Origin of the sequence: Psychrobacter sp. NPDC078631 (assembly GCF_050268165.1) — a bacterium.
In the GTDB taxonomy this organism is placed as follows: domain Bacteria; phylum Pseudomonadota; class Gammaproteobacteria; order Pseudomonadales; family Moraxellaceae; genus Psychrobacter.
Genome location: NZ_JBNNGG010000003.1, coordinates 1 through 57,671 on the forward strand (window position 1 = coordinate 1; position 57,671 = coordinate 57,671).

The window sequence follows — 57,671 nt, forward strand, 5'->3', positions numbered from 1 at the left end:
ATAAAGGCAGCGTTTGGCAGGGCTTGCGCCATACGGATATTATTCTCACCATTTTGGCTACGGTGACCTTCATCGACCATGACGATGATGTTTGGGCTGGCGTTATAGCACTCATCGTATTTAACTGCCGAGCCAAACTTATTAATGATAGAGAAAATAACGCGCTCGTTACCGTGACCGATTTGCTGTGCTAAGCGGCGACCAGAGGTTGCCATAGCGTCGGATTTATCGCGATCACTAAGTACACCACCAGAAGCAAAGGTTTGACTAAGCTGGGTTTCCAGATCGACACGATCGGTGACGACAATAACACGGCACTTCGCGAGCTCCTCTAACCAAATCAAAGCTTTGGAGAAAAACACCATAGTGAAAGATTTACCACTGCCTGTGGTATGCCAAATGACACCGCCCTCACGACTTCCATTTTCGTCAAAGGTACTGATACGTTCAATCAAGGCTTTTATACCAAAGACTTGCTGATAACGGGCAACAATTTTGCCAGCCTTTTTATCAAACAAGGTAAACATACGCGTCATCTCAAGCAAACGCTCAGGCTGCAAAAGACTGATGATTAAGCGGTCTTGGTCGGTGACGGCTAGATCACCGCCAGCAATCAATGATTTATATTCATCTTTTATAGAGACAGGACGATAATCAAACAAATTCTCAATCTGCTTAGGACTGAGCGCTTGGTTCTTTAAACGATGAAACTCAGGCTCAGAGATCTCTTCTTCGACCCACTTTGCCCAAAACTTCTCAGGCGTGCCGCAAGTGGCATACAAACCGTCATTACCATTGATGGCCAGTAATAACTGGCTATAGGCAAATAGATGCGGGATTTCTTTTTGATGTTGATTGCGAATATGCTGGGACACCGCTTGAGCATTGGTCGATTGCCACTCTCTACTCGAATCAGGGCGTTTGGCTTCGATCACTGCCAGCGGTAGACCATTTACAAAGCAGACGATATCAGGTCTACGACTACTCGTACCCTCGCTATTGAGTACTACCAGCTCTTCGGTCACGTGAAAGCTATTATTATCGATATTATTCCAATCTATCAGAGCGATAGTCTGCGAGGTTTTTTTACCATCGATGAACTCAGTCACGGTCACGCCATACAGCATGGCGTTATAAAGCGCCTCATTTGCAGCCTGCAACCCTAGATTCATCGCTGGGTTTAGTTCATGCATGATCTTATCAATGGCACTGTCTGATAAATGATAAGGCTTACCTTCAAACGTAAAAGTTTGCTTGGCTAAAAACGCACGCATGATCGGCAGTAATACGACTTGGTTTGTGGCTTTATTTAAAGCCACTTTTGAGCGCATGGCGTTGCATTGATTTGGCGGAATGAACTCGTAGCCCAGCGTGGTGAGCAAGATTAAGGCAGGGATTTTTGAGCTGAATTCTTCTTGAAAGTTGATGCTGGAGTTAATATTCATAGCTGAACTCATTGAGTAATAGGGTAAGCAATTGAGTATTTAATATTGTGTCATCAGGGTAGCAAATCTAACTCTACGCTGTATCTGCTTGTTTATCTTCAGAGCAATCTTGGGCAGATCTCTTGTTACTCCACTAGACAAGTAGAGTGATCAACTAAATAAACTGTCTAAATTCAGAATTCGTATTTTCATTAATGGAAATTACATGAAATCCGTTTATAGTCAACTCTTTAACAACTTCTGCATCAGGATGTTTGCTTGAAGTAGTTCTATGAGAAACAGGCATAATCGTTCTACTAAAACCTTCAAGCGCTTGCAGATCGAAATCATACTTTGATCCATGATGTGGTATTTGAATAACATCGACATGGTCAACATAGCCTGCGTAAATATCTTTTAATTTAAAGCATTTGAAGTCACTATCACCTGTATAAATGCAGCCAGACATACAAAGGCATGTGTAGCAAAATTTTGAATTGATAAGTAATATTTTATGATGAGATAAATGACAGTACTGACATTTTCTCAGATTGTTGGATAAATCTGGACCTGAATATAGCAGCATAGAATTCTCATTAATTTTCCCTTGCAGCTTATCGTAAATATTTTTTATCTTATTTTTGAGAGTAGTATTTGCTAAATTGCTAAGAGTATAGTTAGGATCATTCATCAATTTGCTTGTACTGATACCTACTTTATTTAACTCTCTATCTACTTCAATTCTACGTATTTTATCTTCGTAATTATAAGGAACAAAACACCATCGTATTGGCTCAATACCAGCAGTTGATGTAATAGTCAAAGGAGTACCGCTTTCAATTTCAATCGACTCGTTCGAATTGTTATTTATTAACTCTCTTAAGTCACGATCTTCAAATCGTCTGTCAACATTGGTAGTAATAGTTGTAGCTCGAACCCTAATAATATTAGTGTCAGAGCCGAAATAAGATTCAGGGTTAGTAATTATATTTACCAAATCTGCTGAAAAACTGCTATAAAAATTTAGTAAAAAATTTCTCTGTTGATTATTCAAAAGGGGAAGAACTACTGCTCTAATTTTCTGAGCTGAATTTTTCAAATCAGGTATGGATGAAATATGGTCTTTATCGAAATGTGATATGAAAAGAACATCTATTACTTCGTCTTTGAACGCATCCTCAACTACCGCTCTTGCTTTCCGTGGTGCCATAGTTCCACAATCATAAACAATGTTCAAAGCATTATGACGCTCTGAATAAAAAGCACCTTGCCCAACAGGATGGAAAGTACGAATCATCATAAGCTCTCCCCATCAACCACCACCCGCTTCTTACCTGTTAACAACACCTGCATCAACGCCTTTTTCTCTTGCTGCAAATCAGCCAATTGCTGCTCAAGTAACTCAATTTCTTTATCGGCATTGGTTAAGACAGTGGCGATTTTTTGTTGTTCTTTAAGTGATGGCAAATTGAATTTTAGATTTCCAAACTCTTTAGTAGTAAAGCTTGCCTGATTGACAGCAGGTTTGGTGATTGAAGTAATATATGAATCATAATTAGCAGTTTGAGTAAGCAGATATAAGTAGATAGGATCAACTTTATCAGTATTGGGCTTAATACGTAAAATGTTTGTAGTATAAATCGCATCTACGTCTAGATTTTTTCTGTATATACAAGCTTTACCAATTTGACTTAGACTGTTTATAAAGTTTACTAAAAGATCGCCATCATCAAGTATGTAGTTAGATACATTGGCACCTTGAGGATCATCTAAGTACCAATATTTCAAATCTACATTATTAGTATATTTTGAACCCATATTATTTGATCTAATTACAGCAATCCCTACATTCTCGTTTTCTAGTTTCCGTGAAAGTCCACTTCTCATTAGATCTAGGACAGACTGCAGTTTCACCTCCTCCCACTCACCCTCAAACCTTTTCCCCGACTTATCAAGCAAACGCTTTTTACCCGTTAGCAATTGCTGCATCAAGGCTTTTTTCTGCTGGGTGCTATTATCAATCAAACGTTCAGTCGTGCCAATCGCTTTATCCCAAGTAGATAAGATGTTGGCGATTTTTTGTTGTTCTGGGAGAGGTGGAGTAAGAATCTTAAGCGGTCTTAATACCTGTAAGTTAATATTTTTTTGGGCATTCTGTGTCGCTTGTCCATCCAGCTCTTGCTGACACGTCTCTAAATAGAAATACAACCAAACAACATCCATGCTTTCTTTAGCCTGAATAGCTACTAAACTATCAGGACAGGCAACATCAAACGAAGTAATTGCAACATCACCAATATTTGCTGCAATAGTTATGAGAATTGTATTTTTTGGAAATAAACGACTAACCTTTAATCCTTCTTCATTTAAAGTCTGACTGTAGGATTTTAAGTATGTTTTTGAGCCTGCAATATCACCAGTTTGAACAAATGGAATTTCACCGCCATAGTATTTTGGGTCATTTCTCGGTCGTGCAGAGAACTTTCCTCTTTCAACAGATGCTAAACTTTCTAGCTTTTTTACCTCCCAACCATTAGGCACCATAACCCAACTCCTTTAAAAACCCTGCCATCTCAGTCTCTAATTTATCCAATTCAGCTTTTAATTCAAGACGCTCACTACGCACCGCATCCAAATCGATTTCCGCCTCTTCCTCAAAGGTATCGACATAACGTGGAATGTTTAGGTTAAAGTCATTTTCTTTAATTTCATCAAAGCTAGCTAGATACGCGTATTTATCGACACTTTCCCGCGCCTTATACGTCTCAATGACTTTAGCAATATTCTCCTCAGTGAGCTGGTTTTGGTTTTTACCTGATTTAAACTCATTACTGGCATCGATAAACAGTACGGTGTCATCGGTTTTATTCTTTTTAAACAGTAAAATAGCCGCTGGAATCCCTGTCCCAAAGAACAGCTTTTCAGGTAAGCCAATCACCGTATCAAGCAGGTTTTCTTCTATCAGTTGCTGACGGATTTTACCTTCACTTGACGCACGGAACAGCACGCCATGCGGTACGACCACGCCCATACGACCAGTAGCAGGCTTGAGCGTTTCGATCATATGACTGATAAAGGCATAGTCGCCCTTGGTCTTGGGCGGTACACCACGATGGAAGCGACCATAGGGATCGCTACTGGCATCTTCATGACCCCATTTATCCAATGAAAACGGCGGGTTGGCCGTCACCACATCGAACTGTAATAAGTGCTTGCTGTCTTTATCAAGTAGCAGCGGATTACGGATGGTATCGCCCCACTCGATACGGTGGTTGTCCTCACCGTGTAGGAACATATTCATCTTGGCCAGTGCCCATGTCGAGCCAATGGCTTCTTGACCGTATAGCGCATACTTCTTAGAATTTGAGTTTTTGCGTACCATCGCCCCGCATTTAATGAGTAGCGACCCCGAACCGCAAGCAGGATCACAGATTTCATCCCCCTCGACAGGCTCAAGGATAGTCGCTAGTAAGTTAGATACTTCGGGCGGCGTATAGAACTCACCAGCCGTCGCGCCACTACTGGCGGCAAAGTGCTTAATTAAGTATTCATAAGCATTACCAATCACGTCCAAGCTACCGACACGCTCAGCAGAGAGGTTCAGAATATCTTTGCCAAAGTCTTCTAATAAATGGCGGAGTAGCTCATTCTTTTGCTTTTCTTGACCGAGTTTATCAGTGTTAAAACTAATATCTTGAAAGACGTTTTTGAGCTTGGTACCGTTAGCTTCCTCAATCGCATGTAGCGCCTCGTCAATCCGTTGACCATTGCCCGGCTGATGACGCTGCTCGTATAAGTCCCAAAAGCTTGCACCTTCAGGCAACACAAAACGCTGCTTGGACATCATGGCATGGATCAGTTCGGGGTTGTCGCCAAACTGCTCGACCAGCTTGTTGTACTCATCACGGTAAACGTCAGACAAATACTTAAGGAACAGCATGGTTAAGATAAAGTCTTTATAGGTATCGGCGCTGATCACTCCACGGAAGGTGTCACAGGCATTCCATACGGCTTTGTTGATGTCGTCTTGATTGATTTTGCTAATATTATTAGTGGTACTGGCAGGCATTTGTTATTCCTTAAAGCGCTGGAAAATTGCTGGTTGTTATGGTGAGTCTTTATAGTTTGATGAACTGGTTTTGCTTGGGAGTATAGCGTACATTACTGTTTCGGATAAGACTCAAGACACTGCTACTTGAGAGTTGGAAATTTTTTAATAATTTAAATATTCTCACTCTATAAGGTGCATAGTAATTGTAGCGACAGTGTTAAAACTGAAATTTTGTTTTGCAATTTATCATACCTTTAACTATGATTACTTTCTTACGCGAAACTAACGATAGGTAACAATATGAAAATAAACAAACTATATGCCAGTATCGCATTGACCAGTGCTTTATTGCTCACAGGGTGCGGCGGTGATGACGACGGTGAATATATAGTAGGCAACAGTGACAACACTGGCCCTATCATCAATAATGAGCTGAATTACACCGTATTCGATGCTTTTACGGATGTGTCAAATGATGAGTATATAGAGGGCTGGGGCAAGCTTGCCTACAAATTTAGTAATAGTGGCTTTACAGAAACCATCTCTACCGTTGTGGGCAGCTCGGCTACTGCCTATCAAAACAGCAGAGATGATGAGGGAAATAACTCAAACTACTATGTTGGCAATAAAGTATTCATAAAAGTGAGTGATGAGTTTGACAACCGATTCTACAAGCTAAAATTTACTGATAGTGACAGCTTTGAATCAAGAATTCAGACCGATAATGCAGCCATTGATAGTGTTTATGATATCGAAACTTTAGACCTTAGCGGTATCAAGAAGTTAGCCAATAATGCTGACACAGGCATTAGCACTGTCTTAGACTATGACTATTTCCCAGACAATATTGCCTTCCCTACCGGCTCTCAATGTTATATTTTTCAGGAAACACCATCTCAGTCCTATTATTATTTTTATCAGCAAGCTTCTAGAGAAGAAATCACTATTGATGAATGGATCGCCGAACAAAAACAAGACAACGTGGTCAAAAATCTCGTTGAAGAAAAAGTTGGTCGTAATAACGAACTGTCAGCTGCTAGATATACTGATGAGGATGGCAATATTGTAGCTGCTGTTGAGTACAATGGTTTGGTCTATGATTCTGATTTCTATCAAAAAGGTGTTACAGAAAATACTGATACGGACTTTACGGCCGATGTGGTCGATTGTGACCTGTACAATACTGTTGCGGCTAATTTCATAGAAACACAAATTAAAGCCAATTATTAGAAACAGTTGTGTACTAAAAGCTAGCTGTCATATTACTAGATTTAGCACTAAGCACTCTTAATCTTGCCTCATAAAAATGAAATAAAAATAGCGCCTGCAATGGGCGCTATTTTAATGAGGCAAACTCTATGATTGTGCCAACGTTTCAAAGACTTTATTCAACCAATAAGTACTAATGAATAGCACGCACTATCACCTAATAGCTGGCAAATAGCATCACAAAAACCAAAGCCACATGGTGTCTCAAAGCCATATAAAACACTTTTCTTACCAGTTTAGTAAAACCTTTTAGCTTTCTTATCTCGTTATAAATACCCTCTAAATCCTTAGCATTAAGACTCTCAGTCTATGAATAAAATTTTCATCAATTTTGTCCACAAAAGCTTAGAAACGTAGCAAGACGTCATTAGCTGTCGCTTAATTTAAGTCTTTGTCCTAAAACCTCACAAATTGGCTTTCAATTGTTTACTAATACTCGTAAATTATTAGTGGAGGTCAATACACGGGATGTAACGACCAAGTCATCAACTCGATATCTTAGTGGGAAAGATATGAAATCACTATCGATCGCTAAGCTACAAACACTCAATGTGCTTATATATCCAGAAATCATTAGTCTGTTTGATATTTATACCTGCCATATCAGACCACTTCTGAATAGCCAGGCTATCGAACTTGAGCAAAGTAATGCTTGCTCAAAACTTACCTGCTTTATAAAAGAGGAGGAAAAGTGGTTCTTGCTCAATAACTTTGGGTTATTTCATATAGCAAAAAGCCCTTATATTGATTTTGATGTATTAAGAAAAGAAGTAGCCGTGAAATATATATCAAAAAATCAGTTTAATTTTGACATCAGTTTTTACGAGCTTATCAATCTCATTGCTCAACATAAAAAGACAATAGATCTCAGGCTTGTTTACTCGCAGCTAAATCAGATCTTGGATCAAGAGATAAACCAAAAATTATTTGGCAAAAATATTTTTGCTATTACTACATTTTGTTGGCTTATAAATATAAGTGAGCAAACTTATTACAAGCGACCTTCTAAGGGTGTTTTATGACTGAGAACGATGATACCTCTCTCAATGAAGAACACTGGCTGTCGGCACAGACCATTGCTCATATAAAGAATAATAAAGCACTTGTTTGCCCAGAATCTGTCTTAAAGGCTATCTCTACCATTATTGCTACAGTAGATGGTAGTTATGAACGAGATGACAATGCGATTGAGTATTTATCAGAAACTGTCATACAAACACTACAAAAAAGGCCAGTTGCCGATCAGTATATGCAAATCAATCGTAAGGATTTGGCACAAAAACCATTGATGATGCAACTGCTTATCCTAATGCAAGATATCGTCATTAAACGGCAGTTAGGTCAAGCAGTGCAACAACTAGTTTGGTTATCCATAGCGATGCACACAGCAGCTCTACTTATCGTTCACAATAGAAAAACTGATACTAAAGATATACTGATGCAATTTAAACAGGCTCAGTTTTCATCATCTTCTAGACGAACATGGATTTGGCGTGAACTACCCGATTTACCTCAGATGACCATAAGTGTAGAGTACATATCTACCATCCTCAATGATCTATTAGAGCAGAAAAAAAGTGAGAAAGTAAAAAAAGATGAATCTGATGAAAAAGCCAAACTGAGCCAAATAGAGAAAATAACGTCCGCCTATAAAAATGCGCATACGTCACGCAAGCCTAGACCTAAGTATAAGAAGCCGCCTAAACATATTAAAATTATAGCTATCAACTTAGCAGATAACACATCAAGATTGCCCTTAGACTCTACTGCAACGAGTCACAACTGGAATACCACGCCTAGCAATGATGCATGGAGAGCCACACATGATGATATAGAACAAAGCGCCATTGCCATAGATCTTGCATTTTTAGAAGCTAATACTGAAAGCCATGAAGGGTTAACCACCAGCTTTGAAGAGCGTATTGACCACTATGAAGTGCCTTATGTCAGCTATGGCGAATATCCAAACCCGTTAATCAAACACTCTGTACCACTCCAAACTATAGATTTATCGCTACAGCAGAACTACATGTCTCAGCGCAATCTCGCGCTTAACTCTAACACGCGCTTACTCTCCCTTGCCGGCTATCAAGCGTTATTTGCTGCACTCAACCAAGACGCCAGCACCTTACCAGAGTCAGAGACTGATAAAACCTGTGCGGGTATTTTATTGTTATCTATGATTACTGGACTGCCAGTTAAGTCCTTAATAATACCTGGCTATATCGGTCATCCTAATATTTTCAAAATTAAAGGTAAAAAGTATTACATCGAACACAGCTTAGGTATTACCGAAAGGTCAACAAGCCAAACATTGCTCGAAAATGATTATGAAAATACTTTTGATACCATCAAAGTTCCACTGCCGTTGTGGCTGATAGAGGATTTACTTGCTTGCGAGTTGCCATTAAAAGAAGATTTTACGGCTTATCTTGCCGCCTTACGTAGCAGCCTTGGATTGCCGTACCTGTCCGTCAATCGTATAGAGACCGCACTACATGTCGTGCTCTCTCGCTATACGCCAAATTGCCATGCGCACATCGCCGATATCATCTGTCGCACACCTGCGTCCCATGCTCCTGCAATGTACTATAGTAGCCACACTAGCGAAGCACTTCTTGCGCACTATAAGTCAGCACTGAGTATATTTAATAACAACAGTGATTTTGACTTAACTTATATAACCCCTTGGCGCAAATATACAGTGGGGTCAGGGTTTGCGCTAAAGATTAAAACAGTTTGCGACATCGTAAATGAGATGAGGTACTGGACCGATCAAAGTTTAAATGATGAGGAGCACTTCAATAGAACCAGTATTTTTGTATGGTTTATCTTTTGCCTTTTAACGGGCGTGCGACAAAATAACGGTCTTGGCAAGATGTACGATATCGATCTTGATATGGGTTGGCTGCTCATCAATGACAAACCTGTTAAGAAGGTCAAAAGTGATCGTCTCATTCCGCTATGCCCTACACTTATACGCCATCTAACAGACTATAGAGCGTATTTGATTAATTATCAGGCAAAGCACCAAAGTCATCATGAAGTCAGCGCTATCATTGATAATATCCGTTTGGGTAATGATGAAGCACTATTAAAGCTGTTGTATGAGCGAGCTCCTACTGCTAACTCCCCTACTCTTAAAGACATTAAGCGTGGCGATGCTTATCATATGACCAAGCACATCATTGACGCCAATCCCTACTGGACACGCCACTTTTTTCGTACGCAGCTTGAAAAGCTTGGCGTTTCCTTATCGCTGATTAACACGGTTATTGGTCATGAGGAAGCTCGTCAAGAAGTATTGGGGCGCTTCTCATCAAGTAGTAAAGCAGATATTAAGCGTGTGGCGTCCGTGTTTGAACAGATCGCAGCACAGCTTGGGTTATCAGATATCACAATCAACCATTACCCTAATTCAAATCATGTTGGCACAAGCACTGCAGAGGTTGACCATGCTAATAAATGAAATACAGCTGCCAAAAATTATTAATGACTTAGCAAAGTTTGATGGTAGAAAAAAGCGCTACGTGCCTTACCCATCTATACTCAAAGACAGTGACACGGTAAGGACACGTGAGATACAGCTACTCTCCGATTTACAAACCGAATGGGAGTCGTTGAAAAGGATTCATCCTGGAAGTATCGGATTCATAAAATCTTTTGATAAATATTACCAACAAGCGCTTTGGCCCGATGAGCGCATCTTTTCATTTTTGCCAAGCTCTAGCGATTATTTTGATTTGTCATGGCTATCTTGGAGTCAATCTTTAAGCCAGTTTCAGGGAGCGCTTTATAATCAATTAAGACCATTGTCTCAAGAGGGATTTGATGAGTTTCAGTTAATCATTGAAAGCAAAATTGCAAAAGCTTACGAGTCATCTAGAACACTCAAACATGTCTGGCAAGTCGTCGTTAAGTTCGTTGACTATCAAAATAAGCACTATATGCTTGCTGAGCATCACTATCCTAAGATAATTTCGCCACAACCTACTAAAATCAATCCACTAATTATAAATACAGCTTGGTTAAAAGACGGTAAGGCGCTGGTCAAAATTATTCGCGCAGTAGAGAATAATTGGGAGCAAACAGCCGATTATAGCCAAGATCAGATTATAGGCTGGTTGATATTCTCAGGAATTGTATATGGTGGCATCAACGAGGTACAAATGCTTCAAGGGTGGCTTATCTCATTGCTCGCCAAAGAGTATCAGCCATTCATCAAAGAAAGGATAGTAATCTCACCGCGTTTTGTGCAAAAGCGCTTTGGTAACGAGCGAGAAGAAGAAAGTGACCAGCTTTATAACACCAAGCAAATCGTTGTAGATATGGTCAGTCAGTGTTGGCTGATGCATTATCATACAAAAAGTAGTCAAGTAGAGACCACACATATCATTGCCAAGCTGTCAGAAGATAAGATAAAACAATATTTGACCGTGGCTTTGTCTGACGTGATCAAGCCTTTGGGTATTAAGCCACTTCCATTTTCAAGATTTTTATATTACGCCAGTTATTACTGGGAGGAGCTGGAGGGCGCTGATATTGATCACGCTTCAGTTGGGGTACTGCGAGGTATGCATAATACTGCTGGACTGAGCACGCAGGACTTTGATCGGTTTTTGAACCGAAAATATCAGTATAAAGAGGAGCCGTATGATCTAGAACATATTTTGACGCTGTCTATCAGCAAAAGCTCTGTTAATCAAAACGTGACACCTAGTACTTCTACCAAAAAGATAGAAGTTAGAAAGTCTGATTTAATTATGAATCTGACTAAAGACTTCAAAATGGATAAAGAACAGAAAAAGAAAAAAACCAGCAAAAAGCCGCCTACTCTTATCGAAAGAATACAAAAACGCTATGAACAATACGATGACTTAAGTGAAAAGATTTTATTAGATTGGGTGCTAAGTTTACTCAATCGAAAAGAGTCAAAATCACTTAGTAATGAGTCTATTTTGAAATATATCAGAACCATAGGCTATGAATGGTTATATTTCACAACAGCGCAGCCGCTTGATATTTGGTCAGAGGAAGAGTTTGAAGAGCTCTATGAAGACATCTTAGAATACAAAGCTGTCGTACGAAACAATACTGACATTGGATATTCTGCCAATTTATTAAAGAGTATGCACAACTTTGCCAAGAGCAAATACAACCTTCCCTCTGTGAACTTCCAGCAGTCCAAAAATGGTCGGCGTGTACGTGCGGAGCTGATATCACCGCAAGCGTATCAAGCCATTATTACGCAGATACTAAGTTCTGTAGATATATTGGAGCAGGAGATGTTCGCGCTTTTATTTATCTTAGTCTATCGTACTGGGATGCGCAAAAAAGAGCTGTTAGGACTTAAGTATAATGATATCGAAGGTCTAAAGGCAGCCACACCCTCAGTGGTGATCAGGCCAAATAGCTACCGTCCAACTAAGACTCAAAGTAGTATTCGCCGCGTTCCCTTATTTGCCCTCCTCAAGCCTGATGAGCTGAATCTTTTTATTAACTTTGTGCAGAGTAATATTGGCGAGAGTTCAAACAAATTTATCTTTACCTTATCATCAGATCAGCGCCCTATTGATGACCATGTTCCGTTGCAGTTACTCAAACGAGTCTTAAAAGATATATCGGTAGATGATAACGTGACAGAGCATACCTTTCATGGGTTTAGGCATACGGCAGTGAGCAACCTATCTTTAGCGCTAGTAGGCCATTCAGATCTCGTAGAGGCACTCACCGATTATGACGAAAGCGACGTACTGCGTATAAAAACAGGTGTACTTGGAGAGCATATCGATGCACAGGATCGCTGGTACGCTCTATCAGGTATTATGGGGCACTTATCGCCTGAGCGTAGCTTTGAGTATTACAATCACTTTGCTACTCTAATGGCTACTTATGCGTTAAGCGTCTCTAATATAAAACTGCCTAAACAAACACTATTCAACCTTACCAAATCTACTAAAATTAGCCCAAGAAAGATCAATGATAATGCTGACATTGATGATAACGGTATGATCAATATGCCTAGTATACGTAAGCTGTTATTTAAAAATATCATAGAGGGCAAACGCAAGTCACCGAAATTTACGATCGAAAGCCGTGATAAGCAATTTCTCTTGAGTACCAATACGCCAGCCACTGATGAATTGTTTGGTCGTTATGGTCTAAACCGAGTACAGCTGCTACTACAGACCTATGATAAAGAGACTCCTTTAAGTAAAGCAGCCCAGTTATCAAATATTTCTATTCACGATGCAAAGGTTCTATTAGAACGTGCAAGCGAGGTTGCTAACATCACTACCAAACATGGTAAACCTCGCTTTGTTAAGCTATCAGATTCAAACACCTCTGTACTGAGTCCACTAAACATTCAATACCAAAGTGATTTAAGATTACTATCACTCTTGTTAAGTAATGCCTACCGTCTACGAGAAAAGTCAGGGACTGATTGGACTTGGTTTATTGAGATATGTCGTGAAAAACTGTCTGTTAGCAGAGCATACCTACCATTTAGAAAAGAAGATAAAAAAGAGTTGCAGCGGTTCATTGATATTGCTGAGAAATTGCTGCCTTTGAAACGTTGGCTGGTGAGTAGCAACGAAGATTTGTTGATGGAAACTATGTCATCTACTGACTATCAAGACATTAAGCAGCAATCTAATGAGTCGAAAAATGCTCTCCATATCGGTATTGCTAGTCAGGACCATAGAGAGCAAACGAACAAATGGCAATACTCACCACTACTACGGTTTTTTGTGCATATGATGCTGATTACAGATGAGAAACTATCTATTGCAAATAACGAAGAGTAAATAATACTGGTCAAGATTCTATCTCTCTTCAGAGATACTCTCTCCTGTACTTCTACTTGTTTTATTCTCCATGGTCTCAATTGTGTAATTGTTCATAGGTAAGTGCTAGCTCGAAGTGTGTGCCGACTCCCTTGGTTTGCGTTTTTTTAGCAGAGCACTCTCCTCATATACTGAGCTCATCATTACCGATCCACTTAGGCCCTATCTCAACCTCAATATAACGCGCAGTAATGGGTTCAGAGCACTCAGAACATACTGTCACAGGGTGCATAATATGACCACATGTCTTATGTCTATGTAGCAGCGGCGCCCCGCATTCGTCAGCCATATGCTTATCTCCCCAACTGACTAGGGCTAACACGATAGAGTTTAAATCCAGGCCACGCTCTGTCAGTCTGTATTCTTCACGTAGGGGTCGTTGCTGATAAGCTACTTTCTTTAGAACATCATATTCAACCAATTTGCGAAGACGGTCAGACAATACATGGCGTGTAATGAGCTATGCTGAAGAAACTGTAGAGATAAACTTGGTAAACTAACGACTCGATGAGGAGTTTACCATGACCAAGAAAATCAGAACCTACAGTGCAGAATTCAAAGCCGAAGCCGTCAAGAAGATAGCAGATAATAACGGCAATATTTCAGCTACTGCAAAGCAGCTTGGCATCGCCATGCAAACGCTATCGAACTGGCATAACAAAGCCAATCAAGGCAAGCTTTTATGAACTGAGCAGTATGATTCTGAGCTTATGGCAGCTATTCAGGAAATAAAGCAGCTCAAGCGGCAGCTTAAAGTGGTTGAAGAGAAACGAGAGATACTAAAAAAGGCCACGGCGTATTTCGCAAAGCCCAGTTGATGAAGTACGTCTTTATCAAAGACAACCAGCACCTTTTTAGTATTACCTGCATGCGCCGTGTATTAAACATAAAATCATCGAGCTATTACGACTGGATAAATCGTGAGATTAGTGAACAGCAGATATACCGTAACCACTGTGAGCTATTAGTTAGAGCGGCTCATAGTGAAACTAAAGAACGTTATGGTGTTGATCGACTGCATGCAAAGCTAATAGAGCAAGGCCATGACATTAGCTTGTACATGGTCAGACGTATCAAAGAGGAATACGGCATCAAATGCCGTCACCATAAGCGCTTTAAAGTCACTACTGACTCCGATCATAACAAGCTTGTCTATCCAAACGTGCTGGATCAAAAGTTTGATGCTAAGCGTCCAAATGAGTCTTGGGTCAGTGACATCACTTATATTTGGACTGCTGAAGGTTGGCTGTACTTAGCTGGAGTTAAAGACTTATATACCAAAGAGCTGGTCAGCTACGCCATTAATAAGCGCATGACAGCAGACTTAGTATGCTGTCATGCGCTTATTAATGGCGTAGCCAAGGACTGATTGTGCATTCTGACAGAGGCAGTCAATACTGTAGCCATGCCTATCACAAAATCATTAAGCAGCACCAGTTTATGGGCTCAATGAGTGGTAAAGGCAATTGTTTCGACAATGCTCCGATAGAAAGCTTCTGGGGTACTTTAAAGAATGAGCTTGTATACCATCAGGACTATAAAACAAGGTTTACAGCGATCAACGATATCATCGGCTATATCGAGCTCTACTACAATCAGACGAGAATTCAAAAGGGTTTAGGCTATAGATCGCCAAGACAGATGTGGTTTGACTTTTATCGTCAAGCTGCGTAACTAAAATCTCCCAAGTTTGACTGTACGGATTTGACGACAGGGGTCATTCTAATACTCACTGCTTTCTGGCGAGTAAGCTAGATGGGAAATAACTGAATGGACTTAGCCTAAAAACCTGAATTCGGGGACAAATTTATCTATTGTAGATACTTACATATTCCGTTGTCTGTTATAGTATTCAGTAAAAATTTGGTTTATTACTATGATCCTGAAGCCTGATAAAGACGGTGTCTTTACCATTTCCTTTTTGCTATTACCTGAATACGCAATGGTCGCCCTACTGTCTGCTATTGAGCCACTGCGAGTAGCCAATCGCTTTGCTGGCCGCGAGATTTTTCGTTGGCAATTGCTTTCTGAGGACGGACCACCGGTAGCAGCGAGCAACCTACTGGCATTGCAACAAACGGTTGCTATCTGTGATGCCGCATTCCCCCTTAATATTTTTGTCTGCTCTAGCTTTAATCCGAAAAACTATATCCGGGATGACACCATTGCTTGGCTTAAAAAGCTCAACCGGAGAGGATCATTAATAGGTGCCATGGACACCGGCTGCTATCTTTTGGCTGCAGCTGGGCTTCTGAAAAAGCACAAAATAGCCCTGCACTGGGAAGCAGCACCTTCCTTTCAGGAGGATTACCCAGAACTAGAACTCACCAACGAGCTGTTTGAAGTGAATCACAATCTGATCACCTGTGCCGGCGGAACCTCGGCCATCGATCTGATGCTTTATATCATTCAGGAAGAGCTCGGCCACGGTCTCGCAATCAAGGTTTGTGAACAGTTTATAAAAAGTGGTATCCGTCAGAAATCGGACAAGCAACGAATCGATTTATCCGCACGTCTCAAAATATACCATCCACGCCTTCTGCGAGTGTTGGAGAAGATGGAGGCAAATCTGGAGTCGCCCTTGTCCACCGAAGAGCTGGCAAAATACGCACACATTTCCGTTCGTCAGATGGAACGCCTGTTCCGCAGTTTTCTGAACGATTCACCTTCTGGCTATTACATGAAGTTGCGGCTTGAACGATCTCGACAGTTGCTAAAAGAGTCCAGCTTAAGCATTTCTGAAATCAGAATCATCTGCGGATTCAATTCAGCTCCCCATTTCACCCGAAGCTACCGCAAAAATTTCGCTCGCAGCCCTAGTGAAGACCGTTAGCCTGTATAAAGAATTCTTAAATGCGCCATGTTGGTTCTGACTTACACCTTGGGTTGTACGACGGTTACTCCTTTGAGTCTAGGGCGGTCCGCCTCCATTTCCAGCAGCGGCTAAACCACGTTCATGCTCGCAGCCGATCGCCAAGCTAGCGCCTGATATTCTTGGGTATTGAGGACTTTCCAATGCAAATCCTGTTCGCTGACCTCACGAATTACGTTGGCAGGCGAACCTACCAATAACTGGCGGGGTGCCCCTTTAAAACCGGCCTTAACAAAGCTGCCAGCGGCAACGATGCTGTCCTCACCAATAATGGCACCGTCCATCACTACTGCATTCATACCCACTAGCGCATTACGCCTTACTATGCAGCCATGAAGAATTGCGCCGCGCCCAATATGGCCGTTAGCCTCAACAACGGTGTCGGTATCGCAATATCCATGCATCACACAACTGTCCTGAAGGTTGGAACCATCTTCTAATATTAAGCGGCCATAGTCTCCACGCAGAGATGCTAGCGGGGCAATGTAAACATTAGGGCCAACAATCACATCACCGATCAGCACTGTTGTGGGATGAACATAAGCACTAGGATGCACCACCGGAATCAAACCTTCAAACTCATAACAGGGCATAAAAGTCATCCTTTGATTAGCGTTGCGGAGACGCGCCTGTCAAGTGTTCACCTCCATCCAGAGCGAGACATGTGCCAGTGATAAAACCAGCGGCGGGTGATGCTAAATAAGCTACTGATTGAGCAACTTCTTCGGGTAAGCCCATGCGCTTTATCAGTAGCTTGTCGATGCCCTCCTGCAGCGCAACTGGGTCATACTGATCCAATGCTTCAGTCTTAATAGTGCCTGGTGCCACGGCATTCACTCGAATACCAAGATTTGACCACTCCCAAGCTAGAGTTCGGGTTAAGTTGACGACACCTTCTCTGGCAGCACCCGCGTGTGCCATACCGGGCAGCCCGTTGGCCTGGCACAAAACAATATTAATGATACATCCAGGTAGCTTGCGGTTCATACAGTGCCGGGCAAAAGCCTGACACATAAGAAAAGTGCCGGTGAGGTTAAGGTCAATAACCGACCGAAAGCCATTGGCAGAGAGCTCTAGTGCAGGCGCAGCAAATTGTCCGCCAGCGTTATTAACCAATACATCAATACCAATTCCCTGCAGCTCCAGCTGTTCTATCAGACCTGCCACAGAGTCGCTATCACGGATATTGACTTCCAGTTCGATCGCATCGATACCAGCCTCACGCAAGCTCTGTCCCGCTTCAATCAATCGCTTCTGGTCTCGCGCTGCAATCACCACCCGAGCCCCTAAAGTGCCGAAATTACGAGCTATTGCTAGGCCAATGCCGCTCCCGCCACCGGTTACCAGAACCGTTTTACCGGCAAACAAATCAGATCTAAATATATTTTCCATAACCTATTTCCTTTTAGCACCCTTTCCAGATTGGGGGGCGGCCTTCGGCGAAAGCATTGCTGCCTTCTTCGGCATCCTGTGATTGAAGCATGCGTTTGTAGGCTGGCAGCGATCCGCTACGCTGAAGTTCAAACGCTTGCTGCACGGAAAGTGATTCTCCGGCAGAGACTAGTTCCATGATTCCCTGTTGAGCCAAGGGGGCGCTTGCGGCGACTCGTTCGGCCAGCGCTAGTGCGGTCGCTATTAATTCGTCCGGGGCAACAACAGCGTTTACTAGCCCCCACCGCAGAGCCTCCTCTGCACTCAGGCGCTTACCCGTTAGTAGCATCTCCATGGCAATCGCTCGAGGCAATCGCTTGGGCAGACGAAACACGCCACCTGAATCAGGAGCAATACCAATCTGAGCTTCGGGTAGGAAGAACTGAGCATGGTCAGCTGCCACGATTAAATCGCAGGCCAAAACCAGTTCAAAACCACCACCAACTGCCATGCCGTTAACCGCTGCAATAATAGGCTTGGTCAGACTGAAAAATTCGGTCAGCCCAGCAAAACCACCAGGGCCGTGGTGAGCATCTACCGCTTCCCCCGCAGCGGCACCTTTAAGATCCCAACCCGCTGAAAAGAAGCGTTGACCGGCTCCAGTAATAATCGCAACCTGAAGAGAAGGGTTCTGCTCAAATTCAGCCAAGGCCTCATAAATCTCAAAACTTGTAGCGCAGTCTATAGCATTAGCTTTAGGTCTGTTCAATGTGATTAATAACACTGAGCCCCTGTGTTCGGTATGTACAGACACTGACATATTGTTCAATCCCTCTGTTATTTTTGTATTAGTTGTTCCATTACCACCACCTTAGCGCAAAGCCCGATATACCTATTGCACAAAATCGTCATAAAAATGCACCAAAACGACAGAATAGATTTTACGCCACAAAACGATACCGCTCATTGTCGTATTTCACGATAAATATGTCGTTTTTGGTCAACCACACCATTGCACTCCTGCGTAGAGTAAATAAGAGTTTAGGCCCGTAAACAAACGGCACGTAATCAGCAACATTAACATTCCCTGGAGACTTTACAATGGATTTTAATCTTTCCAAAGAGCATCTTGAACTGCAGGCAAAAGCCAAAGAATTTACCGAAACTGTTCTCTTCCCTCATGAGATGGAGTGTGAAGAAAATGATGGCATCAGCCGTGAAACCCATCAAAAGATTATTGATGCCACATTGGCGTGGGGCTTTAACGCACCAAACCACAGCAAGGAAGATGGCGGCCAAGGCTTCAGTATCTTTGAACAGACCATTCTCAACGAGCAACTAGGCAAAGCCACCGGCGCCATATGGGATGCACTTTGGTATCCCTCTTATCCCATGCGCTTCGCTACACAGGCCCAAAAAGAAGAATATTTAATCCCGACTTGTCAGGGCAAACGTCGCGACGCCTACGCGATTACTGAAGCTGATGCCGGCTCTGACCCGACTCAGTGCATGACCCGTGCAGACAAGGTCGAGGGTGGCTGGAAAATCAACGGTGAGAAGTGGTTCGTAACCATCGGAGACATTGCCGATTATATTCTAGTACATGCTCACGTAGATGGTGATTCAACCAAACCCACCGTATTTTTTGTTGAAAAGAACCTGCCTGGTGTAGAGCTCAAACGCACACCGCTTTATACCCACCATTTTGCGTTCAAGCACCCTGAGTACATCTTCAACAACGTGATTGTTGGAGAAGATAAAGTTCTGGGCGAAATCGGCCAAGGCTACGATATGACCAAGGATTGGTTTGTTGAAGCACGCCTAGGAATAGCCGCCCGTTGCGTTGGTGGTGCCATTCGAGCCGCTGAAGAAGCAAACAAGTTTGCCGCCGAACGCATCCAATTTGGCCAACCGATTAATAACTTTCAAGCGATCGAATTCATGCTTGCTGATATGGGTGTCGAAATCATGGCCGCCAAATCTATGCTCTATCGACTGAGCTGGGAAATTGACCAAACCAGCGATCGCAAGCTTAATCACGCCAAAGCGGCAGCATTGAAGCTGTATTGTTCCGAAATGGTGGGCCGAGTTTGCGATAAGGCTGTACAAATTCTGGGTGGTCGCGGTTATATGCGTGAACAAGCAGTTGAGCGTTTGTGGCGTGATACCCGAGTCGACCGAATCTGGGAAGGCACTTCAGAAATCCAACGTGTCATTATCAGCGGCCAAATCAAGAAACGTGGCCTCGATATTTACACTGGTTGGTAAGTCCCCTAGGGCACGCACGAGCGCGCCCTAACTCTTTTTTTGGGCTTATAAGGTTTCTAATCATGACAAAACAAGAAAATCTTCAACGACTGTTTTCACCACGCAGTATTGTATTTATTGGCGGTTCCAACCTAGCACTTCCCATCCAAAATACTCGAGACATCGGCTTTGATGGCGAAATATGGGTGGTTAATCCCAAGTGCGCCGAAATTGCTGATATACCCTGTTTCGCCAGTATTGCTGATTTACCTGGCACTCCTGACGCAGCGTTCGTATCCATCAACGCTAAGCTGACGGTTCAAGCCGTCGCCGACCTGAATAAACGTGGGTGCGGCGGTGTGGTTTGTTACGCAGCTGGCTTTGCTGAGGTAGGCGACAATGGCGATGAACTACAAGACTCACTGGTACAAGCGGCTGGAAACATGGCATTAGTGGGCCCCAACTGCTATGGCTTGCTAAATTTTACCAACGGTGTCGCGTTATGGCCGGACCGCCTTTCTGGTGAGCGTACCGACAAAGGCGTCGCTATTATCAGCCAAAGTGGTAATGTAGCGCTGAATCTGACCATGCACGGCCGCTCACTTTCAATCACTCATGTAATTAGCGTTGGCAATCAGGCAGTGTTAGGCGCAGGCGACTATATCGAACCACTGCTCGAAGACGATCGTGTAACCGCCATCGGTTTTTATATCGAGGGGCTGAAAGATATTGAAACGTTCAGCCGTGCTGCCTTGAAGGCTTTAGAGAAAGGCGTTCCTCTAGTAGTGCTCAAGGCAGGTACTTCGGAGATCGGCACCCAGCTGACCATGAGTCATACCAGCTCCTTAGCGGGCTCTGATGATATGTATCAAGCAATGTTCGATAGGCTGGGCATCCTTCGTGTGCACTCTTTGTCTGAGCTGCTTGAAACCCTGAAGATTGCTTCTCTGTGCGAACTTCCAAAAGGGGATCGTATCAGCGTGCTGACCTGCTCCGGCGGTGATAGCGCCATGCTAGCCGATAGTCTGGATCACTATAAGCTTCAGCTACCAAGCTTATCCAAGGTACAGGAACAAAAACTAGGTGAATGGCTGCCCGATTTTGCCAGTCTTTCCAATCCCTTAGACTACAACACCTCGATTTGGGGCAACCTTGAAGCCTGTACCGAGGTATTTGGCATTATGATGGAGGGCGACTATGACGTTACCGTATTAGCGTTAGACTTCCCCAAACAGGGCATTGGTGACGATCACGAATGGCAAGTGGCGGTTGATTCTTTAATTGCCGCTCATGCCAATCACCCCAAGACCTGCGCCGTGATCTCTAACCTCAGCGAGCTGATGCCGGAGAACGCCCGTCAGCGGTTAGCAAAAGCTGGTATTGCACCATTGCAAAGCCTAAAAGACGGTGTTGCAGCGTTGGCACGGCTTGTGCGTTATGGCGAGCGCCGCCGTCAAGTGGCCGCAATGGATGACCCTGAGCAATTACTTTTGCGCGGGCCTTTATTGGTGGAAGGCGAGAGCAAGATGCTAGATGAGTGGGCCTCTAAGCAACTGGTTGGCCGCTATGGCCTGCAACTTCCTGGCGGTCGCTGTGTAAGCAAAGCGGATGTGGTAGAAGCAGCGAACGAAGTTGGCTACCCGGTGGTGATGAAAGGGGTCAGTGACAGACTGGCTCACAAGACCGAGGCTGGAGCCGTCATGCTCAATCTTAAAGATGGCAGCGCCGTGGCCAGCGCCGTTGAGGTAATGGCGGGCCGCTTAGCCGAACAGGGGCTCGCCGATGCCCGCTTTCTAATCGAACCTATGATTTCAGATTTTATTGGCGAGCTGATCATTGGCCTCAAACGAGATGAACAGTTCGGACTGGCATTGATTATTGGTACGGGCGGGATTCTGGTCAACCTGCTCAACGACAGTGCAATTATGCTGCTACCAATCACCCGTGAAGCAGCTAGTACGGCTGTTCTATCACTCAAAGGCAGCGCGTTGCTGCGAGGTTTTCGAGGCCGCCCAGAAGGCGACTTGGAAGCTGTAGTAGATGCCATTATGGCCGTAGCTGATTTTGCTATGGATCACTGGGACAGTGTTACCGAACTAGATATCAACCCCTTGATGGTCAGGCCTAAAGGTAAAGGTGCAGTCGCTGCCGATGCCTTGATTCGATTACAACAGTAGCTTTTTTCTACCGGTTCACACACATTTTTATTGAAACGATTTTTTAAACATTAGAAAAATATAAGGTATCAATAATTGACAGTGCCGGTAATAATCACCTCAAGTAATAACAAATAAAACTTGAGGTACCCCTCCCTAAAGGACTATGTGTGAGGTAAAGGTAATGAATACCGTTCAAAAAAACAAAAAATTAACGATCGACCCGGGAATTTTCTGGTCTTCGCTAATTGCTATTTTAGCTGCAAGCATTCCTCTTGCTTTATATCCGGAGGCGGGAAAAGCCGCTGTTGATGGACTTTTAAGTTCGTTCACTGGCACCTTCGGTTGGCTCTACTTACTAACCGGAATCGGCAGTTTCCTTTTCATGGTTTGGCTTGCATACGGTCCTCTGGGGCGGATCAAAATGGGCGCACCCGACGAGCAGCCGGAGTTCAAGACCGTTCCTTGGATTTCTATGCTGTTCTGTGCAGGAATCGGCATCTCAATCTGTAACTGGGCTTTTGTAGAACCGCTCTACCTCTTCTCAGGCCCGCCTTTAGGTATCGAAGGCGGCACCACTGAGGCAGCCGAATGGGCCGCCATGTATCCGATGTTCCATTGGGGCGTAGTGCCCTGGGCGCTGTATCTGATGCCTGCCCTGCCTATGGCTTATGTTCTCTACGTACGCAAGGTCAATGTACTACGCCTCAGTGAGGCTTGCCGCGGTATACTTGGCAAAGCGGTAGACGGCCCTATCGGCAAGCTGATCGACGTCATTGTGATCTTTTCGATAGTCGGTGGTGTGGGAACCTCTCTGGGACTTTCCGTGCCTTTGGTGTCCGCCCTCTTTCAGGAGATGTTCGGACTGGCAGATTCGTTTGGATTGCAGATGGGGATCCTGACCGCCTGGACCGCGATGATAGCCTGGAGTGTTTATAACGGTCTGAACAAGGGAATTCAGACGCTATCAAATATCAATGCGGCGCTAGGTTTTCTGCTGCTGTTTTTCGTCTTGATTGTGGGGCCAACGATTTTTCTGTTGAACCTTTGGACTAACAGTGTAGGGTTGTTCTTAGATAATTTTTTCCGCATTAACTTCTGGACTGATCCAGTGGCAAAGGGTGGCTTCCCCGAGAGCTGGACTATCTTTTACTGGGCTTGGTGGATCGCTTACGCGCCTATGATGGGGTTGTTTGTAGCACGTATCTCGCGCGGTCGTACCATTAAGAACATAATCGTTAACGGCGTAGTCTGGGGTACCCTCGGCTGTTGGGCCTTCTTTGCAATCTGGGGCGGTTATGCTATTGACCTACAGCTTAGTGGTGCAGTCGATCTGCAGGCGATTCTGAGCAGCGATGGCATACCAGCAACAGTCGTAGCGATCTTGAAAACCTTGCCAGTAGCATGGTTGGTAATCCCGTTATTCACACTGCTATGCTTCGTGTTTCTGGCCACAACCGTAGATTCCTCCGCCTACATGCTGGCATCGATCTGCACCAAGGAACTCACCGGTTATGAAGAGCCCGCCAGATGGAATCGTATCTTGTGGACTCTTATGCTTGCCTTGGTTGGTATAGGACTGCTATCCGTTGGCGGCCTCAAAACGGTTCAGACCTCCACTATCCTGGTAGCGCTACCGATGATACCAGTACTCATTATCATGTCTGCATCCTTGGTTCGCTGGGCCTACAGTGACTTTGGCGCCGAACTCTCTCCATACGCCATCGCGCGCTGCCAGGTTCAGGGAAAGAATGTAGTGGTACAACAGTACGACGATGGCAAGAAAGTGATGCTCGACGACGGCAAAGAATAGGTGTTCAATTCCAATCCGGATTACTTCGCCAACGCCGAGCTAGAACTGAAGTCTTAAACTCAATGCAACAAGACTGACAGTTCAGCCGGCCTTTTAAATCCTTCCTGAATTCAGAGGCCCCCAACCGGAGCCTCTGAACCCTTATGGGCATTAAAGGTAAGTATGCCCTAATGGAACCAATGAAACCGAATCCTTCTATCCAACGTCATTTACCATAACGCACGTTATGGGAATAAGATAAAAGTTATTAATGTGAAAGGTTAGCTTAATCTTTAGATTAAGGTGGGATTGACTCGCGGTTTTTATTGAAAAATATTCTCATTAGCTATAGTAGAGCATTATGAGTCCAACCCTCTGCTACAATTTCCTTAACTGCTTGGTCGTAATGCTCTGGTAGTTTTCGATTGATAATGTAAGGCGACTCCATAAACTCTTCTGAAGTTAAGCCACCTTTTAAACTATTAATCATTCTCTGATACGGTTCACGAACTTCAGGCCATGACAACTCATCCCCCAATACTCGACCAGTGTAGCTCATCATATAACTTTGCAATGCGAAAGGATTCTCTATTTTACCTTGTACAGCTAAACGATATATAGGCTCAAATGCTTCTATGACAGGTTTAATCCTTCGTGTCTCTACCTCTATGCAACGTAATATATCCTTTTCAGCCCAATCAGGGCGATGAATAGAAGCTACTCTTACTATCTTTTCTCTTGATTTCCAATTTATAAGCGCCTTTTTAAATTCAATCGCAGCTTGCTCTATTTCTGGTTTATTCATATTAAATGCTGTCATGTTATTTCACCTTTATAATGTTATAGAAATAAGCATGGTTCCCTAGTGAGGACTTGAATGTTTGGCTGTAGGCTAATGGTATTAAGATTTTGAATTCTTGTGATAACTGTAGTGTACTTCGCAGTGTACTTGTTGAACAATCTAAGGTTGTTCAAAGCTAGGGAAGATTTCATTCCATTTGCCTTCATCTTGCTATGAATAAAGGAGTTGGAAAAATTAGATCCAACTTAATTAGTTAGGCTTTATGATAAAAATCATTGAACATCAAGCATCTTCTTCATCGCTCAAATACCAAATCATAAATTCATAGAAGCTATCCCAATGTGGTAAAGTACCATCGGCTAGTTGCTGTAGCTGTCCCATCTGATAATCCCATACACTATCATCTTCTATATTGTACAAATACCCCCCTTCACCTTCGCCTGTACTGAATAGAATATAGTTCTTAGGAACTTCCCAAACTTCATGTGCGAATTTTACTCTAAGAATGAAACTTCTTGTCGGTAAAGGATCAACTATTTCAGCAGCACCAGAACGTAAAGCTCTTAAAAAATATTTTGTATATAATTTAAAAAACCCACTGTCTTTTTTGACACCATACTCTAAAAGAATAACCTCCGCTTCAAGCCTATGTTCAGGTTTTTTCTCTATCGCAGGATAACTCTGCTTAGCTAGTAACTTCTCAACTGTGCTAAATGAATTCATATTTGAACCGCCTCAAATTTGTCGAAGGTAGATTTACTTACGTCAGACAGCAATGCCTAACTAGGCTAAATTATCATAGTAATATTTTTCAAGATTACAGTGTTGCATATAATCTATCTGGGGAGACAGTCATTTGTGATCGATGCGCTATACAGGCACCGAACTGTTGGATACTAACGGCTATTCAATAAAGTATTGTCAACACTTACTATTAAACTAGTTATATCACTTCTCAAATTTGTTAACACTTTGTTTGCTTCAACTCTTTCGTTAAAGTCTTCTCTCCAAATGAAGAAATCCGAAAAGCTACCATTACCGGAGTTCATAAAACTGTAGGTGTCTCCAACGCTTTTAATGGTTGCTTTAGCGTCTTCGTTATATTCTAACGAGTACTGTATTCTATTTATAATTACATTAATTCCTCTTATATAGTTGTGTTCATCCTCCTGAAGTAAAATTTCTCTTAATTTTAAAAAATAGTAATTTAGCTCAGTTAATTTATCTATATTATTCATTTTATTTGCCTATCGAATTTTCTAAAATAACGTTAGCTATACGATTTTTTATAGGGTATACCCTAGCGGAACCACCAAAAAGGCTTCAGAAACATGTTAACAGACTACTTAAAACAGACTGATATAATGGAACCATCTATAACAGACTTTTGAACTATGAGACTAGTCGCTATGCTTTTTTCTATCAATAGCCTATAGCTATAGTCAGTCCAAAATAGAAAAGGTACAATACTTTTAAACCAAGCAAAGTGAAATATAAAAGATGACCTACTCAGCAGATTTTCGAGCACAAGTTATCAAAAACATTAAGCAAAAAGACATGAGCATCCGTCAGGCCTGTACTTTTTACAATATCAGCAAAAGTACACTACAGCGTTGGCTTATAGACCCAAGCATCCAAACGACTAGAGTCAAAACGCCAACCAGTATACCTAATGAAGCTCTTCTAACAGACGTTAATCAATACCCAGATGACTATTTGTATGAGCGAGCTCGTCGTTTAAACTGTAGTAAATCAGGTATTGGCTATGCCTTAAAAAGATTAAATATCAGCCAAAAAAAAGACCTTAGAACATCCAAAAGCGTGTCCAATAAAAAGAGCGATATATCAGAATAAGCTTGATCATTTTAAGCAACAAGGCTATCCCATTGTCTATATGGATGAGAGTGGCTTTGAAGCTGAAAATATTCTTCCTTATGGCTATGCACCGATAGGTAAACCTTGTATTGATAGCTACAACTGGCAAGCTAAAAAACATACCAATGTCATCGGTGCTCTGTATGAAAAAATGCTATTTGCACTTGATTACTTTGAGACAAACATCAATGGCGATATATTCTACGACTGGTGCAAATACACGCTACTTCCAAGTCTTAAGACCAAATGCGAGATCGTCATGGATAATGCCAGTTTTCATAAACGAGTGAAAAGGCTTCTGAATAGGCATGGTCACAGGCTTTTATTTCTACCACCCTATAGTCCTGACTTAAATCCTATTGAAAAGAAATGGGCACAAGCTAAGTTTCTACGACAAGGATGGATGGAAAATAATTTACCTAAACTGTTTCATGATATAGGATGTACTTCTTTTATCTTGGATTGACTATAGATCAAGATATAACAAAAGCATCATAATAAAATCTGCTTTACCTGATTAAAATAGAAACCCTTATGGGTTTCTATTTTTTTGGTTAATACCTAAAATAACCGTTACTTAGAATTGCTGTTATCCGAAACGACTACTACCTACAGTAACTACTAGACAGACCAAAGCAAACCTCTCTTTTACATAAAAATCAGCGCCACCTTCTCTCGTATAAACGAATAGAAATGTCTGCATCAAAACATGTTAAATTAATAGTCTCAACTCACATGAGGGCGTTCTTCTGAATACGCTAATGTTTTATAACTGGTTTGAAAAACTCCATGCAGATATTCAAGAGGATATTCATTCAGCAATGACTCAACGAACGCTATCTGACGGCGAGGCATTATTCCGTATACAGGAGGCATCGAACGAGCTGTACCAAGTAGTAACGGGTAAAATAAAATGCAATATATATAGCCAAGATGGTACAGAGGTAGTCATCGGTACGCTGTTGTCAGGAGAGACATTTGGTGAGCAGGGACTGATAGATGAGTTGCCTAGAGCGACCAATACCTATTCAGTAGGTGATTCTGTCGTCAATGTATTGAGCAAGAGGCATTTTTTTCGACTTAACCATAAGCACCCTGAGATAAATACTCAGCTCCTAATCATGTTCTCTCATCGAATGCGGGTGGCATTTGAGGTTAATACTGACAACCTAACGCTCCCTTTACATCAAAGGCTAGCACGGTGCATATATAGGATAGTGCTCAATCAAAGCTCAAAAATGGCACAAAATAATGAGCTGGAAATCACTATCTCACACGCAGACTTAGCAAGGATGGTAGGTGTCTCTCGGCAGAGCGTTAGTAAAGAGCTCAAACAAATGGAGAGGGACAAGCTTATCTGTATTCAATACGGAAAAATCGTTATCAACAATATGGAAAATCTCTCAAAAGCCTATCACGATGCTAATTAAACAGTCGATTAAAGCGATGCTGAATCACCCATAATTAGCGCAATTTTTTCAGCTTCTGTATCAGATAGACTGGGTAAAGGCGCTCTAACCGTTCTTTGAATAGGCAAGCCCTTAAATCTCAGAGCTTCTTTGATTTTAGCGTGAGAGCTGGTCACATTTTTTATTAACTTCACGGGGCTAGCACTAAGCAAACTTAATGCCAAATACTGGGTTTTTTCCGATAGATTTAATGTATTCACAATCGGCAACATACGCTTTAATGGTGCTTTGTATTTTGTGAGATTTTTATCGCTGTTTTTAATGGCACAAAAATACACATGTGCTTGCTGTGGCAGTACCGAGGCGATAGGACAAATCGCACCTACTGCGCCCAGCTTTACCAAAGGCTCTAATAACAAGCTAAGCCCACTAAAATATAGTGTGTCAGGTACATTAGACAAGATGCGTTTGGCCATTGGAATATGTACAGAACTGTCTTTGATACCAATAATATTGTCAATTGAAAGAATGGCAATCAACTGATCTGATGTAAATGACTTTTGAGTGATTTGCGGGAAATAATAAAACAAGATAGGTTTTGCAGAGTGTTGCGCAATACATTCTAGTGTTTGTAGATAATCTTCAAAAGTGCTTTGGTAATAATCAGGAACCAATAGCAATATGTAGTCAACGTAAGCGCTATATGAGGCTATTTTGTCTATCGCTTGTGTACTGCTATATGCGTGGACACCAGCAATAATCACCTTGCCACCATCTAGATAATTAAAAGCTGCCTTAATAATGTCATATTGCTCACTGTCTGAAAAATAAGGCAGCTCACCACCGCTTCCAAGCAAAGTAACGCCCGGTAAATTTGTTTGATTGTAATACTCTAAGCACGCTTTTAAACCGTCAAAATCAATGCTTTCATCTTCATGTAATGGCGTATGAACAACGGGATATATGCCATGTGTCATGGTCTTAGTCTTAGTCTTAGTCTTAGTCTTAGTGGTCATGCAAGTCATGTGGCTTCTCCAAATAGAGGATATTTAACTGATCGGATTATTAAGTGGTTGATTGAATCGCTCGATGACATCGCTATTGAGCTCTTCGATGCGGCTTACCCCCATCAATCCCATCGTCGCAGCTATCTCCTGCTGATAGAGAGCTAACAGCTTGTTCATGCCAGCCTCTCCTTGGGCTGCCATGGCATATACCCAAGAGCGTCCTATCAAAACGCTATCTGCCCCCAGCGCTATGGCCTTCACGACATCGACACCATTGTGTATGCCACCATCCAATAAAACTTTGGTTTGCTGCCCGACGCTGTTCGCTATGCTCGGCAATTTATCAATGGTAGACGAAACACCATCTAGCTGACGGCCGCCATGATTGGAGACAATAATGCCATCTGCACCTGCATCGACCGCTGCTTTCGCATCATCTGCATCCATGATGCCTTTGATAATAATATTGCCACTCCAGTTATTGCGAAGCCATGCAATATCTTTCCATGTGGCGCTTGGATCAAACTGGCTTTCTACAAACGCTTTGTATCGATCAAGGTCACTTGCACTTTCAACTTTGTGTTTCAGATTGCCTAAACTATGTGGTTTTCCCAAAATGCCAATATCTAGCAGCCATCCTGGCCGCATGAATAACTGCGTTAGATAAGACATTTTTCCTTTTGTAGAACCGCCTAACATGCCATTTCGATAGTCTCTTAATCGCATACCAGGCAGCGCTAAATCAACCGTAAATACCAGCGTTTTACACCCTGATGCAGCAGCACGGTGCAACATATCTAGCACAAGTGCCCTATCTCGCAGCATATACAGCTGAAACCAAAAAGGCTGATTGGTCGCACTTTGCACTTCTTCAGACGAACATATCGCCACAGTAGACAGCGTAAATGGTATGCCATTCTTTTCTGCTGCCCTTGCCGCCTGCACTTCTCCGCGCCTTGCAAACAGTCCAGCCATGCCGACAGGTGCTAGTGCCAACGGCATAGACAGAGACTCTCCAAAAAGAGAAGTCGACGTATCAACGGCTGACACGTCTCGCATGACTCGCTGTCTTAGCGTATATCTTTTAAAATCTGCTGTATTCGCCTGCAATGTTTGCTCAGCATTTGCGCCGCCCTCTATGTAATCGAACAAAAAATTGGGCAAGCGTTGTTTGGCCTGTTTTTTATAATCATTGGTCGTAACAGCCACGACATCATATTTACTCATTATTTTCTCCCAAACTATCTCTAAAGTCAGCCATCTTTCAAATCAGCTATCTCCAAAATCAGCCACGTAGTGAGCTTTGCAGATTCAAATAATGAACTGCAATGCCCAGTATTTGCACTGTTATTTTTTATCTTTGAGAAATTCAATCATGATGTCATTTACCGCTTTTGGCTGCTCTTGTTGCACCCAGTGTCCTGCGCCTTTTACAAAATGAATCTCTAGCTGCGCGACACTCGCCTTCATCGCTTCAAAGTTGCCATAGCTTTGATACGGACCCCAGTCTTTTTCGCCTGCTATAAATACTACGGGCACATCGATAGATTTACCGCTGAAGGTTTTTATCGCATGGAAATATTTTGGATTGGTGGCACAGCGATAAGAATTCATAGTGCCTTGAAATTGCGTGCGGGTGAATTCGTCAGAGAACACTTTTAGCTCGTTATCCGGTAACCATTCACAGGCATCTATTTCCGCTTGGGTTGGCATAAACTCCATGACTTGCTCAGGCATGCTTTTATCCAAATCCATCACATAGTATTTTGGAATTTTAGAAAACTCCTCAAGGTTTTTAGCTTGTAGATTGTGCGGGTTATTCTCTTGCCAATCGCCACTCTTGGCATGATTGTATGCCCGCATAAAATCATGAATTCCCTGAGGTGCATTCATAATCTCATCATTAGCATGAGGCGAGGCAAAATACATCTGATAGTGTTTGCGGGGTGGTACTAAAGAACCGAGCTGCTCTTCCATACTTTTGGTCAAGGTTGGATCATAGTTTGTAGCGTCTTTTGGTAGATTGGCTGAATTAAATGGAAATTGCGGCGTGCCTGGCCAAGGCGTGCTCATGATGATTAAAGATTTGAAAATATCAGGACGGATAAAACTACATAGCGCTGCTGCAGGAGAACCAAAGTCATGGCCCGCAACGGCTGCGACTGATTTATAACCTAGCGCGCATACCAGCCCAATCATATCTTGCACGTTATTATATAAACTAAACTGGTCAAGATTACAGTCGAAACCTGTCTCCCACCCTGTCGTTCTCCCACTGCCGCGTAAGTCAGGCGCAATTACGTGAAAGCCTTGGTCAGCCAAAGGCACTAGCTGCTTGCGCCAGCTATAGGCCAGCTCTGGATGACCATGCAAAAGCAGTACGACTGGTCGACTTCCTTTCTCAGACTCTGTTTCTTCAAACCCTGCTTCTAAAATATGAACCTTTAGACCATTATTGTTATCAACAAAACGCGATCTAATTTTTGGATCAAGCGTATCGGTACCATAAGCATTTTCATTACTATTCATCATTCATCCCTGATTAATTTATTTAGTGATAAGTTAAGGCTTGTCGTTGACGACGTCCCTTACTTACAGACTATAGTTTCATAACAGCGCTTAGAAGTTTGTCGCGCACACGACAATTCCTCAATAAATGAGAGATAAATAAAGTTAGGAGCTGGCAATAAGCCTATAAATGATATTTTTACTGTTTTTCAGGTTTGTTCTTAGAAAATAAAATACGGTCAATGCTGAAATCCTAAATACGATCCCCAAAATTATAGTTTCGATCACTGTATTAATCTCAAGAATAGCAGCTGACTATCCTGCCATTCTTCCCGAATATAAAGCAACAGAATACTCCAACCACCTATTGTCCAATGAATAATTTTCAGTGTTTTCGATCTGAACTGACAATAGAGTGGCGGTAAAAACACTATAAAAATATAGTGCCCAAATACGAGTTAAATTTTATTTGATTATAATTTATATTCTAATTATTCAGCCTTATAATATCTAAAGCCTTTTTATATCAATGTATGTAAGATATCGTCATAATATGTATTTTGGTCGACCTACTTTGACATGGTAGAGGTCGTTGGTTCGAATCCGATTACGCCTACCAGATTCGAAAAGCCCCAATCTTAAGATTGGGGCTTTTTTTGTCCGTGAAATATGGGCTGTAGCGAAAAATGTTTGCTTGCATCCACGAATAGCAACAATTACTCCATCAGCGCTAAGTCATCTAAAAAAGTGATGGTGACCAAAACGTGACCAACTCTTAGAAACTATTGAAATTAAACTTCTCTTTTTGACCTCTACTTTAAACTGTAAGCTAAAACCTATTTCTGAGTATTTTTCTCTTTATCCTCTTTTACATATTCAAAAATATCTCCTGCCCTAATATCTAGTCCCTCACAAATTTTATCAATTAGATCTTAGACACTACGACTTACTCATTTCTGTTATTCTTTATTCATACTTATATTTTTTAAAGTAAACCATGCCATAAATATATTCTGAGTTATTACTATGTTTAACTTCGATTTTAGTCTAAATGTTCTGGTGTATCATGCCTTTCAATTAGGTATTGCTTTCATATTGTCACTACCAATCGCGCTTAACCGTGAACTTGAAGATAATGGTGCAGGTTTAAGAACCTTTCCTTTAGTGACCATTGCTTCGTGTGCTTTTATGCTAGTAGGCATGGATATTTATCAAGACGCCGATGCTGAGGCTAGAATTATGTATGGCATAATCACTGGAATGGGTTTTATTGGCGGTGGCGCTATCTTTAAAAATGAAAGTGGCGCAAAGGGCACTGCTACTGCGGCTGGATTGTGGAATACAGCCGCCATTGGGATATCGGTGGCTTATGGTCGCTATGAGATTGCCATTATATTATCAATAGTTGGTTTTTTGATCCTACAATTCTCAAAACCTTTTAAACCAAAATCTTAACGATGCCATTCTTAGTCATTAGAATAGAGAATCAAACCGCCATTTTAACAAGAACTTCATACTTACTTTGCTTTGGACAAAGTTGTTAGTGGTTGAACTCCTTTGAACCTCAACAGGCGTAAAGCATTGAGAGTCACTAGTACCGTTGCACCAGTGTCCGCTATCACAGCAATCCATAGTCCGGTAATACCTAGTAAAGTAGTGATTAGAAACACGGCCTTTAGTCCTAGAGCAAAAATTACATTTTGATGAATATTGGACATGGTTGCGCGTGATAAGGCAATGAGATGAGTAACGTCTGTAACACGACTTTTTAATAATGCTATATCAGCTGTTTCGATAGCAACATCCGTACCGCCACCCATGGCAATACCTACGTCTGCTGTTGCTAGTGCTGGCGCATCGTTAATACCATCACCAATCATCGCTACTTTGCTATTACCTTTCATTTCATTTCATTCAACAAGCGTAGCTTATCTTCGGGCAACAGTTCAGCTTCCCATTCTATCTCTAAATGACTAGCAAGCGCCTGAGCGGTCAGACGATTGTCACCTGTCAGCATCACAGAGCGCACACCCATTGCTTTGAGCTGAGCCACTCCTGCCTGAGCATCATCTCGTAACTCGTCTCGTAGCGCGACCAACCCAAGCACTTCACGGCTTTGCTCATCGAACAGAACGGAAACCGTCTTACCCTCGTTTTGTAGTGCTTCAATTTGTGCATTTTGTTCTAGTGATATTGATGTTTCATTGGTAGCGTAGATAGGTGATCCGATGGCCAGAGTCCGATCAACTACCGTCGCATGTACCGCTTTGCCCGCAGTAGCATAGGCATTTGAAGCTATCGGTATAGAGATATTAGCGGCTTTGGCATGATCAATGATCGCTTTTGCCAGTGGATGGCTAGAGGCGGACTCGACACTGGCAAACAGCGCCAGTATCTCATTCGGACCTTCAGACCCTATACTTTGTTGTATTATGCGCTTCTGTGTAAAGGCAATAACGTCGGTAACGCGAGGCTTGCCTTCGGTTAACGTACCCGTCTTATCAAAAGCCACGACATTTACGCGACCCATGGTTTCTAAAGCGCTGCCCCCTTTGATAAGTAAGCCGCGGCGTGTACCGACAGCCAATCCTGATGCAATGGCAGCCGGAGTAGATAGTACAAGCGCGCAAGGACAGGCGATTAGCAATAGTGCAAAACCACGATATAACCAAGTCGCCCATTCTCCTCCCATCACTAGCGGCGGCACGATAATAACCAGTGCAGCAATAGCCATCACCGCTGGGGTGTAGTAACGACTGAATTTTTCAATGAAACGAGCCGTAGGGGCTTTAGAGGCTTGCGCCTGCTCTACCAGATTGATAATGCGTGCAATGGTGTTGTCGGCCGCGGTCTTTTCTACGCAGACTTGCAGCGCTCCTTCCATGTTGATGGAACCTGCAAATACTGCATCGCCCATGGCTTTAGCAACGGGAATTGATTCGCCCGTAACAGGTGAGTCATCAAGACTAGAGCTACCTTGAACAATGACACCATCAGCGGATACTTTATCGCCAGGACGTACCAATACCAGATCATCGATCTGCAACGAAGCTGCAGGAACGTCACGCTGTCTACCTTGTGCATCAAGTAAAATCGCAGTTTTTGGCACCAATGATGCCAATGCCCTGATACCAGCACGGGCACGATCTGCTGCCACACCTTCTAACAATTCACCGACTGAGAACAAAAAGACAACCGCCGCCGCCTCTTCAGCCTCACCAATGATAAGTGCACCAATTGCCGCGATAGACATCAGCATTTCAATAGAAAACGGGGTGCCTGTCATTGCCAAGGTCATAGACTTTCGGGCAAAAGGGAAAACACCCACAATGACGGCAATAGCAAATGCCCACATGCCATAATCAGGGAAAAGTAATGCCAATGCGTAGGCGACACTCATCAAGACGCCGAGACCAACCACTTGCTTACCTTTTCTGGTTTGCCACCAACGCTGTTGCTGCGTATTTAATAGATTATCACTAATGCTGTCTGCTGCGTTTGCTTGATCAGTAGTGGCAGATATGCCAAAACCCAGACGCTTGATGGTCTTTTCAATATCGCTGCACTGGGTATCTGAATCAGGGGCAAGCGATAGCTCTAACTTTTCAGTCGCAAAATTAAGCTGTATGTCAGAGACACCAGGCATACGTGCTAATGCAGTTTCAATCTTTCTGACGCAACTGGCACAGTCCATACCTTCAATACGATATTGCATAATAAACTGCCTCATTATAAGAATTCATTTGATAACGCTATTGTGAACCCTCTAGTGGCTTCAGAGTCAAGGCCGTTTATATGCATTTGTATAAACTTGATTTCCTTATGGCTAAACCTTATAGTTACTTTAATGTTTTCAATTTTGAGATAACGATGCTAATAAAAATCGGAGAGCTTGCTAAGCGTACAGGCGCTACAGTAGAGACCATTCGCTATTATGAAAAAGAAAAGTTATTACCAGAGCCTGCGCGTAGTGAAGGGAACTATCGCTTATATCGCGAAAGTCATATCGAGCGTCTACAGTTCGTTCTGCACTGTCGTACACTCGATATGACATTGGATGAAGTACGAACTTTACTCAAGTACTGGGAAGATCCTAGCAGAGATTGCGCTGATGTCGATACCTTGTTGGATGAACATATCCGCGCTGTAGAAACACGTATAGAAGAGCTAAAGCAGTTAAAAAAACACTTAAGTGTTTTGCGGCAGAAATGCGTCAGTAGCGCACCAGCGAAGTCATGTGGCATATTAAATGCGCTTGTCGATAATTCTTGTCATGAAAATTCGCCATATGGCTCATAGTAAATATTATCTGAATAGGTGCAAATAATTAATGCTTATTCATCGCTATAGATAGCGCCTCTGCTGTCTGATAATTACTATGCCACCATTTCACTTGATTCTCTTTAAGCGCATTCTAATGACTTGGCTAAACGGACTCTAACGATTTAGCCTCTTCGAAAAACGCAAACCATAAACGCCTACCCTCCTCATTAATACGCCGCACCGTCTCAAAATACTTTTTCCGTGCTTCCTCATCTACTAAGGGAGCAGGAAGTAGAGGGTCAAAAACAACACTGCGGATACCTGCATCTCCAAGGATGAATATTTCTCGAAGTGCCACGTGGGAGGGCAATTCGTCCAAACCACGTAACCAGTCGGTGAGCTGCTGCAACTTTTCCTTATAATGCTTTTCAAGATGCATGTCCGACCAGAGCGCTCGTGCTTTTTTTTGCCTGATTTCATCAAACTCATTGGCCTTAAAAACCGCAGATTCCTCTTCTAATCCCAAGTCAAATAGACGCTTGCGGACGACATCAATACCGCCTAATAAATTATTGGGACGCAAATAAAGCCCCTTATCGAGTTCACGAAACCCCAATAATGATAAAGCACGAGCACGGGCACGCAGCGCCTTACGATCACTGCGAGGTAATCCACCGGTCACTACCGCTATCCATGAACCATCGGACTTTATCGTTCTTTTATCTGCTGTTTGCCATAAGGCCACATCGGCGCCTAATTTTTGAGCTTTCGGTCCGAGTTTGTAGGTGGCAGGACCAATCGACTCAGCAAGATCCGCTTGGATCAGACGAGCCAACGTCACACGTATACTATTTTCTGTCATACCAAAGATAGAGCCTGCCAGCACCGCTTCGGAAGCACTAAGTGTGTTTGCCTCTGCCACCATAAGTAAGCGTAAAAGCAATAAACGAGGCGTTGGTTTGTTCATATTACACCTATTGACTGAATTATTTTTTATATGTAATACTAATCTTAGAAAATACTATAACTTAGGGAATGACATTCAAAATCAGGGAAGACAATCATTATGTCAATTGTAAATCAATTTAAGACCCATGAGGTGCAGAATCAACCTTTTGCCTTAGCCAATTATAATGCATGGGAAACAGATACAGCGCTCAAAGAAGCTGTCGCAAGAGAAGGTTCTGCTTGGGCAGCAAGTCACTTAAAAGAGTTTGGCGCACTGACTGGTGGAGATCTGATCACCAGCGGATTCTTAGCCAACGAAAACAAGCCTAAATTGCGCAATTTTGATAGCTATGGTCGGCGTATAGATGAAGTAGAGTTTCATCCGGCTTATCATGATCTGATGCGAGCAGGAATGAAATATGGCATGAGCAATTTTGCTTGGCGCAATGAAGAGCGTGATAGTGCTCACGTGGCTCGAGCGGCAGTCATGTATCTGGGCTCACAGCCCGAAGCTGGGTTTGGTTGTCCCATGTCTATGAGCTATGCCGCTATCCCTGCCCTACGTCATTCGCCAGCGCTGGCTGAAAAATGGCTGCCCAAGCTATTATCCGCACACTATGATCCGCGCAGCTTGCCCATGGAAGAAAAGCTAGGCTGTACGATGGGCATGGGCATGACAGAAAAACAAGGTGGGTCAGACTTACGTCGCAATACGACTCGAGCCACACGTCAAGAGGATGGCTCGTATGAAATCATTGGGCATAAATGGTTTTTCTCAGCGCCAATGTGTGATGCTCATCTCGTCTTGGCCCAATCTGACAGTGGTCCTAGTTGCTTTTTAGTACCACGCTTTCGATCTGATGGAACACGCAATGCCGTACAAGTTCAACGCTTAAAAGACAAATTAGGAGATTGGGCAAACGCTTCCTCCGAAGTAGAGTTTCAAGGCGCATTCGGTGAGCTAGTAGGCACTGAAGGTCGCGGTATTCCTACCATTATTGAGATGGTCGCGCTAACCCGACTTGATTGTATGATTGGCTCCTCAGCTCAAATGCGTCAAGCGATCGTTCAAGCGATTCATCACACCAGTCAACGCGAAGCCTTTGGTAAATTATTAGTCAGCCAACCTATTATGCGTAATGTGCTGGCAGACTTAGCCTTAGAGTCAGAAGCGGCTTTGGCCCTAACAATGCGAATTGCACGCGCAGTTGATAAGATAGAAACAGACCCTCATGAAGCCGCACTTGCTCGTATCGCGACAGCAATTGGGAAGTATTGGATATGCAAACGCGCGCCCGTTCTTATCAATGAGGCACAAGAATGTTTGGGCGGTAATGGCTATGTTGAAGAGACTATTATGCCGCGTCTGTACAGGCAAGCGCCGCTAAACTCAATCTGGGAAGGCAGCGGCAATGTGCAATGTCTAGATGTGCTGCGTGCCTTAAAAAAAGAGCCAGAAACTCAGCGAGCTTTATTTAAGGAAATGCAGCAAGCAGCAGGGAAAAATGCTGATTATGATGCAGAATTACACCTGCTGATAGAGCGATTTGAGGATACGCAAACCTTGGAGTTCCGTAGTCGCTATGTGATTGAGCGCCTAGCATTGATGCTACAGGCTTCGATACTACTACAGACTGAACATACGGAGATCGCTCAAGCATTCTGTCGTTCTAGGATTGGGAATGAGCATGGGCTGGCTTTTGGTACATTAAGTCCTGATGCTCCCGTGGATTTATTGATTGAACGGGCGGCTGGCGCGACCAAAGCAGTTCTCTAAATATATTTGTATGTGTTAAATAGTCCTCTGCTACTGATTGGTGTCGCAGCAGAGGCGTTTGCCCTCGATGTCAGTCACTTTATTCTTAGCCATAATGGGCTAAACAACGGTCAAATAAAATACTAAGAAAGGCGCTTCTGAATTATAAAAGCGCCTTACCGAATAGTCATTCGAATATTAAATCGCTTAAAGTATTTCATCGTTTCGCAGAGTAAGAACTTCATAGCCGTCAGAAGTAACTGCAATTGTATGCTCCCATTGCGCAGATAATTTTTTATCTTTAGTGATTACGGTCCAACCATCTTTTTTGACTTTAACTTTGGCTTTACCTTGGTTGACCATCGGCTCAATGGTAAATGTCATACCTTCTTGTAGGACTAGGCCTTTTCCTTGATGCCCGTAATGTAGAACTTGCGGTCCCTCATGCATTTCGCGTCCAATACCGTGACCGCAATACTCTCGCACTACAGAATAGCCCTGCTTCTCAGCGTAACTTTGGATGGCATAACCAACATCACCTAGCGTTGTTCCAGGTTTCACCACTCGTATTCCTTCCCACATGGCTTCATAGGTCTGATCAACCAAGCGTTTTGCAAAGGGCAACACCTCACCTATCAAATACATTTTGCTAGAATCAGCGATAAAACCCCCTTGTTCTAGGGTAATATCTACATTCACAATATCACCTGATTTGAGTATTTGATGATCTGAAGGAATACCATGACAGACCACGTTATTCACCGAGGTATTTAATGCATACCGATAACCATACTGACCTTTACTGGCTGGACGTGCACCTAACTGATTGACAATATAGTCCTCAGCAAGGTTATTGATGTCCATCGTAGAAGTACCGACTGTAATTTGCTCATCAAGATAATCAAAGACAGAGGCTAGAAGTCTTCCAGACTCGCGCATGATTTCCAATTCCGCTGCGCTTTTAAGTATGACCTTATCCATCTATAAGGTTCCTTACATTGACATCAGCTTGTCGCATCTGCTCATTGATAATTTGGTTGTAAGACATATTAGGGTTGGCTTCAGCGAGCATGCCTATCTTCATCCAATATTCGGCTTGTGCGTTAATGGAGCGCACCATGACGGCACTTGCTTTGCGAATATCTTCATGCAGTTCATCATCAATTTTCACAATGCCCATAAAAGTACCTTAATATACGAAACGTATATGAATCGTATATCTATTTTTGTATGGTTGCAAGAAATAATATATCGCTTGAACTCGATTTCCTTATATTGAAATTATTTGAATCGAACTATAGCTTGTTACTGATAGCAAAAAACCACCTATCAAGGTGGTTTTTTGCTGCTGACTCTCTGTTCAAACGTGGTGTAGCTAATTTTTAATAAGTTCTATTTAGAAAATCATATGAGCACATACCGCAATGATCGGTAATGAGATGATTGTTCTTAGTAGAAAAATGACTAATAGTTGAAAAAAGCTCACTGGGATTTTTGTCCCTAAAATCAATCCGCCGACTTCTGACATATAGATCAATTGAGACACTGACAAGCAAGCGATAACAAATCGCGTTAACTCTGACTCGATTGAAGAACCGATAATAGCCGGCAAGAACATGTCTGCAAAACCTACCATGATCGTTTTTGACATTTCTGCAGCAAAAGGTATGTTCAATAACTCTAAGAATGGAATAAATGGCATACCTAAATAATCAAATACAGGTGTTTCTTCTGCAACGATCAAACCCATAGTGCCGATTGCCATAACGACAGGCAATATCCCAATCCACATATCCAAAATATTTTTTAGCCCATCTCTTAAGAAAGTAAGAAAACTTGGGCTCTTATCTGCTTTTTGGACGGCTTTATGTAAACTGTGAGTAAATAGTGTTTTTCCTTCGGGAATGGTTTCATGATCTCTATCACTGTTTTCGATAGTATAAGTATCTTCAATTCTAGATAAAGGCAATAACCTTGGAACTATTAGCGCACAAACAATGCCGCATAAAGCAACGACGCCAATCATATTGATAAAGTAGCTTTCGAGCTTAACCTGAGAGATGACAACCAAACAGAATGTAATCGACACTGCTGAAAAACTTGTCGCGATAATTGCCGCTTCTTTTTTGGTATAGAACCCACCTTCCAATTGTTTATCGGTTAATAAGACACCGATAGTTCCATCGCCCAACCATGACGTTAGACAATCTACAGATGACCTACCTGGTAAGCCAAATAAAGGTCTCATTACTTTACTTAGTAGAACCCCAAAGAATTCTAATAAACCAAAATCAAGCAATAACGGTAACAGCAATCCAGCCAAGAAAAATACGATAAAAAGTATTGGCATTAATTCATATAATATTAAGCCGCCAATATTGTCTGAATATATTGCCTCAAACCCAAATTTAAAATAGGTCACGACAACGAAAAATGCACCAAGCATTCTAATGATAAGCCAAGGCGTTGTAACATTTAATAAATTATTCAAAAACGCATTATTCAAAATAAATGCAGGTTTCATGATTTTAGTATATAAGGTGCAACACAAGGTAATCATGATTGAGGTGACAACCAATAACGGCAAAAGGTCACCGATATAACCCTGTATATAATCCTTTAATACAGATATAGGAATGGTAAATCCTTCTGCATAGGTGACAAACTTACCATCTACATAGGGAATTGGAAATACGAAAAGCATCAAACCTATAATAGAGGGGATAAAGAACTTCAAAAATTGTCTGATATTGATACCGCTAACATCTCGACTTGCAGCGCTGGCTTTAATAATGTCCATATTATTTTTACTCACAATCCCTTTTTAACCAACCTAAAGAAGGTTTTAACAAACCCCTTTAGGCTAGATTCTGTTACTCATTTTAAATATTTAATGCTAATAGTTACTTAAAAGTGTGTGGGTCACTTTCTCTAAAATTTTAAATATTCTGGTCGAGTCATCTTTTGAGTTGTTATACAAAGGATTTATCTCTGCCATTTCCCAGCAGCATACTTTCTTGTTCTTAATTAACTCTATGTTAAGTTGCATCGCTTGCTCGTATGACAGGCCATTCATTGCAGGTGTACCGGTGCCTGGCACATATAAAGGGTCGACACTATCAACATCAAACGACACATAGATATGATCACAATATTCTAGTTTTTTGAAGATTTCCTCTACGGTAGAACTGATGCCTTTTTGGGTTATCTCAGCCACGCTGTATAAAGGGATTTTATGTCTTCTGATTAGATCCATCTCTTCTTCTTGATAATCTCTAACCGCACAAAACACCACATTTTCTGGCTTAATTGATGGCTCGCTCGATGCCATAAACTTCAACTTTTCCCAATACTCTTTTTCTTTTTCAGAAAGCTCGTTACGCTGACATTCCAAATTATCAATGGCACAAGCCATCGCCAAAGGCATGCCATGCATATTTCCTGATCCACTGGTATATGGTGAGTGAAAATCAGCGTGAGCATCTATATAAACCACGCCGATTTCCGCATCAGGATGCGCCATTTTTAGACCATGCATCGTGCCTGCACAGCTAGAATGATCACCTGCGATAACAATCGGAAACTGATTTTCGTTTCTTATATCTTTGATTTTATGCGCTAGTTTAGAAATAACAGGTTCAATCACATCAGCGTATTTTGCATGCTTAAATGGCGACTCTTCTTCATGTATATATTCATTTTTTATACTATCAAGTTGCAATTTTTCATAGTAATCTGCGTTCATTTCTTTTGATGACGCGCGCAACGCATCGATTCCTAGTGACGCGCCTTTTTTATGCCCTGCGACGTCTGAATAAACTTCTACTATTCGCACGTTTTTCATTAAATCATTCATCATTTTGTCTCTATTAAATAAAACAATTTTTTCATCATTTGAGTCCACATCTGGCATTGAACTCCTATTTTTCTATATTCAAATTACTTATAATGCAGCCATCGCTTCGTTCGTCTCTATGCTACGATCTTTGCTATGAGCTTTTACTACCGAATAGAGGTTTTTAGGGTCTTGTTGCTGAGGAATCAAGTCAAGCAGCTCATATGCATCCTGTTTTTTAATCAAATCACGCAAAAATACCAAAGCCGTAAAGTCTTCTGAGGCAAAACCAACACCGTCAAATACAACCAAGTTATCTTCATTGGTGCGTACTTCTTTTTCACCGTTTACGATGCGGTGAAACTCTGTCACAGGGAAATCTTGAGAGAGCTGTTGAATGTCGCCTTCAATACGAGTTTGTGGTTCAAACTCTACAATCACATGATCGGCTCTTAACAAGATATTGGCATCTAGCTCTGTTTTGCCAGGACAGTCACCACCGATGGCGTTAATATAGACGCCTTTTTTGACCATATCATCACGAAGAATGGTCGCGTTTTTCTTATCTGCGGTACAAGTAGTGATGATATCTGCACCTTCCACCGCTTCTTCTACCGTTTTGCAAATAGTAATCTCTAGACCTGAATCGGCAAGGTTACGCGCTACTTTTTCAGATGCGGCTGGGTCGACATCATATAAACGCACTTTTGAGATACCCACGACTGCCTTCATACCCATTGCTTGGAACTCACCCTGAGCACCATTACCGATGAGCGCTAAAGTCTGGGCGGTTTTGGGTGCACAATGTTTGGCAACCAGTGCTGAAGTCGCTGCCGTGCGTAAGGCGGTTAAGATACACATCTCTGTCAATAAAATCGGATAGCCTGTATCGACATCAGACAATAAGCCAAAAGCGGCTACCGTCTGCAAATCGCGCTTGGTGTTGATTGGATGACCATTGACATATTTGCACGCGAACATTTCACCATCGCTGACAGGCATCAGCTCTATGACACCGTCTTTGGAATGAGAAGCAAAACGACTGGATTTTTCAAAACTATCCCAACGAGAAAAATCTTGTTCTAAAGCATCTACCAACTCTTTTATCGTCTGCTCTATACCATAGTTACTAATGATTTCAGCCATCGCCTGTACACTAACAAATGGCACACCCTGCTTCTGTGATACGATAAATTTAGACATTAATTTTGCTCCATTCCTTGAATATTATTTATTTAACCGACAATTAATATGCTACCAATTATAATTGTCAGTTAAAATGTCAATAATTTACTAAATATGGACATTTTTTTGACACATTGTTAGGTGCTACTTAGCATAATGTCAAAACTCAATAAAGGAAGCATTTTTATGGCGTATTACACTTATGACTCATTAGATAGCGAACTGATATCTGAACTTCGACAAGATGGTCGAGCAACCATCTCAAACCTGGCTAAAAAACTTAAAGTCTCTCGTGCCACTGTCCAGAATAGATTGGATAGACTGATTCACAACGGTGCTATTTTAGGATTTACGATTCGAGTGCATGAAGCACTAGATAAAGAAACGGTCAAAGCGATGATGATGATTGAAGTAACAGGAAAATCTACTTCACAAGTGATTAGGAAACTGCGGGGTATCCCTCAATTGATTAAGCTACATACAACCAATGGTGCATGGGACTTGGTAGGAGAAATACACACAACAAGCTTGAGGGAGTTTGATGAAGTGCTGCGTCAAGTCAGAGAGATTGATGGCATTTTAAATAGCGAAACAAGTGTTCTGCTGTCGAGTTTGTAATATGACCTTATCCAAAGAAATATGTTCAGCACAGTCTAAGAATGCAACGCCCTACTTGGACTGTGATCTAGTGATATCAATGTTGTTGATTCATTAAAATAGTCACATTTACCATCAGCTCTGAGTCTGCTTATACTACCCAAATATAGAAAGCCCCAACCTCAAGATTGGAGCTGTTTTTATGCCTGCAATAGCAGAGCTGTAGTGAAAAACCTTTAACTTTAGAGCTTTGCAATCAAAAATGGTTATTAAGCGTCATCATAGTTCACTTAATAACCCAGTCGAAAACAGCTACCCCTCCATATGGATGAATAATTTTTTTCTATAAAATCTGACAAGCCTGATCAAAGTCTAGTCTTGGGAGACGGCTGTATAATTGATCTTCTTGACCATAGCCTATATTAATGAGTAGGTTTGAAGTCCATTTACTATCTTTAAGAAAGGTTTCATCTACCAATTCATTATTAAATCCAGACATTGGGCCCGTGTCTAAACCCAAGGCTCTACAAGCCAAAATCAGATAAGCTGCTTGCATAGAACTGTTTCTAAACGCCGTCTCTTGTATAAGTTCAGGGCTAGAGTTAAACCATGATCTGGCATCCGTATGTGGGAATAATTTAGGAAGTTGCTCATAAAACTCTTCATCATAAGCGACAATCACTGTGATAGGTGCTGTCATTGTTTTTTCGATATTACCTGATGACAGTGCTGGCTCTAATTTCGCTTTAGCGTCATCAGATTTAAGAAATACAAACCGCGCCGGTGAACAGTTGGCCGAGGTAGGTGCCATTTTAACTAAATGATAGATCTCTTCAAGTAGTGCATCTGGTACGTCTTTTTTTTGCCAAGCGTTAAAGGATCTGGCCTTACCAAACAGTTGATCTAGATCTTCTGAAGATAACGATAGGGAGTCAGTCATAGTACGTCCTAATTGATATTAATTTTTGGATAAGAATTGAAGGATTTTGCTATTGGTTGAGCAGGTTTCTGTGATTGTACTGGCATGTCCGCCCGTCACCATTAACTCAAATTGGGCATTTTGCATATTATTGGCCAAAGCCAGACCACGTTGCCATGGCACCAAAACATCATCAAGATTGCTTAAAACTAGTGTTTTATTTTTGATATGCTTGGCATTTATCAGGGGCTGATAAGCCTGCAAGGCTTTTAGTCTCGTTGAGACGTTCTCGACTGGCGCAAAGTGAGCGATGGCTTTATCTTCTTTTTGCGTGAGTGCTTCTATGTTGTCTGAGATCCAGATCGGTGGGTACAAAAATATTGCTTGCGCACGTACAAACGCTTCTACCCCTGTATCTTGTAGCAAACTGGTTCGCATACGAAAACATTTAATAGTGTGAGGATCGAGGCTTTCCCAACCATTTAAGATGACCAATTTATCTAACAATTCTGGCGCTTTATAAGCGACTTCCATACCGATAAATCCGCCAAGTGCGTGACCAACGAAATGACAATTGGACAGCCCTTCTTGTTTCAAAATTTCAATTAATTGTTCTGCTAAATCTTGCATAGAATAGTCATCGGGTAAGAGATCACTGTCAGGTGATACCCCCTCTTGTTCATAGCAAATCACATTGTAATGCTCGGTAAAACTCTCAATTTGAGGTAACCAAAAATCAGCATGCCCGCCTAAACCTGAACTAAATACGACCGTTTCTGACGTGACGTTCTTACAAGGGTATTTTTTAACTAACATAGGGTTTCATCCAATTTTAGTAAAATCCAAATTGCGGTAAAAGTATCTAATAGCTTATAAAATCAAGTTAAATTAAACTGACTAAATCAATTCAACGGTACGTTCATCGCTTTCATCATATTCGTACGCTACGGTTTCTTCGAAATTTTCGACTTTATCTATACTTTCAACGGCCTCTTGAGACTTAATATATTTGATTAACGCATCTATGGTGCCGACCTTTAGATTATGAGTATCGGCGAATTTCATCAGATCATTTCTACGAGCCATTTCACCATCTTGGTTGATAATCTCTACAATAACCGCAGCAGGCTCTAAACCAGCCAGTCTCGTTAGATCACAACCTGCCTCCGTATGCCCTGCCCGCTCTAAAACACCGCCTTCTTTAGCCACTAATGGAAAAATATGACCTGGGGTTACGATGTCATCAAAGGTAACGTCTTGAGACACGGCAGTTCTAATGGTATGAGCTCTGTCTGCCGTTGAGATTCCGGTACTTACCCCTTCCGCTGCATCAATTGAAACGGTGAAATTTGTACTATAAGGTGCTTGGTTGTCTTTGCACATGAGAGGTAGTTTTAATTTTTTGCAACGCTCGGAGGTCAAGGTCAAACAAACCAAACCTCTGGCATGGGTAATCATAAAATTGATATCATCAGGCTTGGCTAAAGTGGCTGCCATGATCAGGTCACCTTCATTTTCCCGATCTTCATCATCCATGATTATGACCATCTTGCCTGCTTTAATATCTTCAATGATTTCTGGTATTGTATTGATATTCATAAAATCCACCATTTGCATTTATATTTGCTTTTGTATGTTGTTATGTAGAGCCTGTGGTCAATTAATCACGCGCTCTACATAACGTCCTACGTTTGCTAGGCCGTATACCTACTTCATAGAGATAGTGGTATTTACGCCTTCACTAGCGTCCTCATCAAACCAACGTGAGATCACCGTTTTAGTCTGCGTATAAAACTGCACCGCTTGCTTACCATAAGGACCTAGGTCACCGAGCTTACTGGCTCTAGACCCTGTAAACGAAAACATCGGTAGCGGTACTGGAATTGGTAAATTGATACCGACTTGTCCAACATCGATATCTTGTTGGAATTTATGTGCATGGGCGCCAGACTGGGTAAAAATGGCAGTGCCATTACCATTTGGATTGGTATTGATAATCTCAATGGCTTCCTCAAGCGTGTCGGCATACATAATGCATAAGACAGGACCAAAGATCTCTTCGGTATAGCAGCTCATATCAGCTGTTACGTGATCTAAGATGGTTGGGCCAACAAAGTTACCTTCTTCGTAACCTGCTACCTGACAACCACGGCCATCTAGTCTGAGGGTTGCGCCTTCATCGACTCCCGCTTGGATTAAGCGCTCAACACGGGCTTTGGCTTGCTTAGAGATTAGCGGACCTAAATCTTTATCATCCTTGCCAGCAGACACTACTAGCTGTGCTGATTTTTCTACAATTTCATCAACCCACTGTTTAGACTCCCCAACCAATACCACGACAGACAGTGCCATGCATCGCTGCCCTGCTGCACCAAATGCCGCTCCTGCTAACTGATTCAGACTTTGTTCTTTATTGGCGTCAGGCATGATAACGGCATGGTTTTTCGCACCCATCATACATTGCACACGTTTGCCAGCCTGACCCGCACGATCATAAACATGCTTGCCCACTGCCGTTGAACCAACAAAAGATATCGCTTTTATATCAGGGTGATCGCACAGCGCATCCACTGTATCTTTACCACCATGAACCACATTTAATACCCCTTTTGGTATACCTGCCTCAAGCGCTAGCTCGACCAATCTCATGGTAACGATTGGGTTTTGTTCAGAGGGTTTTAAGATGAACGTGTTGCCTGTGGCGATGGCCATTGGAAACATCCATAGCGGTATCATGGCAGGAAAGTTAAAGGGAGTAATACCTGCACAGACGCCTATTGGCTGCTGAACGGTATACATATCAACACTACTGGCGACGTTTTCGATGTAGCCACCTTGTTGCAAGTTGCCGATACCTGAGGCGTGTTCTACGACCTCAAGGCCTCTAAATACATCACCTCTAGCATCTGCTAGTGTCTTACCTTGTTCTTCAGTCAGTAGCGCTGCCAGCTCATCCATATTTTCACGTATCAGTTGTTGATACTTTAGGAAAACACGGGCCCGTTTGCTGATTGGTGTGACACGCCAACTCTGAAAAGCCTCAGATGCCGTTTTGATAGCTTGCTCGATTTCCGCAGGTGTTGACTGTGGTACCTTGGCGATAACTTCTTGAGTGGCTGGATTGGTGATATCAATCCACTCTGTGGTAGTTGATTCGGTAAATTCGCCATTGATCAATTGCTGTACGCTGCGTGGTTCTGTATTCATGACACGGTTCCTTAAGGTAATATCAAATAGAGATTTAAATTTATGGATTGAGTTTTAAGAGCGGCTCTGATGTAGCGATTTCTCTCTCAGTGGTCACGCTCACCTCTTTTTGTTTGTTTTTAAAATTGAAAACGAGATTCATAAGAATGGCTAAAAAAGTAGCGGTACCGATACCGCCTAAATCAAAGCCTGCAATGTTTAGTGAATAGTTGCCAGTACCTAAGATTACTGGGACGGCAGCTACCAACATATTGCCATTCTTACTAAAATCAATTTTTGCATTCATCCAGATACGCGCACCAGCAATCGTGATTAAACCAAAGACAACGATTGAAGCACCGGTCAAAATAGGCACTGGGATGGTGCTGACTAAAGTTCCAAACTTAGGAGATAAACCCAATAAGATTGCGAAAACACCTGCTATGACAAAGACGACGGTAGAGTAGATTTTTGTCGCGGCCATCACGCCGATGTTTTCTGCATAGGTCGTCATACCAGTGCCGCCTACCGAGGCTGAAAGCGTAGTACACAGGCCGTCAGCGAAGAACGCTCTACCCATATAAGGTGAGATACTTTTGCCAGTCATCGCTTCTACCGCTTTGAAATGCCCAAGGTTTTCAGCGATCAAGATGATAAAGACGGGTGCAATCACTAATATGGCACTGGTCTCAAAGACAGGAGAATAAAGGGTTGGAATACCGAACCAAGCAGCATTTGCAATTGGACTAAAATCGATAGGCGTGCCCATGCCCAAGACGTTCGTTAATAGGAAATAAATAAAATATGCAGCGACCAATCCGATTAACAGTAACAGGCGTCTGACCATACCTTTGGTAAATACGGCAACTGAACAGATACATAATACGGTGACCAACGCCATCCAAGAGTCAAAGCTACTGCCGATGACGCTTTGTATGGTGACCGGCGCTAAGTTCAACCCGATAATCATCACAATGGACCCAGTGACCACAGGTGGCATCAAATTTTCAATCCACTCTGTCCCTGTTTTCATCACCAGCAGACCCATCAATGCATATAAAACCCCGCAGACAACGGTACCTCCCAGGGCAATACCAATATTCGGATTGATACCCGTGCCGCTATACCCTGTTACTGCTGCAACTGCTCCGATGAATGCAAAACTAGAGCCCAAATAGCTGGGTACGTGACCCCCAGTAATCAGAAAGAAAAGTATCGTACCTATACCAGTAATCAGCATGGTTAAGCTAGGATCAAAGCCCATCAGTAAGGGAGCTAAGATTGTCGCACCGAACATTGCAAATGAGTGCTGTGCGCCTAATACCACACTTTTACCCATTGGTAAGTATTCATTGATACCTACCGGTGTCGTTTCTAGGTTCCCGGTGTAGGGACGCCATTTCACAAACCATTTATCCATTTTGAATATCCTTAAAAAAAGTAGAGGTGTGATACTTAGTTTTTGCACTTACTTAATTGATGGTAGTCTCGATTGAAATAGATGAGACTTTCACAATCAGGCTTGTGTTTGATATCCAATACTTCACAAATAAGAATATCGTGGGTCCCCACCGAGCTGATGAGTTTGATTTTGCAATCAAAAGAGATACTGGCATCCTCTAACACAGGCGATCCGGTTGACAGCGTGGACCAATTGCCTTGCTCAAATCTTTCTTCCAGCGCCTTTTTACCACCGAACACACCGCTCAAATCTTTATGTTCAAGACCAAGTGTGTTGACGCATAGCACCATATTTTCTTTAAAAAATTTGTATACAGAAGCGCTTCGGTTTAAACACACTAATAGGGTTGGCGGTTCGTCAGTGACACTGCATACCGCTGAGGCTGTAAATCCTGCGCGCCCTGCTGGACCCTCAGTGGTAATAATGTTCACGGCAGCCGCCAACTTGCTCATCGCATCTCTAAAAGACTGCTGCATGTCGGTTAAGTTTCCTGCCGTAGAGGTGAATGATTCTTTAGACTTATGTTTCATTAATGAGGATTGCGTTACTTGGCTTTCTTTAATTACTGTATTCATCTGTCATTTCCTTTTAAACAATATTCCGCCACATATGTAGTCAACTAAAGCGCCCTACTACAGTCCAATGCTAGTGGGTTCGATGTCAGGTAACTTTAAATTCACTAATTGCAGTTATTTTTAAACAGGTTTTTATCCAATGTGCGCTATGGACGCGATTTCGACCAAAGCATCTGGTTTAACCAACCCACATTGGATACAAAATCTTGCTGGCTTTTCATTGGGAAAAAATTCTGCATAGACTTGATTGACCGCGTCATAATCTGCCCAGTCTTTTACAAAGATTGAGTTAAATGTCACATCATCCATATCGCCGCCAGCAGTTTGAATAACGTTTTGAATCGTTGTTAACACGTGGCGAGTTTGAGCAGCGGCATCACCCACATGTACGACATCGTTGTTTTCATCGAAAGGCAAGGTGCCCGAGACATAAACGATGTTGTCGGCCTTAGTCGCTGGTACATAAGGGGCTAATGGTTTGCTGGTACCTTCAGGGATAATCACTTGTTTAGACATATCTACATTCCTATTGCGGTTGGATTAAGTATGAAAATCGTGGTTTAGGTTGCTAAAAACTGGCTAAGTAAAACGTTAGCTATTCGAAAAACACTGCTGCATGCTGGCAACATCAGACACCCAACCAAAAAAGGTTTTTACGTTATATAGTGTGGCGTCATGAGCCTCTACTGGCCCTGCTTGATAGCAAGCGTCATCTAACAACACCCCAAAATACTCAAGGAAAAACCCATCTCGAAGCGTAGATTCAACACAGACGTTGGTCGCGATACCTGTGAGCAATAGATTACGTATGCCCCGTGACCGCAATACGCTATCGAAGTTGGTGTTAGCAAAGCCGCTATATCGAGGTTTATCTATAACGATGTCTTGAGGCGCAGGGCTAAGCTCGTCGATCAACTCATAATCCCAGCCCCCTTTTGCCAATAGCGTTCCCTCAATTTCAGGATTCTTACGCATGGTTTTTAGGGCATTTGATTTGTGATAATTGGGCGATCCACTACCACCCGCTTCGACATACTTGTTGTCCCAGCCATTTCTAAAGTAGATGACTTGTATGCCAGCTTGATGCGCAATATCCACGGCTTGCTTTATCTTATCGATGACAGGTTTGGTCGCTGTGACATCGAACCCAGCCAAATCTAGATAACCACCTTGGCTGGCATACGCGTTTTGCATGTCCACTACGATCAGCGCCGTCTGGGATGGATCTAACTTAATAGGTTCAGGCAACGACTCTAAAACAGGAGAGGATTCCTTGGTAAAGTCTGCACAAATTGTATTAACCGAATTCATATCTACTCCTTTTATTAGGCTTCGCTGACAGCTTGGCTGGCCACTGGTGTATCAACATTGATGCGGCTCTTCATCAAGGGTTGAATTCTGCTACCAAAATCTTCCACGCCTTGCACGAAATCATCAAAGGTCAATAGAACACCATCCGTACCTTGTACTTCAGCGACTTCGTCCAACATACTGGCGACGTTTTCAAAAGAGCCGACCAGCGTACCCATGTTGATATTGACTGGCGAAACGCTTGATGCCATATGGCGAACGTTGGTATCTTTGCCTGAGGTTTTGTCCTTACCACCTTGTGACTGCAGCCAATCAATGGCTTCAAAATCCGCGCCATCATTGTATGATTGCCACTTTGCTTGGGCTTTTTCATCGGTCTCATCTGCGATGACCATAAAGAGAACATAGGTTGGAACATTGCGGCCCGTCTGATCCGTATGTACCTTTAAGCGGTCATTAATGCCGGCATAGGCAGTTGGCGTGTTTAAACCTTTACCGAAGACAAAGTTGTAATCAGCGTATTTTGCAGAAAACGCCAAGCCCGTATCTGATTGACCCGCACAGATAATCTTCATATCCGCTTTTGGAATGGGCTTCACTTGACAGTCATTCATCTGAAAGAACTCACCCTTCAAATCAGATTGGCCTGTCGCCCAAAGATCTCTTAGAATTTGTACATATTCAGATAGGTAGTCATAGCGCTTGCCAAAATAATCATCGCCTGGCCACATTCCCATCTGTCCATATTCTGCTTCTTGCCAGCCAGTCACGACATTCAATCCAAAACGCCCGTTTGAGATGCTATCAAGCGTTGATGCCATTCTCGCTACGATTGCTGGCGGCATGACTAACGTCGCCGATGTGGCATAGATTTTTATCTTAGACGTGACCGCAGCCAACCCTGCCATCAAAGTAAAGCTCTCGAGGTTGTAATCCCAAAACTCAGTTTCTCCGCCAAAACCGCGCAGCTTGATCATCGAAAGTGCAAAATCGAAGCCATAGTGCTCAGCACGTTGCACAATTTGTTTATTTAGCTCAAATGTTGGCTTATACTGCGGCGCGTTTTTCGAGATTAACCAGCCGTTATTACCAATCGGACAAAAAATACCTATTTCCATGATTTCACCTATACGTTTGAGGAAGAAAAGAGCGATAAAAGAAATAAAGATTATTTCATGTTTTTTATATAGCATAATTTATGCCAAATTAATTAATCCTTATTTATCAATTACTTATATAATTTTCATACAAAAATTATTAAACCATATGGTCTAAAAATATGCAGAGAAATAGTGCGAGGTGTTATAAGTTGGTGCAAAGTGTTATAAAATAGTGCACAAATGTATAAATTGTTTATAAGTACGTTTTGATAGTGGTTTGGATGAAGATAAGGTGGAATAAGCAGCAGAAAAGACTGGTCAACAGCAGGTTGCTATAGTCGGTGAACCTGCAAACCGATATGGTATTGCTCGCTTTTGGAGTAGTTGGCATACCTATTTTGATCAACCAATAGCATCTGCATTTGGTTACTTCGACCCTTTTTTAAATTGAATCAACTATCATTTAAAACTAGGTTCATATGGCTTTACGATGAGGGAAAATATAGTGAAAGAATACGCACTAAAAGAAGAGACAGAGACGAGTGCAAAGATATTAAAAAAGAAAGAACATATCATTAATGCTGCATTGATCGTATTTTCCCAAGAGGGATTGAATGGCGCGCGCATGGAGCAAATTGCCGAAGAGGCTGATATATCTAAATCGAATATATTTTATTACTTTCAAAGTAAAGAAGTTCTGTATGTTGCTGTTTTAGAAAAGGTGCTGAGTAAGTGGTTATCGCCTTTGAGTGAGATTAACGTCAACCAAGATCCAAGGGTTGCCCTTAAGACCTATATTGAAGAAAAATATAAAATCTCAAAAAAATCACCGGCAGCATCGAGACTGTATGCGTTAGAGATTATACAAGGGGCACCTCATTTGATGGCTGTATTAAAAGGCCCTTTGAAATCTTTGGTTCGTGAAAAGGTGGCAGTGATTGATGGCTGGATTGCAGATAACAAGATTAAGTCCGTGTCTGCTATCCATTTGATTTTTCATATTTGGGCGGTGACTCAGCACTATTCTGACTTTTCTACGCAAACTGAAGCGGTGTGTAATCATAGCTTGAGAAATAAGAAGTTCGCTAATGAGGCATTAAACACTAGCATTCAACTTCTGGTAGATAGTTTGATTCCGTGATTTGATATGAGTAAAGTACAGTTTCTCAATTAGGAAAGCCCCAATCCGAAGATTGAGGCTTTTTTTATGTCCGCCATTTAAGGGCTGTAGTTTAGATAAAACACTACATGACTAAAACTTCTTTTATTTAACCCCTATAGTCACGATTGTATAAGGATGACTTGTAAGAAAGCAGCACCTACAAGTGAGGTTAGCAACCAAGATAAGTAGTGATATAATGTCCCGATAATCGATATTTTATAAAAGGGTTACATTATGGCTCGTACCGCTAGCGCATTGCACATTTTAGTAAAACATAAAGAACAAGCTGAGGACATTATTGCCAAGCTTAAAAAAGGCGCTAAGTTTGATGTACTGGCCAAACGATACTCAATTTGCCCATCAGGCAAAAAAGGTGGCAGCTTAGGTGAGTTTGGCAAAGGTGATATGGTAGGGCCATTCGATAAGGTTTGCTTTACTGGCGAACTATTTACCCCGCATTTAGTAAAGACCAAATTTGGCTGGCATGTCGTAAAAGTCCTTTATAGAACATAAGCATTGGTGTTTTGATTGTAAGCCAACTGGAGTATGCCTCAAACATTGTCCTGATTCGCATATGCTTTAACATCGTGGTAATTATGTGTGAATCAGGATTTGATGTTTGGTCGACCTATCCCTTTCTAATCCTTACGTCAAACTACCCTTATTTTATTTAAGCAGTATTTTACTTAAGCAGTTTTCTACGAGTTGAGGTCAAATAGTGAGAGGCGAGATAAGTTGTCATCAGCCTTTAAAACCCCTAGGTAATTCAGGTGCAGGCAAACGTTTCACATCAGAGTCAACATTACCGAAACGCTCATGGCCATTATTCCAATCAATAATAGACTGCTTAATCTCAGCTTTGTTATCAGCAACGAAGTTCCACTACATTAGCACTTGGTTATTAAGCGGTTCGCCGCCGATGAACATGATACGTGTGCCCTTTTTAGCAGCCAACTTAATACTTTTATTATTGGCGACATCGCTATCATGAAAACGGAATAACTGATCTTGCCGACAAACCTCGCCTTCGGACGCTACCTCTCCTTCTGAAACCAAGATACCGTACTCAAAGTCTGGCTCTAAATTTATTGTGCCACTACAGGTACAATAAAAAGGATATATAATTGATGCATCTAAAATATGAGCAATGAAAACATGGATATCGAAAGCAATACTGCTGATCAAATAGAAATTATCTATGAAGATGAGTATATAGTAGCGATTAATAAAGAAGCTGGTCTGTTGGTGCATCGCAGTTGGCTGGACAAAGGTGAGACACGCTTTGCCATGCAGCTTACTCGTGATGCGGTAGGCTGCCATGTGTTTCCAGTGCATAGGTTAGACAAACCTACATCAGGTGTATTGTTGTTTGCCAAGAGTTCAGCCATGGCACGTAGCCTTACCGAAGCGTTTACTGAACGCAAAGTGACCAAGCAATATTTGGCTGTGGTGCGCGGGTTTATGTCTGAGCAAGGTACTGTTGATTACGCGTTGAGCTTTAAGCCTGACGCCATTGCCGATAAATTTGCCAACTTAGATAAACCTGCTCAAGAAGCAGTGACTCACTGGCAGAGTTTGGCACAAATTGAGCTGCCATTTGCAGTATCAAAAAAGCATGCCACTAGCCGCTATAGTCTGGTACGCTTAACGCCTGAAACTGGACGCAAACATCAGCTGCGTCGGCACATGAGACATGTATTCCATCACATCGTGGGTGATACCAGTCACGGCGATATACGTCATACACGATTTTTTCGTACTCACTATGATTGCACGCGTATGTTGCTGCATGCTCAGACTTTGGCACTCAGCCACCCCGTCACTGGTGAGCCACTAGTACTAACAGCTGGATTAGACGATCAATGGATGCGTATCTTAGAAGAGTTCTCTTGGACAGATAGTGCTAAAGCCTAAACTTATCTAAAATAGTCAGTGAAAAAGGCCAAAATACGGCTGCTAAAGGTTCGGTTCCCTAGTGAGGACTTGAGACATTGGCTATGGGTCAACCTGGGAGTTTCCCAAACTTTGCGTAACTGCTTATAATCCACTAACTGGAGAATAAGCAATTACTACTCAACAAACATTATACTAAGCGTGCAGTTTCAATTTTTACAGATAATACCTTGTCACTTAGTACGCTCTGTAACTCGTCATAATGTGGTAGGCGCTTATGTTTATCTAATTCACCCAAGCTTTTCCATTTCTCAACCAATGTGATTTTTTGCGAATCGTTAATATCAGGATAAACATCATAACGCTCGCACCCATCTTCAAGCACACTTTCACTTGCGCACTTATAAATGGCGTTTAAAACGGTGTTGTAATGCTGTGTTTCACATAGGATATCCACAACAATCATAACTTCATTGTTCATTTTTAACCTTTATTTTGGTGTATAAGGCTGCTTACACAGCCTTTAGTTCAAGAAGAGAGAATTAACGCTCAATGACGATTTTGCCTGTAGCTAATCCTGACTCTAGACGAGAGTGAGCAGCTTTAACTCCATCCAAAGTGAAAGGGAAAACACTATCAATCAAAGGTTTAACTTGGCCTTTATCTACAAGCCCAGCAAGTCGGCGTAGGATGTCACCATGAGTTTCTCTATCCATGTTATGGATAATTGAAATCGCCATAAATACTAGATCTAATCTAAGAGCCTTAAAGTGCATTTCAGTTAAATTATAATCAGCATAACCAATTGTAGAGATAACATGCCCCTTCAGTTTGGCCGCGATTAGTGAGTTTTGTAGAACGGGCCCACCCACTGTATCAAATACCGTATCGAAGCCTTGACCATTGGTCAGTCGTTCAACATATTCCTTTGGTTCTTCTTTAGGAAATAGAACCGTTTCATCTGCACCCAATTGTTTTGCAATTTCTGCGCGTTCTTCATCTACAACAGTCGTTGTAACATGTGCACCTAGCGCTTTCGCAAGCTGTAGACCGATGTGGCCTACACCACCTGTACCACCATGAACTAAAACTTTATCGCTCGGCTGGATTTCAGCTCGACCAATAATTGCTTCCCAAGCGGTAATTGCTACTAAAGGCAAGCTAGCCGCTTCACCAAAGCTAAGCGTTTTAGGTTTGTGTGCTAATAATACAGCGTCAGCTTCAACCTTATCAGCTAGAGTACCTGGAATGCCAACAATACCACCGACACAACCATACACTTCATCACCAACTTTGAAGTTAGTTACACCTTCACCTACTTCACTGATTACGCCCGATACATCCATGTGAAGAATTGCTGGATAAGTCATACCAGCAGTGCCTTCACTGCCTTGACGAATTTTCGTATCAACAGGATTCACACTTGTCGCTTTTACATCAATTACGACATGACCACGCTTTGGTTTTGGCGCATCAACTTCGATTTCATGTAAAACATCAACGTCACCATGACCATTAATAGCTATTGCCTTCATAATATTTTCCTCTTTGTTATTGACGAAAGTGATAGTATCAATATAATTAGAGCTTAAAAACATATAAGTAGTTGAATGATTCGTTCCAAAAGGTTGATAATGTGATTAATTCTATCGAAGAGCTAAAGATTTTTAGTACGATTTTTGAATTAAAATCTATACGTAAGGCAGCTGATGCTCACAGTTTAACTTCCGCGGCTGTAAGTAAAAGATTAATAGCATTAGAAAATAGACTAAGTTCTAAGCTGTTTTACAGAACAACTAGAACTCTCAGCCCAACACACACTGGAGAAAAGCTATACAACCATACTCA

Annotated in this window: 52 protein-coding genes and 2 pseudogenes (1 of these 54 running past the window's edge); 20 read left to right on the forward strand and 34 right to left on the reverse strand. The window is 42.2% G+C overall.

The features are described from left to right. The 4 genes from ACQKCP_RS08765 to ACQKCP_RS08780 form a co-directional block, all read right to left on the reverse strand. A partial coding sequence (locus ACQKCP_RS08765; RefSeq protein WP_427612044.1) for a type I restriction endonuclease occupies positions 1–1,445 on the reverse strand: 1,445 nt, incomplete at its 3' end. 154 nt (positions 1,446–1,599) lie between these two features. Beyond that, positions 1,600–2,724 carry a hypothetical protein gene (locus ACQKCP_RS08770; protein ID WP_427612045.1) on the reverse strand — a complete coding sequence of 375 codons (1,125 nt, stop codon included), beginning with the start codon at positions 2,722–2,724 and terminating at the stop codon, positions 1,600–1,602. Beyond that, entirely contained in the window at positions 2,721–3,968 is a 1,248-nt protein-coding gene (locus tag ACQKCP_RS08775; protein ID WP_427612046.1) for a restriction endonuclease subunit S, read from the reverse strand. The genes ACQKCP_RS08770 and ACQKCP_RS08775 overlap by 4 nt, the downstream gene beginning before the upstream one ends. Next, positions 3,958–5,493, reverse strand: coding sequence for a type I restriction-modification system subunit M (locus ACQKCP_RS08780; protein WP_427612047.1), 1,536 nt, complete (start codon positions 5,491–5,493; stop codon positions 3,958–3,960). Before ACQKCP_RS08780 ends, ACQKCP_RS08775 begins: the two co-directional genes overlap by 11 nt. A 282-nt stretch (positions 5,494–5,775) precedes the next feature. On the opposite strand from ACQKCP_RS08780, the gene ACQKCP_RS08785 reads away from it, so the two are divergent. From ACQKCP_RS08785 to ACQKCP_RS08800, 4 genes are all read left to right on the forward strand, one after another. Continuing rightward, complete coding sequence (locus ACQKCP_RS08785; protein ID WP_427612048.1) at positions 5,776–6,705, forward strand: hypothetical protein; 930 nt, start codon at positions 5,776–5,778, stop codon at positions 6,703–6,705. Between the two features lie 551 nt (positions 6,706–7,256). Next, positions 7,257–7,766: a hypothetical protein gene (locus tag ACQKCP_RS08790; protein ID WP_427612049.1), complete on the forward strand. Its 510-nt coding sequence runs from the start codon at positions 7,257–7,259 to the stop codon at positions 7,764–7,766. Further along, positions 7,763–10,213 carry a hypothetical protein gene (locus ACQKCP_RS08795; protein WP_427612050.1) on the forward strand — a complete coding sequence of 817 codons (2,451 nt, stop codon included), beginning with the start codon at positions 7,763–7,765 and terminating at the stop codon, positions 10,211–10,213. Before ACQKCP_RS08790 ends, ACQKCP_RS08795 begins: the two co-directional genes overlap by 4 nt. After that, entirely contained in the window at positions 10,200–13,553 is a 3,354-nt protein-coding gene (locus ACQKCP_RS08800) for a tyrosine-type recombinase/integrase (protein WP_427612051.1), read from the forward strand. Before ACQKCP_RS08795 ends, ACQKCP_RS08800 begins: the two co-directional genes overlap by 14 nt. A gap of 163 nt (positions 13,554–13,716) precedes the next feature. Here ACQKCP_RS08800 and ACQKCP_RS08805 read toward each other — a convergent pair whose 3' ends face one another. Continuing rightward, on the reverse strand, positions 13,717–14,049 hold the full coding sequence (locus ACQKCP_RS08805) for a winged helix-turn-helix transcriptional regulator (RefSeq protein WP_427612347.1): 333 nt from the start codon (positions 14,047–14,049) through the stop codon (positions 13,717–13,719). A 64-nt stretch (positions 14,050–14,113) separates the two neighbouring features. On the opposite strand from ACQKCP_RS08805, the pseudogene ACQKCP_RS08810 reads away from it, so the two are divergent. Both ACQKCP_RS08810 and ACQKCP_RS08815 read left to right on the forward strand, forming a co-directional pair. Then, a pseudogene (locus ACQKCP_RS08810) lies at positions 14,114–15,266 on the forward strand (IS3 family transposase). Positions 15,267–15,468: 202 nt separating this feature from the next. After that, entirely contained in the window at positions 15,469–16,425 is a 957-nt protein-coding gene (locus ACQKCP_RS08815; protein ID WP_427612052.1) for a GlxA family transcriptional regulator, read from the forward strand. Positions 16,426–16,535: 110 nt separating this feature from the next. Here the strand turns inward: ACQKCP_RS08815 and caiE are convergent, their stop codons facing one another. The 3 genes from caiE to ACQKCP_RS08830 are packed head-to-tail and all read right to left on the reverse strand — an operon-like array spanning position 16,536 to position 18,655. Continuing rightward, complete coding sequence (gene caiE / locus ACQKCP_RS08820; protein ID WP_427612053.1) at positions 16,536–17,066, reverse strand: carnitine operon protein CaiE; 531 nt, start codon at positions 17,064–17,066, stop codon at positions 16,536–16,538. 7 nt (positions 17,067–17,073) lie between these two features. Beyond that, the gene (locus ACQKCP_RS08825; protein ID WP_427612054.1) at positions 17,074–17,856 is read right to left on the reverse strand and encodes an SDR family oxidoreductase; all 783 of its coding nucleotides are present in this window, start codon (positions 17,854–17,856) and stop codon (positions 17,074–17,076) included. A 13-nt stretch (positions 17,857–17,869) separates the two neighbouring features. Then, complete coding sequence (locus tag ACQKCP_RS08830; RefSeq protein WP_427612055.1) at positions 17,870–18,655, reverse strand: enoyl-CoA hydratase-related protein; 786 nt, start codon at positions 18,653–18,655, stop codon at positions 17,870–17,872. Between the two features lie 281 nt (positions 18,656–18,936). Between ACQKCP_RS08830 and ACQKCP_RS08835 the strand changes: the two genes are divergently transcribed. The 3 genes from ACQKCP_RS08835 to ACQKCP_RS08845 all read left to right on the forward strand — a co-directional run bounded on the left by ACQKCP_RS08835 (position 18,937) and on the right by ACQKCP_RS08845 (position 24,051). Next, on the forward strand, positions 18,937–20,103 hold the full coding sequence (locus ACQKCP_RS08835; RefSeq protein ID WP_427612056.1) for an acyl-CoA dehydrogenase family protein: 1,167 nt from the start codon (positions 18,937–18,939) through the stop codon (positions 20,101–20,103). A gap of 62 nt (positions 20,104–20,165) precedes the next feature. Beyond that, positions 20,166–22,259, forward strand: a complete 2,094-nt coding sequence (locus ACQKCP_RS08840) for an acetate--CoA ligase family protein (RefSeq protein ID WP_427612057.1) — start codon at positions 20,166–20,168, stop codon at positions 22,257–22,259. Positions 22,260–22,422: 163 nt separating this feature from the next. Continuing rightward, positions 22,423–24,051 carry a BCCT family transporter gene (locus ACQKCP_RS08845; protein WP_427612058.1) on the forward strand — a complete coding sequence of 543 codons (1,629 nt, stop codon included), beginning with the start codon at positions 22,423–22,425 and terminating at the stop codon, positions 24,049–24,051. 325 nt (positions 24,052–24,376) lie between these two features. Here ACQKCP_RS08845 and ACQKCP_RS08850 read toward each other — a convergent pair whose 3' ends face one another. From ACQKCP_RS08850 to ACQKCP_RS08860, 3 genes are all read right to left on the reverse strand, one after another. Beyond that, positions 24,377–24,850 carry a hypothetical protein gene (locus ACQKCP_RS08850; RefSeq protein WP_427612059.1) on the reverse strand — a complete coding sequence of 158 codons (474 nt, stop codon included), beginning with the start codon at positions 24,848–24,850 and terminating at the stop codon, positions 24,377–24,379. A 264-nt stretch (positions 24,851–25,114) separates the two neighbouring features. Beyond that, entirely contained in the window at positions 25,115–25,555 is a 441-nt protein-coding gene (locus ACQKCP_RS08855; RefSeq protein WP_427612060.1) for a hypothetical protein, read from the reverse strand. 173 nt (positions 25,556–25,728) lie between these two features. Continuing rightward, a complete protein-coding gene (locus ACQKCP_RS08860) occupies positions 25,729–26,070 on the reverse strand; it encodes a hypothetical protein (RefSeq protein WP_427612061.1) in 342 nt (113 codons plus the stop codon). A 262-nt stretch (positions 26,071–26,332) separates the two neighbouring features. Here ACQKCP_RS08860 and ACQKCP_RS08865 point away from each other — a divergent pair, with 262 nt between their 5' ends. The 3 genes from ACQKCP_RS08865 (at position 26,333) to ACQKCP_RS08875 (ending at position 28,137) form a co-directional block, all read left to right on the forward strand. Further along, entirely contained in the window at positions 26,333–26,686 is a 354-nt protein-coding gene (locus ACQKCP_RS08865) for an IS630 transposase-related protein (protein WP_427612062.1), read from the forward strand. Further along, positions 26,673–27,173 carry an IS630 family transposase gene (locus tag ACQKCP_RS08870; protein WP_427612348.1) on the forward strand — a complete coding sequence of 167 codons (501 nt, stop codon included), beginning with the start codon at positions 26,673–26,675 and terminating at the stop codon, positions 27,171–27,173. The genes ACQKCP_RS08865 and ACQKCP_RS08870 overlap by 14 nt, the downstream gene beginning before the upstream one ends. A 295-nt stretch (positions 27,174–27,468) precedes the next feature. Next, positions 27,469–28,137: a Crp/Fnr family transcriptional regulator gene (locus ACQKCP_RS08875; RefSeq protein WP_427612063.1), complete on the forward strand. Its 669-nt coding sequence runs from the start codon at positions 27,469–27,471 to the stop codon at positions 28,135–28,137. A gap of 8 nt (positions 28,138–28,145) precedes the next feature. Here the strand turns inward: ACQKCP_RS08875 and ACQKCP_RS08880 are convergent, their stop codons facing one another. The 3 genes from ACQKCP_RS08880 to ACQKCP_RS08890 form a co-directional block, all read right to left on the reverse strand. Next, positions 28,146–29,141 (reverse strand): dihydrodipicolinate synthase family protein, encoded by a 996-nt coding sequence (locus ACQKCP_RS08880; RefSeq protein WP_427612064.1) that lies wholly within the window; start codon positions 29,139–29,141, stop codon positions 28,146–28,148. Positions 29,142–29,165: 24 nt separating this feature from the next. Continuing rightward, positions 29,166–30,350 (reverse strand): L-lactate dehydrogenase, encoded by a 1,185-nt coding sequence (locus ACQKCP_RS08885; protein ID WP_427612065.1) that lies wholly within the window; start codon positions 30,348–30,350, stop codon positions 29,166–29,168. 120 nt (positions 30,351–30,470) lie between these two features. Further along, positions 30,471–31,652 (reverse strand): alpha/beta fold hydrolase, encoded by a 1,182-nt coding sequence (locus ACQKCP_RS08890; RefSeq protein ID WP_427612066.1) that lies wholly within the window; start codon positions 31,650–31,652, stop codon positions 30,471–30,473. 1,005 nt (positions 31,653–32,657) lie between these two features. Here ACQKCP_RS08890 and ACQKCP_RS08895 point away from each other — a divergent pair. Further along, positions 32,658–33,086 (forward strand): MgtC/SapB family protein, encoded by a 429-nt coding sequence (locus ACQKCP_RS08895; protein WP_191113984.1) that lies wholly within the window; start codon positions 32,658–32,660, stop codon positions 33,084–33,086. 62 nt (positions 33,087–33,148) lie between these two features. Here the strand turns inward: ACQKCP_RS08895 and ACQKCP_RS08900 are convergent, their stop codons facing one another. Then, the gene (locus ACQKCP_RS08900; protein WP_427612067.1) at positions 33,149–33,535 is read right to left on the reverse strand and encodes an HAD-IC family P-type ATPase; all 387 of its coding nucleotides are present in this window, start codon (positions 33,533–33,535) and stop codon (positions 33,149–33,151) included. After that, a complete protein-coding gene (locus tag ACQKCP_RS08905) occupies positions 33,532–35,346 on the reverse strand; it encodes a heavy metal translocating P-type ATPase (protein WP_427612068.1) in 1,815 nt (604 codons plus the stop codon). The genes ACQKCP_RS08900 and ACQKCP_RS08905 overlap by 4 nt, the downstream gene beginning before the upstream one ends. Before the next feature lie 155 nt (positions 35,347–35,501). Here ACQKCP_RS08905 and cadR point away from each other — a divergent pair, with 155 nt between their 5' ends. Beyond that, positions 35,502–35,930, forward strand: coding sequence for a Cd(II)/Pb(II)-responsive transcriptional regulator (cadR, locus tag ACQKCP_RS08910; RefSeq protein WP_427612069.1), 429 nt, complete (start codon positions 35,502–35,504; stop codon positions 35,928–35,930). A 127-nt stretch (positions 35,931–36,057) separates the two neighbouring features. Here cadR and ACQKCP_RS08915 read toward each other — a convergent pair whose 3' ends face one another. Beyond that, entirely contained in the window at positions 36,058–36,861 is an 804-nt protein-coding gene (locus ACQKCP_RS08915; RefSeq protein WP_427612070.1) for a PaaX family transcriptional regulator, read from the reverse strand. Between the two features lie 99 nt (positions 36,862–36,960). On the opposite strand from ACQKCP_RS08915, the gene ACQKCP_RS08920 reads away from it, so the two are divergent. Then, entirely contained in the window at positions 36,961–38,619 is a 1,659-nt protein-coding gene (locus tag ACQKCP_RS08920; RefSeq protein WP_427612071.1) for an isovaleryl-CoA dehydrogenase, read from the forward strand. 186 nt (positions 38,620–38,805) lie between these two features. On the opposite strand, the gene map is transcribed toward ACQKCP_RS08920, so the two are convergent. The 5 genes from map to ACQKCP_RS08945 form a co-directional block, all read right to left on the reverse strand. Then, positions 38,806–39,579 carry a type I methionyl aminopeptidase gene (gene map, locus ACQKCP_RS08925; RefSeq protein WP_427612072.1) on the reverse strand — a complete coding sequence of 258 codons (774 nt, stop codon included), beginning with the start codon at positions 39,577–39,579 and terminating at the stop codon, positions 38,806–38,808. Next, a complete protein-coding gene (locus ACQKCP_RS08930) occupies positions 39,572–39,778 on the reverse strand; it encodes a ParD-like family protein (RefSeq protein ID WP_057761037.1) in 207 nt (68 codons plus the stop codon). The genes map and ACQKCP_RS08930 overlap by 8 nt, the downstream gene beginning before the upstream one ends. A 216-nt stretch (positions 39,779–39,994) precedes the next feature. Further along, entirely contained in the window at positions 39,995–41,398 is a 1,404-nt protein-coding gene (locus tag ACQKCP_RS08935) for a YjiH family protein (protein WP_114700424.1), read from the reverse strand. Between the two features lie 96 nt (positions 41,399–41,494). Next, the gene (locus ACQKCP_RS08940; protein WP_427612073.1) at positions 41,495–42,511 is read right to left on the reverse strand and encodes an arginase; all 1,017 of its coding nucleotides are present in this window, start codon (positions 42,509–42,511) and stop codon (positions 41,495–41,497) included. A gap of 30 nt (positions 42,512–42,541) precedes the next feature. Beyond that, the gene (locus ACQKCP_RS08945; protein ID WP_427612074.1) at positions 42,542–43,636 is read right to left on the reverse strand and encodes an ornithine cyclodeaminase; all 1,095 of its coding nucleotides are present in this window, start codon (positions 43,634–43,636) and stop codon (positions 42,542–42,544) included. A 168-nt stretch (positions 43,637–43,804) separates the two neighbouring features. Here ACQKCP_RS08945 and ACQKCP_RS08950 point away from each other — a divergent pair, with 168 nt between their 5' ends. Continuing rightward, the gene (locus ACQKCP_RS08950) at positions 43,805–44,236 is read left to right on the forward strand and encodes an Lrp/AsnC family transcriptional regulator (protein WP_057761040.1); all 432 of its coding nucleotides are present in this window, start codon (positions 43,805–43,807) and stop codon (positions 44,234–44,236) included. Between the two features lie 322 nt (positions 44,237–44,558). On the opposite strand, the gene ACQKCP_RS08955 is transcribed toward ACQKCP_RS08950, so the two are convergent. The 9 genes and pseudogenes from ACQKCP_RS08955 to rutA all read right to left on the reverse strand — a co-directional run bounded on the left by ACQKCP_RS08955 (position 44,559) and on the right by rutA (position 52,786). Further along, positions 44,559–45,155, reverse strand: a complete 597-nt coding sequence (locus ACQKCP_RS08955; protein ID WP_427612075.1) for a malonic semialdehyde reductase — start codon at positions 45,153–45,155, stop codon at positions 44,559–44,561. An 18-nt stretch (positions 45,156–45,173) separates the two neighbouring features. Continuing rightward, positions 45,174–45,950 (reverse strand): pyrimidine utilization protein D, encoded by a 777-nt coding sequence (gene rutD / locus ACQKCP_RS08960; protein ID WP_427612076.1) that lies wholly within the window; start codon positions 45,948–45,950, stop codon positions 45,174–45,176. Between the two features lie 111 nt (positions 45,951–46,061). Next, a pseudogene (gene ribB, locus ACQKCP_RS08965) lies at positions 46,062–46,733 on the reverse strand (3,4-dihydroxy-2-butanone-4-phosphate synthase); the annotation flags it as partial. A 108-nt stretch (positions 46,734–46,841) separates the two neighbouring features. Beyond that, complete coding sequence (locus ACQKCP_RS08970) at positions 46,842–48,341, reverse strand: CoA-acylating methylmalonate-semialdehyde dehydrogenase (RefSeq protein ID WP_427612077.1); 1,500 nt, start codon at positions 48,339–48,341, stop codon at positions 46,842–46,844. A 40-nt stretch (positions 48,342–48,381) separates the two neighbouring features. Then, entirely contained in the window at positions 48,382–49,740 is a 1,359-nt protein-coding gene (locus ACQKCP_RS08975; RefSeq protein ID WP_397477335.1) for a solute carrier family 23 protein, read from the reverse strand. Positions 49,741–49,775: 35 nt separating this feature from the next. After that, positions 49,776–50,357, reverse strand: coding sequence for an NADH-dependent FMN reductase RutF (gene rutF, locus ACQKCP_RS08980; RefSeq protein ID WP_191114002.1), 582 nt, complete (start codon positions 50,355–50,357; stop codon positions 49,776–49,778). A 132-nt stretch (positions 50,358–50,489) separates the two neighbouring features. Further along, positions 50,490–50,873: a pyrimidine utilization protein C gene (gene rutC, locus ACQKCP_RS08985; RefSeq protein WP_057761062.1), complete on the reverse strand. Its 384-nt coding sequence runs from the start codon at positions 50,871–50,873 to the stop codon at positions 50,490–50,492. A 75-nt stretch (positions 50,874–50,948) separates the two neighbouring features. Next, complete coding sequence (rutB, locus tag ACQKCP_RS08990; protein ID WP_427612078.1) at positions 50,949–51,668, reverse strand: pyrimidine utilization protein B; 720 nt, start codon at positions 51,666–51,668, stop codon at positions 50,949–50,951. A gap of 14 nt (positions 51,669–51,682) precedes the next feature. After that, positions 51,683–52,786: a pyrimidine utilization protein A gene (rutA, locus tag ACQKCP_RS08995; RefSeq protein WP_427612079.1), complete on the reverse strand. Its 1,104-nt coding sequence runs from the start codon at positions 52,784–52,786 to the stop codon at positions 51,683–51,685. A 487-nt stretch (positions 52,787–53,273) separates the two neighbouring features. Here rutA and ACQKCP_RS09000 point away from each other — a divergent pair, with 487 nt between their 5' ends. Both ACQKCP_RS09000 and ACQKCP_RS09005 read left to right on the forward strand, forming a co-directional pair. Continuing rightward, on the forward strand, positions 53,274–53,909 hold the full coding sequence (locus tag ACQKCP_RS09000; RefSeq protein ID WP_427612080.1) for a TetR family transcriptional regulator C-terminal domain-containing protein: 636 nt from the start codon (positions 53,274–53,276) through the stop codon (positions 53,907–53,909). A gap of 255 nt (positions 53,910–54,164) precedes the next feature. Continuing rightward, positions 54,165–54,443, forward strand: coding sequence for a peptidylprolyl isomerase (locus ACQKCP_RS09005; protein ID WP_427612081.1), 279 nt, complete (start codon positions 54,165–54,167; stop codon positions 54,441–54,443). A 369-nt stretch (positions 54,444–54,812) separates the two neighbouring features. Here the strand turns inward: ACQKCP_RS09005 and ACQKCP_RS09010 are convergent, their stop codons facing one another. Then, positions 54,813–55,181, reverse strand: coding sequence for a pirin-like C-terminal cupin domain-containing protein (locus ACQKCP_RS09010; RefSeq protein ID WP_427612082.1), 369 nt, complete (start codon positions 55,179–55,181; stop codon positions 54,813–54,815). Between ACQKCP_RS09010 and truC the strand changes: the two genes are divergently transcribed. Then, positions 55,071–55,844, forward strand: a complete 774-nt coding sequence (truC, locus tag ACQKCP_RS09015) for a tRNA pseudouridine(65) synthase TruC (RefSeq protein ID WP_427612083.1) — start codon at positions 55,071–55,073, stop codon at positions 55,842–55,844. The two genes, ACQKCP_RS09010 and truC, sit on opposite strands and share 111 nt — an antisense overlap. Before the next feature lie 169 nt (positions 55,845–56,013). Here truC and ACQKCP_RS09020 read toward each other — a convergent pair whose 3' ends face one another. Both ACQKCP_RS09020 and ACQKCP_RS09025 read right to left on the reverse strand, forming a co-directional pair. Next, positions 56,014–56,304 carry a putative quinol monooxygenase gene (locus ACQKCP_RS09020; RefSeq protein ID WP_427612084.1) on the reverse strand — a complete coding sequence of 97 codons (291 nt, stop codon included), beginning with the start codon at positions 56,302–56,304 and terminating at the stop codon, positions 56,014–56,016. Between the two features lie 61 nt (positions 56,305–56,365). After that, complete coding sequence (locus ACQKCP_RS09025) at positions 56,366–57,358, reverse strand: zinc-binding dehydrogenase (protein WP_427612085.1); 993 nt, start codon at positions 57,356–57,358, stop codon at positions 56,366–56,368. A 101-nt stretch (positions 57,359–57,459) separates the two neighbouring features. Between ACQKCP_RS09025 and ACQKCP_RS09030 the strand changes: the two genes are divergently transcribed. Further along, positions 57,460–57,671, forward strand: the 5' end (the start) of a protein-coding gene (locus ACQKCP_RS09030) for a LysR substrate-binding domain-containing protein (protein ID WP_427612086.1). Its footprint extends 676 nt past the window's final position; 212 of the gene's 888 nt are visible here — the first part of the coding sequence; the start codon lies at positions 57,460–57,462; its stop codon lies beyond the right edge, outside the window.

What these genes read in the sequence shown, in the direction of transcription:
- ACQKCP_RS08770 (WP_427612045.1), bottom strand. Translation starts at nt 2,724, where the DNA reads ATGATGATTCGTACTTTCCATCCTGTTGGGCAAGGTGCTTTTTATTCA.
- ACQKCP_RS08775 (WP_427612046.1), bottom strand. Translation starts at nt 3,968, where the DNA reads ATGGTGCCTAATGGTTGGGAGGTAAAAAAGCTAGAAAGTTTAGCATCT.
- ACQKCP_RS08780 (WP_427612047.1), bottom strand. Translation starts at nt 5,493, where the DNA reads ATGCCTGCCAGTACCACTAATAATATTAGCAAAATCAATCAAGACGAC.
- ACQKCP_RS08785 (WP_427612048.1), top strand. Translation starts at nt 5,776, where the DNA reads ATGAAAATAAACAAACTATATGCCAGTATCGCATTGACCAGTGCTTTA.
- ACQKCP_RS08790 (WP_427612049.1), top strand. Translation starts at nt 7,257, where the DNA reads ATGAAATCACTATCGATCGCTAAGCTACAAACACTCAATGTGCTTATA.
- ACQKCP_RS08795 (WP_427612050.1), top strand. Translation starts at nt 7,763, where the DNA reads ATGACTGAGAACGATGATACCTCTCTCAATGAAGAACACTGGCTGTCG.
- ACQKCP_RS08800 (WP_427612051.1), top strand. Translation starts at nt 10,200, where the DNA reads ATGCTAATAAATGAAATACAGCTGCCAAAAATTATTAATGACTTAGCA.
- ACQKCP_RS08815 (WP_427612052.1), top strand. Translation starts at nt 15,469, where the DNA reads ATGATCCTGAAGCCTGATAAAGACGGTGTCTTTACCATTTCCTTTTTG.
- caiE (WP_427612053.1), bottom strand. Translation starts at nt 17,066, where the DNA reads ATGACTTTTATGCCCTGTTATGAGTTTGAAGGTTTGATTCCGGTGGTG.
- ACQKCP_RS08825 (WP_427612054.1), bottom strand. Translation starts at nt 17,856, where the DNA reads ATGGAAAATATATTTAGATCTGATTTGTTTGCCGGTAAAACGGTTCTG.
- ACQKCP_RS08830 (WP_427612055.1), bottom strand. Translation starts at nt 18,655, where the DNA reads ATGTCAGTGTCTGTACATACCGAACACAGGGGCTCAGTGTTATTAATC.
- ACQKCP_RS08835 (WP_427612056.1), top strand. Translation starts at nt 18,937, where the DNA reads ATGGATTTTAATCTTTCCAAAGAGCATCTTGAACTGCAGGCAAAAGCC.
- ACQKCP_RS08840 (WP_427612057.1), top strand. Translation starts at nt 20,166, where the DNA reads ATGACAAAACAAGAAAATCTTCAACGACTGTTTTCACCACGCAGTATT.
- ACQKCP_RS08845 (WP_427612058.1), top strand. Translation starts at nt 22,423, where the DNA reads ATGAATACCGTTCAAAAAAACAAAAAATTAACGATCGACCCGGGAATT.
- ACQKCP_RS08850 (WP_427612059.1), bottom strand. Translation starts at nt 24,850, where the DNA reads ATGACAGCATTTAATATGAATAAACCAGAAATAGAGCAAGCTGCGATT.
- ACQKCP_RS08855 (WP_427612060.1), bottom strand. Translation starts at nt 25,555, where the DNA reads ATGAATTCATTTAGCACAGTTGAGAAGTTACTAGCTAAGCAGAGTTAT.
- ACQKCP_RS08860 (WP_427612061.1), bottom strand. Translation starts at nt 26,070, where the DNA reads ATGAATAATATAGATAAATTAACTGAGCTAAATTACTATTTTTTAAAA.
- ACQKCP_RS08865 (WP_427612062.1), top strand. Translation starts at nt 26,333, where the DNA reads ATGACCTACTCAGCAGATTTTCGAGCACAAGTTATCAAAAACATTAAG.
- ACQKCP_RS08875 (WP_427612063.1), top strand. Translation starts at nt 27,469, where the DNA reads ATGTTTTATAACTGGTTTGAAAAACTCCATGCAGATATTCAAGAGGAT.
- ACQKCP_RS08880 (WP_427612064.1), bottom strand. Translation starts at nt 29,141, where the DNA reads ATGACTTGCATGACCACTAAGACTAAGACTAAGACTAAGACTAAGACC.
- ACQKCP_RS08885 (WP_427612065.1), bottom strand. Translation starts at nt 30,350, where the DNA reads ATGAGTAAATATGATGTCGTGGCTGTTACGACCAATGATTATAAAAAA.
- ACQKCP_RS08890 (WP_427612066.1), bottom strand. Translation starts at nt 31,652, where the DNA reads ATGAATAGTAATGAAAATGCTTATGGTACCGATACGCTTGATCCAAAA.
- ACQKCP_RS08895 (WP_191113984.1), top strand. Translation starts at nt 32,658, where the DNA reads ATGTTTAACTTCGATTTTAGTCTAAATGTTCTGGTGTATCATGCCTTT.
- ACQKCP_RS08900 (WP_427612067.1), bottom strand. Translation starts at nt 33,535, where the DNA reads ATGAAAGGTAATAGCAAAGTAGCGATGATTGGTGATGGTATTAACGAT.
- ACQKCP_RS08905 (WP_427612068.1), bottom strand. Translation starts at nt 35,346, where the DNA reads ATGCAATATCGTATTGAAGGTATGGACTGTGCCAGTTGCGTCAGAAAG.
- cadR (WP_427612069.1), top strand. Translation starts at nt 35,502, where the DNA reads ATGCTAATAAAAATCGGAGAGCTTGCTAAGCGTACAGGCGCTACAGTA.
- ACQKCP_RS08915 (WP_427612070.1), bottom strand. Translation starts at nt 36,861, where the DNA reads ATGAACAAACCAACGCCTCGTTTATTGCTTTTACGCTTACTTATGGTG.
- ACQKCP_RS08920 (WP_427612071.1), top strand. Translation starts at nt 36,961, where the DNA reads ATGTCAATTGTAAATCAATTTAAGACCCATGAGGTGCAGAATCAACCT.
- map (WP_427612072.1), bottom strand. Translation starts at nt 39,579, where the DNA reads ATGGATAAGGTCATACTTAAAAGCGCAGCGGAATTGGAAATCATGCGC.
- ACQKCP_RS08930 (WP_057761037.1), bottom strand. Translation starts at nt 39,778, where the DNA reads ATGGGCATTGTGAAAATTGATGATGAACTGCATGAAGATATTCGCAAA.
- ACQKCP_RS08935 (WP_114700424.1), bottom strand. Translation starts at nt 41,398, where the DNA reads ATGGACATTATTAAAGCCAGCGCTGCAAGTCGAGATGTTAGCGGTATC.
- ACQKCP_RS08940 (WP_427612073.1), bottom strand. Translation starts at nt 42,511, where the DNA reads ATGCCAGATGTGGACTCAAATGATGAAAAAATTGTTTTATTTAATAGA.
- ACQKCP_RS08945 (WP_427612074.1), bottom strand. Translation starts at nt 43,636, where the DNA reads ATGTCTAAATTTATCGTATCACAGAAGCAGGGTGTGCCATTTGTTAGT.
- ACQKCP_RS08950 (WP_057761040.1), top strand. Translation starts at nt 43,805, where the DNA reads ATGGCGTATTACACTTATGACTCATTAGATAGCGAACTGATATCTGAA.
- ACQKCP_RS08955 (WP_427612075.1), bottom strand. Translation starts at nt 45,155, where the DNA reads ATGACTGACTCCCTATCGTTATCTTCAGAAGATCTAGATCAACTGTTT.
- rutD (WP_427612076.1), bottom strand. Translation starts at nt 45,950, where the DNA reads ATGTTAGTTAAAAAATACCCTTGTAAGAACGTCACGTCAGAAACGGTC.
- ACQKCP_RS08970 (WP_427612077.1), bottom strand. Translation starts at nt 48,341, where the DNA reads ATGAATACAGAACCACGCAGCGTACAGCAATTGATCAATGGCGAATTT.
- ACQKCP_RS08975 (WP_397477335.1), bottom strand. Translation starts at nt 49,740, where the DNA reads ATGGATAAATGGTTTGTGAAATGGCGTCCCTACACCGGGAACCTAGAA.
- rutF (WP_191114002.1), bottom strand. Translation starts at nt 50,357, where the DNA reads ATGAATACAGTAATTAAAGAAAGCCAAGTAACGCAATCCTCATTAATG.
- rutC (WP_057761062.1), bottom strand. Translation starts at nt 50,873, where the DNA reads ATGTCTAAACAAGTGATTATCCCTGAAGGTACCAGCAAACCATTAGCC.
- rutB (WP_427612078.1), bottom strand. Translation starts at nt 51,668, where the DNA reads ATGAATTCGGTTAATACAATTTGTGCAGACTTTACCAAGGAATCCTCT.
- rutA (WP_427612079.1), bottom strand. Translation starts at nt 52,786, where the DNA reads ATGGAAATAGGTATTTTTTGTCCGATTGGTAATAACGGCTGGTTAATC.
- ACQKCP_RS09005 (WP_427612081.1), top strand. Translation starts at nt 54,165, where the DNA reads ATGGCTCGTACCGCTAGCGCATTGCACATTTTAGTAAAACATAAAGAA.
- truC (WP_427612083.1), top strand. Translation starts at nt 55,071, where the DNA reads ATGAGCAATGAAAACATGGATATCGAAAGCAATACTGCTGATCAAATA.
- ACQKCP_RS09010 (WP_427612082.1), bottom strand. Translation starts at nt 55,181, where the DNA reads ATGCACCAACAGACCAGCTTCTTTATTAATCGCTACTATATACTCATC.
- ACQKCP_RS09020 (WP_427612084.1), bottom strand. Translation starts at nt 56,304, where the DNA reads ATGAACAATGAAGTTATGATTGTTGTGGATATCCTATGTGAAACACAG.
- ACQKCP_RS09025 (WP_427612085.1), bottom strand. Translation starts at nt 57,358, where the DNA reads ATGAAGGCAATAGCTATTAATGGTCATGGTGACGTTGATGTTTTACAT.